The organism is Brevibacillus gelatini (assembly GCF_050920745.1).
In the GTDB taxonomy this organism is placed as follows: domain Bacteria; phylum Bacillota; class Bacilli; order Brevibacillales; family Brevibacillaceae; genus Brevibacillus; species Brevibacillus gelatini.
This window is the reverse complement of sequence record NZ_CP154342.1, coordinates 4,002,501-4,060,171: the sequence shown is the minus strand read 5'-3', so window position 1 is coordinate 4,060,171 and position 57,671 is coordinate 4,002,501. Positions and strand designations below refer to the sequence as shown.

Genomic DNA, 57,671 nt, shown 5'->3' with positions numbered 1-57,671 from the left:
TACGGATATACAGTAGAGGAAGTTATTAAATCAGGATTCAAAAAAATCCATACTTATATGAACCAAATCCATGGAGAGCCCATGGATTTGGTTTTAGCAAATACGATCGGTGGTCTCTCTCGTTATGTACAAGAGGAGCGTCCCGATTTAATTGTAGTTCATGGAGATCGGATAGAGGCGTTAGCAGGGGCAATTGTTGGCTCTTTAAATAATATTTTAGTAGCACATATTGAAGGTGGTGAACGTTCAGGAACAATTGATGAATCAATTCGCCATTCTGTATCTAAACTTGCTCATATACACTTTGTAGCAAATAGCGAAGCTGCGGATAGATTAAGACAACTAGGTGAGGATCCCAATCACATTTTCATCATTGGTTCACCAGATATCGATATCATGTTATCTGAAAATTTACCATCACTCACAGAAGTTCAGCAACGGTATGGAATTCATTTCAGGGAATTTGGTATTGTCTTATACCATCCCGTTACTACTGAAATAGAATATGTGAGAAAACATGCCCATGACTTAGTAACTGCTTTAATCGACAGCGGTCAAAACTATGTTGTCATCTATCCCAATAATGACTTGGGCAGTCATGAGATCCTAGCTGAATATAAGGTGTTAGAGACTAATAATAAATTTAGGGTTTTTCCTTCATTACGATTTGAGTATTTCTTGACTCTTTTAAAGAATGCTTCGTTTATTATCGGAAATTCCAGTACGGGAATCCATGAGGCACCGGTCTACGGCGTGCCAACGATTAACATTGGTACCCGACAGCAAAATAGATTCTTTCATAAATCTATTACTCATATTGCAGATGATTATGACAGTATTCTTAATGCCATCGATTACGTGTCGAAGTCGGCGAAAAGAGAACCGTGCTTTAGCTTTGGCCGTGGAAATAGCACAGCGCTGTTTAAAGAGGTGTTAGAGGGAGGGGCGATATGGGGGACTTCAAGACAAAAACAATTTCAGGACATCATTCTAAAATAGACGACAATTTAGAGATTGTCGCCATCATTCCAGCGCGAGGGGGCTCAAAAGGTGTACCACGAAAAAATATTCGTTTGCTGGCTGGAAACCCATTGATTACTTATACAATAAATGCTGCTTTGAAATCTCCCTTAATTAGCCGTTGTATTGTTAGTACGGAAGACGAAGAAATTAAAAAAGTTAGTTTAGCAGCAGGGGCGGAGGTTATTGACCGTCCATACGAGTTTGCAACGGATTTAGCCTCATCCGAGGATGTTGTCCGGCATGTGCTTGAACAATTAATGATAGAAGGTAATTTGCCCAACTACTTTATGCTTCTTCAACCAACATCACCCATGCGTACTGAAAAGCATGTAACAGAATGTATTAATATGAGCTTAAATAGAAACTCAAGTTGTACAATAAGTGTCACCGAAATGGAACATCACCCTTTTAAATGCTTTTATGCCAAGGAAGGAACCCTTATTCCATTTCTGAACAAAGAATCTCTCAGTAAACCTAGACAGCAATTGGCGAGGATATTACGGCAGAATGGTGCTATGTATTTTTTGGATTGTAACCAGTTTCTCGATAAGAAATCATTCTTTGTCGAACCAGTGCTTCCATACTTTATGGATCAATCAGATAGTATCGATATTGATTCGGAGCAAGATTTTTTATTTTGTGAATTCTTGATGACAAGGTGAATTTTAGGTAATGGCGCGCTTTTACTACATCGGTTCATAACTTGGCACATTGATAGGATAAACGTGCTCTTCAGACTTATTTAGATCAGATTTTTTGCTTCGCTAGACCTTTCTCGAATCAATTACGGCACCTGAAAATCCCCCACTTTCCACAGAAAGTGGGGGATTTTACATAAACAAAGACACGAGACAAAGAGGAATGAGCATCACATAAATTGTTGATTCATCTGGAAGAGAACGTTTGTGACTGGTGGTTGGGATGCATCCCAAAACACCCACTTTTAGAGTGGGTCATCGTAATTAAATTTTCTTTAATACTAAATGATATCTTGAAAAAAAGTCACCTGATAAAATGTTTTCTTTGCGAATTAAATTTGCTTCTACAATTTCAAAGTGATCTCCGATTAACTCAAGTATCTTTTTATAGTTGAAGTATGATTGTACAGTTCCTTTTTCGTGTTGGGTCTGGACGATTTCCTCACTCGCATACTCTCGTGAATGTTTTGAATCATCACCGGAAATAAGGTCGCAGTAAAACAAAGCGCCCTTTTGCAATACCCGAGCTGTTTCTGCTATAGCTGTTTTGGCAATTTCAAAATGCATGCTATCAAAAACCCCGTGGCTTATCGCATAATGAAAGTTTTCTGTATCCCAAGGCAAAGCACGTATATCACCTTGGATGATTCGTTGATCTGCGTTAGGAAAGTCAAGATTCGCAGCCCATTCATGGGCAGTTGAAATCGCAACTGTCGATAGATCTATTCCATAAGCATCAAGTTCCATTTGATGACAGAAAAATATATGTCTTCCGATCCCACAACCAACATCAAGAATTTTTGGTTTTGTGCTGTGGCCATGGACAGGAGTAAACGAATTCAACCCTATACGCTTAGTAATATATTTGGATACAAACCGAATTACTTCCTCGTGTGGGTGAAAAACAAAGTTGTCCCGATTAATATATGATTGGTTCCATTCGATTAGCCTATTGCTCATGATAGTCCTCCTGATTAAGAAAATTCTACATAACCTTGTTTTTCAGTACAGAACGCTTTATTTAATTCTTTTATTAAACGATTCAGGTCAGTCTCACTGACGCCATGACTTTTAGCGCCCATAAGTATAGAATCAAAGGTAGAATGTTGACAGCCTAAGCAATACAAACCGTATCTCCGAAGAATTTGATCCGCCTCAGTACCAAATTGTTCAAGTAAATCAGCTATAATAGTATCTTTGTTAATATTGATACCTGCATTTTTGTTAGGAAGTTCAATTGCTTTACGGAAATAAGGGGCTTGAAGAAGACGCCAAAAACCAGCATGATACACATCTGGATAACGACTAAATTTGCACCAATAACCAATATGAGCTTCATCCCAGGATAAATTGTTACGAATAATGCTTTGTAAGATTATACCGGGGATCTCAATCAATAAGTTATGAGAATTATTTTCTCCTTCCAATATATGCAGCTTCCCGTTTGTAATTTCAAAGTTAACTTCAAATAATAGTTGCTGACCTTCAGTCACTCTGAGTCCTACCTGTACATCCTCACAATAAGAAATTTCGCTTGTAGTATTCAAAAGTAAGAAGTATCTCCTAACTTCATCTTCAGTAAGCGAAGTTAAAGGTATATGCTCTTTACTCCCATAATGCTCGTCATATCTTTTTTTTAGGTATTGTGAAATTATTTGAGGGTCATATAATTCTGACTGATTATAGTTCGAGCGGTCGATGGTGTTGTTTCTGACATTCCACCTTTCACCAGGAAGTATATCAATTACGCTTATTTCTTTCTTATCAAAAAAACTAACAACATCGGCGAGTGTATTCTTCTTTAATTGCTCAACATATTCTTGGTGCGAGGGCTGCCACAAATGAAAGTGAGAAGCAAATGGGATCAGGTACTTCCCACCGTACAGCGACAAAGCCTCCTGCAACATTTTTAATGCTCCCAATTTGGCATTTTCTAAAATATCTGCCTTTTGCGCTTTACTTATATGGGTCCAAGTCAGTGGATAGCCGGAAGCACCAGGAGAAAAGCTAGAGGCGATTGCATCAACTGGGCCAATATAAGTTGCTAGACGTGGATTCAGACCAGCATCATTAATGTTAAGGATTCGAAAATCATCAATTTCTATTAAAACTATGGCATCATTCCATAAGCTTGCAGTTTCAAAGCAGGTGATCTTCATTCTATTCGAAATTTGAATAGTTTCTCCAAAGCGCATTGCGAAAAGCTTTGAAAAACCGAGCTCTTTTAATTGGGTGGTGATACGCTTATTCGGAAAATCAGGATAATAGATTGGGGTTCTTCTATCAAAACATTGTAATGTAGGTTCATGTAAATGATCAGAGTGCTCATGTGAAATAAAAATGGCTGATGGAGAAAGGGCACGTGCACTAACAACAGGAGCAGGATATTGAATCCAAGCACCTAAAAATGCAGGGCCTTCCAACCATGGATCTGTAAGAAGCGAGAAATTGTCATGAGCAATCTCAAGGCAAGCATGGGAGTGCAAGGCAACTGTAAGATCCCTTGCTGGCAAAGCCTTATGTTTTGCATGCTCAATTTCTTTGTTTACTGGAATAACTGAATAAAGTATGTCGTCTTCAATTGTAACCGGGAAGGAAGTCAATTGTTGGTTCGATACGTTTATTGACTCTCCAGTTGTTTTTGAGAATCTCCATCGGTGAATCGGGCACTCCAGACAGTTCTCACGTATGTTGACTTTCCCGCCAGCATGAGGACAAGTAGAAGATAAAAGGTAGTACTTATCACCAGTACGAGTTAAAAAAAATGAGCGATTTTCAATTGAGATTTCTGTTGGGAAAAATTCAAAACTGTTTCTTGGGCCAATTTTCACCCGCTTAAAATGCATTTACTTCTCTTCCTTTCCTGTACCTAATACAACTATCGGATAAAATTATGGTACAGTAAATAGACAAACTTAAAAAGTAAATCATTTCTATATAATTGACAATGTTACTAGCGTTACATTACTGTAATCAAAAAAATAAAAGTAGCTGGAGCATTTGTAAAAAATCCTGTTACGCGACTCTTATTGCTGTTAGCCTTTGGCTTCATTTGGAATTTATATACAGTTCAGCCGAGCGCTACACGGCAGTTTCTTTACCGTTTATGTATCAGGCTTTCTTCGTTTCGACGTTAATAGCTCCCACCAAATTTGGCTATCCTCCCAGAGCAGCACACGTAACCACCGATAGATTTGAAACAAGCTCTCTTGGTAAGCGGAGAAGATTTTTGCCAACAGAAGTAAGCAAAAGGCAATCAGGGCAATGAAAACTTGGTTCAAAGCCGCTTCTTGGCTTTTCCCGTAAAAGGAAGTGATTTTCACGTGCTGCTTCAACCATTTATAGAAGATTTCAATGGTCCAGCGACTCCGATCCATCTTGCTGATCTCTTGTGCAGATAACTCCAATCGATTCGTAATCAGCAGGAGAGAGTTTCCCTGTGAATCGGTTGTCTCAATGAGGCGGAGGACATGTTTCATTCGATTTTGCTGTGTCCCCATTTGTACATAACAATCTCTTTTGCGTTCGCAGAACGCGTCAAACTTGGCGTAGTCCACAAATCCCCGATCGAACACATACGTCGTACCAGGTTTGTCTACGAGCGTATCAAGTTGAGTCCGGTCATGAGCACGTGCTGGAGTCAGCTGTACGGTTTCCGGATAGACGTCTTCCGAAGAAGCAAATGCTAACCGAAAGTGAAGTTTTACCCCGGCCTTTGTCTCACGAAAGGTCGCCCATTTATAAGTATTTAGGCACAAAGGGATCGTGGTCGCATTACGATGCGAAAATCACGTTTCATAGCTGGGGGAAGGGAGCATAGTCGAATCCGTTGAACTAAGTCCATAAAAACACGCTGCAACCATTCGGAATGGGGCCTGTTGATGCTTGCGTGAAAGTTGAGAAGGACTGATCGAATAAAAACCGAGCTCTCGTTGAAATTTTCCTCCTAACGCGTCATCTGCAATCGCCCGTAATCCTTCTCGCTGCTGAAGTTGGGCATGCAGAAACAACAGGGGATAGGTGGAAGTCGTCAGCTTTTGGACATACTTGTCGTGGTACTGGAGGCCAGATCTTCCAAAAAACTTTTCGAAAAAATGGGGGAAACCCATTTACCAAATGACGAAAGTAAGGTATTTTTGTCCATGTTGGGATCCTTTCAGTGGATTTGGACAAAAACTACCTGGCCATTCCATTGTAAAGGATTTTTTGTGCCCTAATATATAAATGCCCAAAATTTTGCTTATTTTGATAACATTAATACAACACTAGTAATGTATTTTATTACGCATGTTAGCAGTAATCGAAGCGAATTTTCTTACGATGGAACTATGTCTATCTTATGATGCGGTAAATACGATGTGAATTGAACAGTACCTATGAGTAGAAAGTATTAAAGAGAAGGTAAAGCTTTGGCGTGAAAAAACCGATAACTACAATAAGAAATGATTCTTGAGGAGGATCGAGAATGGATGTCGGTTCAATTCACAACTATGGCAAAGTAAAACCGTACACTGAGCTAAACCAAAGTCAAAACCGACCAGTGGTCAATCAAGCACCAGTTCAAACACAAGTAGAATCGAAGCGAGAAATCGAACAAGAGTTGGCGGGTATTAACCAATGGCTGAAAACTACCAGTTCACATGTGAAATTCACACTCCACGAAGAGATGAACGAGTATTATGTACAAATTATTAACGATCAGACGAATGAAGTTATTCGGGAAATACCCTCAAAGAAAATGATGGACATTGCTGCCAAAATGCACGAAATGATCGGCCTGCTTGTTGACGAGAAAAGATAGGGAGGGAAATTATGGGTATCCGTATTAGTGGTATGGCATCTGGACTGGACACTGAGAAAATTATTAAAGATTTAATGAAAACACATCGCGAGCCAGTCAATCGATTGCAGCGAAGTAAATATTCTATTGAATGGAAACGCGACGCTTATCGTGAAATGAACTCGCTTTTGGCTGACTTGCAAAACACATTGAAGACTCTTAGGATGTCAAGTACTTTTAGCAAGAAAACAGCTACATCCGATAATGACAGTGTAGCTTCTGCAAAAATAGTGGGGAATCCTTCCTTGTCTTCTTATACTGTTGAAGTAGAGCAACTTGCGAAACCAAGCGTACCAGCGAGAGCTGAATTTTTGACAAATGTTACGGATTCCAAGGCAGCGATTGGTGGATCAGATTTTACCATGACCATCAAGAAGGATACAAATGGAGACGGGACTTTGGAAGAGGTGGCCCTAAACTTCGCAAGTACCGATTCTATCGATAGTATTGTAAGCAAAATCAACAGCTCCAAATCAGGAGTAAAAGCGAGCTTTTTTGATGGCAAGCTGGTTTTGACATCCGAAGACGGCAAAGATTTTGACGTAGCCAGCACGGCTAACAGCTTGAATTTGGATGCGAACATGACTTACTCGTCACAAACGCCAGGTATTCCTGCAAAATTCAAGATTAACGGCGTAGAATATACTTCTGCAACCAATACATTTAAATATGACGGAATTGATTTTACGCTGAAACAGATAAATACGGGCTCTCCGATTACAGTTAGTACAAAAGTCGATGAAGATGCAATTTTTAATACAGTAAAAGATTTTGTAGACAAGTATAATGCTATTATTGAGACAATCAATAAGAAAATATCGGAGCCTAAATATAAAGGCTACCAGCCGTTACTGGACGATGAAAAAGAAGCGCTGCCGGAAAAAACCGCAGAAAAATTGGAAAATATGGCAAAAAGCGGCATTCTTTTGCGGGATCCAATTTTGACAAATGGTTTGTATGATCTTAGAGCCGCTTTAAGTGCATCGGTAAAAGTAGCTGCAGATCAAACATTGTCTCTTTCTCAAATAGGGATTACGGGTCCTCCAAACGGTAAAGCTGCTTATCAGGAGAATGGTAAGCTTTATATTGACGAGACAAAACTGCGTGACGCCATTCGAAATAATGGGGAAGACGTCCTGAAACTGTTCACAAACTATAGCAGTGCAAGTAACGCTTCGGATAAATACAAAGAAAGCGGTGTAGCTGAACGGCTGTATAACGAGCTAAAAACGGTTATGGACAAAGTAACCAAAGAGGCGGGATCAGTTAGCAACGGTTATGATGACAGCAGCTTAGGGAAAAAACTTAAACAAACATCTGACGAGATAGACCGTTGGGAAGACCGTCTGAAAGTAATAGAAAACCGCTACTGGAAGCAATTCACTGCCATGGAACAAGCAATGTCCAAAGCTCAGTCCCAAGGCTCATGGTTTGCTCAAATGTTAGGGCAATAATGATTAGGAAGTGATGCAGATGTTACAAAATGCTGCTCAGACATACCAATCTAATCAGGTAACGACAGCTACTCCTGCAGAATTAACCCTGATGCTTTACAATGGTGCACTTAAATTCATTAAACAAGTTAAGATAGCGCTAGAAGAGAAAGACATCATAAAAGCAAACGAAGGCTCATTGAAAATACAGGACATCCTATATGAGCTCATGTCTACCTTAAACAGCGACTATGAAATATCTAAGGAATTTGCTAGGCTTTACGAGTATATGCTTCAGCGTACAATTGAAGCAAATATACGCAAAGATGTAGAGATACTTCTTGAAGTCGAAGATCTCTTTATTCAATTCCGGGATACTTGGAAAGAGGCCATGCTGCTGGCTAAAAGACAAGGTTAAGGAGCTCAAAATGGAAAAGACGGTAGAAGGTCTTTTAGATGGTCTGTTAAAGGTAACACAACGTTTGGAAGAAGTAGTGAGTGTGAAGGGATCGGAACCAGAAGAGTGGTTATCTTTGTTGGATGAGCGAGAAAATCTGATTTTACAAATACAAAAACACGAGTTGGCAAGCGAATCCCTATCGTTTTCGCAAAAGCAACAATTAGAGCAAGTATACGAAATCAACCAGCGCCTTATCCCGAAGATGGATGTCCGAAAACAAGCCGTACAAAAACAGCTAAACAACCTCCAGCGCACAAAACTCGCTATGAATTCTTACAATGAAGCAGGTCCGAACGGTTACGGGGCTTTTTTCGATCGAAAAAAATAAAAAAACGGCCGGAGAACCGGCCGTTTTCTTTTCCAAATTTTACACGCGAACATCGATGGCTTTCCCCAAGATTGGATGACTTGCCTGAGCCACTTGCATTTTTTTCTGGGTTTCAGCAAAGCCCTCCAGCAGCATAGAAGCTTGGGCTTGCACAGTCTCTTGCACTTGCTTGGTTAAACTGATGCTAACTGCTTGCTGCAGTTGGATAGCATTCACAGTTGGTCACCTCTTTTCGAAAATTTCCTTACGTTTTGATTATCGACATTTTTAATCATTGCTTTCAGATTGATCGTTTGTCTGTCTATTTGACCATTCTCCATCTGCTATAATTGAAAAACAACTGTTTGTAAGCTAGGAAGGTGACACCATTGTCCACAAAACGCCGCTCACTCGCCTTGATCGGAGCCGTCCTGCTCATTTTCATACACGCGGTTTACCTGAATGGAAACCTCGCCGACCTCTTGAACGTGACCGCCATCGAGCTAGTCGCGCTTGCTGTAGTGGTTTCCTACGCGATCAAGCGCAAGCACCTCGACCTGAAAAAAATCATCCGTCTGCTGATTCACGGGCGGGAAAGCAACGTCGAGGAGACGATCAAGCGCTTCTACTACTACGCGCTCGTCCAGAAAGAACAGGGATATATCGCACTTGAGCGCGAGCTGCAGCAGGAGCGCGACTCGTTCGTGCAGCGCGGCAGCTTGCTGGCGATCGAGGGTGTGCCTGAGGAAGAACTGCGAATGATCCTGGAGAACGAGCTGAAAGGCGAGCAGTATCGTTACCAGCAGGCAGCAGGCTTCTTTCGGCTCATCAGCTTGCTGGCGCCGGGGATGGGGCTGGTCGGGACGCTGCTCGGGATGACAGGGGTGCTCAAATCGCTGGAAGACATGGCACTCACAGGGCATAGCCTGAGTGCAGCCGTTGTCGCCACGCTCTACGGTGCGCTCCTTGCCAACTTGTTCGCGCTGCCGTGCTACTACCGGATGATGGATTTGTACGACCGGGAAATGTTTGAAAAACGGCTGTACATCGAGGGCTGTGTCGGTTTGCAGCGGATGGAGACGCCGCGTTTGTTGTTTGAAAAGCTCAACTCGTTTTTGCCGGGCGATCAGAAGCTGGTGCTCATCAAAGAGCCTGGCAGCATGAAGGGCAAGATTGAAAGGCAGGATCGCTATGCTTGACGATCGGTTGTACGATGAGAAAGAGCTCGAGAAAAGCTGGCTAATCAGCTACAGCGACTTGATTACGCTGCTGTTCGTCATCGTGATTATTATCGCGGCGACGCAAATGACGAAGATTCAGACCCAGCGCGAAGCGGCCAAAAAGGAGCAGGCCGAGCAGCAAGCCAACCTGAAGCAGGTGCATGAGAGCCTCGATCTGCTGAATCTGCAAAAGCTGGAGCTGGAGCGCGAGATTCACCAGTTGGAGGGGCAAAAAAAGCTGCTCGCAGGCGAAGGGGAAAAGAACGGCGCAGAGGAGCAGGAGCAAGCGGGTTTGCCGAAACCGCCTGTCGGCATGCCGGACACAGGCGAGCGCGACATGGAGACGTTGCACACCCAGCTCTCGTCTGCTTTGGCCGAGCTGAACCTGGACTACGAGGAGACCGAAGAAGGCTTGCGCATCCGGCTTCCGGAGAAAATCTTGTTCGCCAGTGGCTCTGCTGATTTAGAGGAGCAGGGGAAAGAGGTTGTAGGCACAGTAGCACGTGTCTTGCAGCGCTACGCGTACAAAGTGAGGATTGAGGGCTACACAGACGACGTGCCGATCTCACATAGCCCATACAAGTCCAACTGGGAGCTGTCCTCTGCCCGCGCTATTGCGGTGATGCGGGAAATGGTTGATGCATATTCTTTGCCGGCTTCCCGTTTTACCGTGGCAGGATGGGGAGAATACAGGCCACTCGTGGACAATTCGAACGAGGAGAACCGGGCGCGCAACCGTCGGGTAGAAGTTATTATTTTGGCGGAAAAAGAATAATTCATATTTTTCTGATAAACAGGCAGGATTTTTATATGCAGGATAGAAGTATATCCGGTATATACGAATCCTGCCTTTTTGCTGCTAGTTCCAGTTCTACGTCAAAGCTCATCTCCGTAACCATAGTACAAGAGCCGCAGAACGCGCAGGAAAAAAGTTATACCCAGCTTGTGCACAAAATCATGTGAATATTGTGGATAACTTTGTGGAGAACGCAATAAACACGTGATTTCCATGTGGACAGTGCTGGGGAAAAGTAAAGCATACAGAGAGAAAACAAGGGGGATTTTTAATGCGTATCGGGAAAAAGTGGTTCAAATCTCTAGTGCTGGTCGTAGGCGTGGGGCTTCTGGTCTCGGCCTGTGGATCGGGTGGCCAGCAAAGCTCGGGAACTGGCGCGAGCGGCTCAGGCTCCAGCTCCGGCGCGGATGAAAAAGTGTACGTAGTGGGAACAGATGCAGCGTATCCGCCGTTCCAAATGCTGGAGGCGGACAAAATCAGCGGCCATGACATTGATGTGATGAATGCAATCGCAGAAGCGGGCGGATTCAAGATCGAGTGGAAAAACACAGGCTGGGACCCGCTGTTTGACGGGCTGGACAAAGGTACAGTGGACATCGGGATTTCGTCGATCACGATCACGGACAAGCGGAAGGAAAAATACGACTTCTCGGAACCGTACTTTGAAGCCAATCAGCTCATTCTCGTAGCAGAAGACTCTCCAGTGACCAAGCTGGCCGATCTGAAAGGCATGAAGATCGGGGTACAGGCGGCAACCACAGGGGAAGAAGTGGTGAAAAAGGCGTTTGGCGACACGTATCAAGGCTTGATGGGCTATGACGACATGCCTTCGTCCGTGGACGATTTCTTCAACGGCCGTGTCGATGCTGTTGTTGGCGATAATGGCGTACTGCAATATTACGTGAAAAAAATCAAGGACAAGAAGTTCAAGCTGATTAAAGACGACTCGTTTGAAAAAGAATACTACGGCATCATGGTGAAAAAAGGCAACACAGACGCGTTGAACAAAGTCAACGAAGGCCTGAAGAAAATCAAGGAAAACGGCAAGCTCCAGGAAATTTACAACCAGTACTTTGGCACCAACTAGTCAATAGCCGGGTGCGTCGCGGGACGTACCCGGTGTTTATGACTCCAGTGCTGACATACAGGAAGGGAGGACTCGCCATTGGACTGGAGCGTCATCTATGAATATCGCGAGCTGTTTATCCGAGGCATTATCAATACCATTCTACTGACGGCGGTTGCTACCGTTTGCGGAACGTTTTTGGGACTGTTTATCAGTTTGGGAAAAATGTCGTCGAACCGTTTTTGGCGGTGGATATGCTCGATTTATGTAGAACTTTTTCGCGGGACACCGATGCTGGTGCAAATTTTGCTGATCCACTTCGCCGTCATTCCGTCCATCTGGGGACTGCTTTACCCTGGAGAGAGCAGTCCGGAAGCGATCTACTCCGGATTTGTGGCGCTGTCGCTTAACGCAGCTGCCTACATCGCCGAAATTTTCCGCGCAGGGATTCAATCGATCGATCCAGGTCAGATGGAAGCGGCACGCTCACTCGGGATGACGAAGGGGATGGCGATGCGGCTCATTATTTTGCCGCAGGCGTTTACCCGGATGTTGCCTGCCATCGGGAACGAATTTATTGCCCTTTTGAAAGATTCCTCCCTTTGCGCTGTCATTGCGACACCAGAGTTGAACTACGCCGCCATGAACGTGGCGAAGAGTACGTTTGAACGCTATCCGCCGTATATGACCGAGGCGGCCGTGTACCTGGTGCTCACGTTGTTCCTGTCACGGGTAGTTGTAAGAGGATTGGAGAAAAAATATTCAACAAGATAGAAGAATGCGGCTCCTGATTTTGGAGAGACTAGAAGTGTACACACAGGATTTTTATCCAAATTTTTACAACAGAAAGGGTTGTGCTGTTTCATGCAAGGCAAAGTAAAATGGTTTAATGCAGAAAAAGGTTTTGGCTTTATCGAGCGTGAAGATGGAGATGACGTATTCGTTCACTTTTCCGCGATCCAATCGGATGGTTTTCGGACATTGGAAGAAGGACAAGCTGTAGAGTTTGATATTGTGGAAGGCGACCGCGGCCCACAAGCAGCCAATGTCGTCAAACTGTAAATCATAACGATGACAGCAAATCCCCCTGGCCAGATCGGGCGCAGGGGGATTTTTACGTCTAGCTAATCATTCTGGTGATGGTAAGTGTGCGGTGCTCGCGCAAATCCAGAAATTCATCTCCTCGGCGAACGAGTGGACGCATCGGTTCATCGGTATGAACCATGATGATCTCGACATGGTCTCCGTTGCTGAGCAACGCCTGCGAACCGACGTAAAGCAAAATAATGTACTGGATAAAACGCGAGACGACCAAAGGGTTCAATTTACCTTGGCATGCGAGCTCCCACAATACATTGGCAGCGTGAAAAGGCGAAGTGCCGCGACGATAGACGCGGTCTGTACAAACGGCGTCGAATACGTCAGCTACGCTGATGATCTGGCACTCCAGAGGAATGTCTTCCTTTTGGCAGCCATGAGGATAGCCGCTGCCATCCAGGCGCTCGTGATGCATAAGGGCGCACCTGGCGATCCACTCGTCAGCGTCCTCCATCGACAGGATCAGCTCGTAGCCGTAGCTCGTGTGGCGTTTCATGATTTCGTACTCTTCATCGCTCAAACGTGAGGGTTTGGACAAAATCTCGTCGGGGATCATGATCTTCCCCACATCATGCAAGAGGCCGGCTTGTCCCAAGCGATAGATTTCGTCCGGGGGTCGTCCGACAATTTTACCGATCAGGGCTGCTACGATTCCGACATTGAGAGAATGGCGGTAGGTGTAATTTTCCGAGCCTTCCTTGATGTAGAGGAACCGGAGAAAGCCCACTCGCTGGAGCACTTGGTCCAGCAGAGGATAAAAGGTGCTGTAAAACTGATGCAAGGGAGGAACAGAACCTGTAGCGATCTGTTTGAAAAGGTGCTCGGTTTGTTTGACAGCTGCAATGTACTCGCGGGCTGCTTCTGCCTCGTTCCAATGCAGAATGGGCAGAGGCGGCCTAAGAGCTTCCGGCGCAGAAGTGACGTGCACAGCTTGAACCTGATGTGCCTCCAAAAGACGAATGTCACTCGGATGAAGAACTGCCCCTGCGGGCAATAGAAGCAGGCCGTACTCATTGTAGACATCTTTCGCGAGCGTAGTGCCAATAATGGAATGAGAAGGTTTCACCTCTGCCATGAGGATTCCTCCAGTGCGATGACGACCTTGATATAGGATTGAGTGACTACCATCATTATTATAGCATAGGGAAACTAGCGAGTATTGGTAAAATTCTGTCGCTTTTTGCCGGATTGTAATAAATTTACGAAGATTTTTTTAAGCCTGGAGCAGGATTATTTACAGAGGTGCCGAATACCTATATATAGACGGAAGGAGGTTGGAACCATGAAATTTCATATTCGTGGAGAAAACATTCAAGTCACCGAAGCATTAAAAGAGTATGTGGAAAAGAAAGTCGGCCGTCTCGAAAAATACTTCGATACTACGTCCGCAGATGTACAAGTTACCATGCATGTACGTCGCGGTGAAGGCACAATCGAGGTAACAATCCCACTTGGCGGGGTGATTATCCGGGCAGAAGAAACGCAAGAGGACATGTATGCCGCTATTGATCTGGTGGCAGAAAAGCTGGACCGTCAAGTTCGGAAGCATAGAACGAAATTGATGCGTAAGCTGCGAGTTGATTCCGCTGCAAAAGTCGGACAGCGCGACAGTCAACAAGTAGCTGTGATGATACATGATGTCGATGATGAAGATGTTGACATCGATATTGTCAGAACGAAGCGTTTTGACTTGAAACCGATGGATGCGCAGGAAGCGGTCATGCAGATGGATATGCTGGGACACAACTTCTTCGTTTTCCAAAACAGCGACACCAACGATGTCAGCGTGGTCTACCGCCGCAATGACGGACGTTATGGTTTGATTGAACCAAAATAACGAAACTTTACAATTCTTCACTCGTATAAGACTAGGGAGTTGCTTTTGGCAACTCCCTTTACTTGTGTATGTCAGCCTCTATTTGTTAAAATAGCTTTTTAGAAAGTATTATTTTCGTAGAATCGGCATCTTTTTTTCTGGCGCGCCAGGTGGTGCGATATTTTTTGTTTGGAAGCATATGGAAGGGGTGTCCTCATGTTAGGACTCGTTAAAAAGATATTTGGCGACAGCAATGAACGTGAAGTAAAAAAAATGTTCAAGCGCGTGGAAGCGATCAATGCGCTTGAACCAAGCATATCCCAGTTTTCCGACGAGCAGCTGCGGGAGAAAACTGCAGAGTTTAAGGCTCGTCTGGCGCAAGGCGAATCGCTGGACAAAATCCTGAACGAAGCGTTTGCTGTTGTGCGCGAGGCGTCGAAGCGTGTTTTGGGCATGCGCCACTTCGATGTTCAGCTCATTGGTGGTATGGTGCTGCAGGAAGGCCGCATTGCCGAAATGAAAACCGGTGAGGGGAAAACCTTGGTGGCTACCTTGGCGACCTACCTCAATGCCCTGCTTGGCAAAGGCGTTCACGTCGTAACGGTCAACGAATACCTGGCAGAGCGCGACTCGCAGATCATGGGGCAGTTGTACAACTTCCTTGGTCTGACAGTTGGTCTGAACAAAAACGGACTGAGCCCGGAAGAAAAGCGGGCCGCCTATGCCTGTGACATTACCTATGGTACAAACAACGAGTTCGGCTTTGACTATTTGCGCGACAACATGGTTCTCTACAAGGAACAGATGGTGCAGCGTCCGCTCTTTTTCGCCATCATTGACGAGGTGGACAGCATCCTGATCGACGAGGCGCGGACACCGCTCATTATTTCCGGATCGGCAAACAAGTCGACAGAGCTGTACTACATCTGCTCGCACTTTGTGAAGCGGCTGGAGCCGGAAAAAGACTTCACGATTGATGAAAAGCTGAAGATCGTCAATCTGACAGACGAAGGTGTGAGCAAGGTCGAGAAAGCCTTTAACATCGACAACCTGTACGACACGGCACACATCACCCTGAACCACCACATTACAGCGGCGCTGAAAGCCCAGGTGCTGTTCAAGCGTGACGTGGACTACGTGGTGCAGGATGGCGAGGTTGTCATCGTCGACGAGTTCACGGGCCGTCTGATGGTGGGACGCCGCTACAGCGACGGCTTGCACCAGGCGATTGAGGCCAAGGAAGGTCTGCGTGTACAAAGCGAGAGCATGACGCTCGCTACCATCACCCTGCAAAACTACTTCCGTATGTACGAAAAGCTTGCCGGTATGACCGGTACGGCGAAAACAGAGGAAGAAGAGTTCAAAAAGATTTACGGTCTCGATGTTGTTGTCATTCCGACGAACAAGCCGGTGATCCGTCAGGACATGCCGGATCTCGTTTTCAAAACCGAAGCGGCCAAGTATCGCGCGGTTGTGAACGACATCGTCGAACGTCATAAAAAAGGCCAGCCGATTCTCGTCGGTACGATCTCCATTGAAAACTCGGAGCGTCTGTCGCAGATGCTGAAGCAAAAAGGCGTTCCCCATAACGTATTGAATGCGAAGCATCACGCGCGGGAGGCAGAAATCGTCGCACGTGCAGGTCAGTACGGTGCGGTGACAATCGCAACGAACATGGCCGGTCGCGGTACGGACATCCAGTTGGGTGAAGGCGTGGCCGAATTGGGCGGTCTGCACATCATCGGTACCGAGCGTCACGAGAGCCGCCGGATCGACAACCAGCTGCGCGGTCGTGCCGGGCGTCAAGGGGACCCTGGTTCCTCGCAGTTCTTCCTGTCGATGCAGGATGAGTTGATGCGCCGCTTCGGGGCAGACAATATCATGAATATGATGGACCGCCTGGGCATGGAAGAAGACATGCCGATCGAGAGCCGTCTGGTTACGCGCGCGGTAGAATCTGCGCAAAAACGCGTCGAAGGCTCCAACTTCGATGCACGGAAAGGCGTACTCCAGTACGACGACGTGATGAACCAGCAGCGCCTCGTCGTCTACAAGCAGCGCAAGGAAATTCTGGAGCAGGAAAATCTCAGCGAAGTTGCGCTCAACATGATTTTCAGCGTACTGGAGCGTGCGGTCGAGCAGCATTGTCCAAAAGAAGAGGTACCGGAGGATTGGGATCTGCAAGCATTGGCCGATGCGGCGAACAACGGCTTCTTGCACGATGAAACCATTACCGTCTCCATGCTGAAAGGCAAGGAAGCGGAAGAAATCGTCGAGCTTTTGAAAGACGAAGTAGTCAAACAGTACAAGGAGCGGGAAGCGCAAATCGGCGAGATGATGCGCGAGTTCGAAAAAGTGGTCATTCTGCGCGCTGTCGACAGCAAATGGATGGATCACATCGACGCGATGGAGCAACTGCGCCAAGGGATTCACCTGCGTGCCTACGCGCAAAACGATCCGCTGCGTGAGTACCAGTTCGAAGGCTACGAGATGTATCAAGCTATGCTGGCTTCCGTACAGGAAGAAGTGGCCATGTACATCATGAAGGCCGAAGTGAGCCAAAACCTGGAGCGTCAGGATGTTATCCGTGGCCAGGGCATCGACCCGAATCAGCTGCAAACATCAGGTCCGTCCGATCGCCCAACCCCTGAGACGTCTGGCGATGCAGATCCGAAAAACCGCGCACAGCGCCGTGCCCAGGAGCAGGAGCGCCGTCGCCAAAACAAAAAGCAGTAAAGGCTTGCGCCTGACCATAGCAATAGCAAACAGAGCATTCCTCTTCACAGCGGCCAGTTCGCTTTCGGGAGGGATGCTTTTTCTTTTCCAATCGACAGGAGACGCTCTCTGTGCAGCGCAGTTGCGCCGTTTGTGTAGACTGGTAAAACCCGCCCAAGAGATTTTCTTACTGTTTCCTGATGCCTAGACAGTATTCGTCCCGATCTGTTCTTCCGTGTTTGTTATGATCGGTCTATTTGTCTAACACTGGTAAAAGTCATCGAACGATTCAGGTGGAAATGTTCGGAAAAATCCATAGAATCATAGGTACAACACTTTTTACCAAATACACGGGGACGGGGGAATGGCAATGAAAGCGACAGTCAACGTGATGGGCATACAAACCAAAAATGTGATGGAAAGAATCGGGAATACACTGAAAGCTGTGCTGAAAGTGGCAGCGGAGCATAAAAAAGTAAAATGGATCGTCAAAGGGGAACGAGGGGAGCAGCCAAAAGTATTTACGGCTGAAGATCCTGTTTTCTATGAAGAACGGCTGAAAACCGAGATACCGGAGCCGAACTGGACGCCAGGCGTACTGATCTCGCCAAAAGGCATGCTCGATCAGCCAGAGCAAAGTCGGGCGGCAGTAGCGTATGGAGGACGCAAGAAAGCGCGCAGGCAGCAAAACATCTGCAAAAAAGCGTCGCGGATTCGCCCATCGCATCTGTCTGTGGTGGTTGCGGCACCGCAGCCGGAATGCAAACAACCGCACGAAACCCGCGGCTTGCGCTCCTCGCCATCACCGCCAATGGCTACCTAGCAGGGCAGATGGCAGACAAGCGGCGATTCACGCTTTTTACGCACGGCAGGTTGGCAGGTTTGCGGATCTGGCGAATTACGTTACAATAAACGTAGCTTACGTAAAGAGAAGGTGACTCGCAAAAATGGCATTGATTGATATTGCGGACATCAAACAAGAGATGTCCAGTATGGCTAAACGTTTAGCGGATATCAGGGGGTCTCTTTGACCTCCCTGCAAAACAGGAGCGGATCGGCGAACTGGAAGAGCGCATGCTGGCTCCAGACTTCTGGGATGACAACGAAGCTGCGCAAAAGACAATCAGCGAGCTGAACGCCATCAAAAGCCTCGTCGAAACGATGGGCAAGCTGGACTCCCAATACGAAGACCTCCAGGTGATGCTGGAGCTGGTCATCGAAGAAGGCGACGCGTCGCTCATTCAGGACCTGTACGACAGCACCCAGGAGCTGAGAAAGTCGTTTGAACGCTTTGAGCTGGAACTGCTGCTGAGCGATCAGTACGACAAAAACAATGCGATTCTGGAACTGCATCCGGGAGCGGGCGGAACTGAATCGCAGGACTGGGCTTCCATGCTGTTGCGCATGTACACACGCTGGGCAGATGCCAAAGGCTTTAAAGTCGAAACCTTGGACTATTTGCCTGGGGATGAGGCAGGCGTGAAAAGCGTGACGCTCCTGATAAAAGGGTACAACGCCTACGGCTATCTCAAGTCGGAAAAAGGTGTGCACCGCCTCGTGCGCATTTCTCCATTCGACGCTTCCGGTCGCCGTCATACATCGTTTGTATCCTGCAACGTTCTCCCGGAAATCGAGGACGACAATGCCGTGGACATCCGCACGGAAGACCTCAAGATCGATACCTACCGTTCCAGCGGTGCGGGTGGTCAGCATATCAACACGACCGACTCCGCTGTCCGGATTACCCACTTGCCGACAGGCATTGTGGTGACATGCCAAACCGAGCGCTCGCAAATCAAAAACCGGGAGCGGGCCATGAAAATGCTGACGGCTCGGCTGTTCGAGAAAAAGCGGGAAGAACAGGAAAAAACATTGGCTGCCATCCAGGGCGAACAGAAGGATATCGCCTGGGGAAGCCAGATTCGTTCCTACGTTTTCCATCCGTACAGTCTGGTGAAGGATCACCGGACCAACATGGAGGTAGGAAACGTTCAGGCCGTGATGGACGGCGAAATCGACGCTTTTATCGACGCCTACCTGCGCGCGCAGATCAAGCGCTAGAACTGTATATACAGCCGCTCTTTGCTGCAAGGCTTATGCTTTTGGCAGCGTTCTGAGCGAAAAATCCCACCTGACGGCATGGCTTCCATGCCGTCTTTTGGTGATGCCTGATTGAATACTCCACACCGAAAGTGCGCTTTAAAGTAGCTGCCGGAAACGCTGTTGCGATGCCCCGATTGGCAAATATGTTATACTGCAATCAAATACGCAAAATAAAGGAGAGGGCTCATCCATGTTGTATGTCGCTTTGTTGCCGATTGTCGATCAGGAATTGAATGCGAAAATCAGACCGGCTCATTTGGCGTATATCAATGATTTGTACAAGCAGGGGAAAGTGGTGATGGCTGGTCCATTCACAGACAAGCAGGGAGGCATGGTCATCTACAAGGCCGAGTCTCTGGAGGAAGCACGCAAGCTGGCAGAAGGCGATCCGGTTATTGTAGAAGGCGCGCGGACACTGGAACTGCGGGAATGGAATCCGCTCGAACTGCCCTTGTCCTGAAATTTGTAGCGTGACAGGAATGAAGAGCGCGTTGTGGAGGTATACTGAGCGAAGAATTCCTATAAAAAGGAGGGAACAGCCTTGAAACGCATCCCATTGATTACGGTTGCGGCTGTACTTTCATTCTCGCTTGCTGCCTGTGGCGGTAATCAGCAGGCACAGCCCCCTGCTGAAACCCCTGCTGCGGAAACGCCTTCGACGACAGCTCCATCTGGCAGCTACGATGCGGCGACGGCAGAAGCGTTGTTTAAAAACAACTGTGCAGGCTGCCATGGACAATCGCTGGAAGGTGCTGTCGGGCCGAATTTGCAAAAAATTGGCAGTCAGCTAAGCAAGGAGCAGATTCTGGAAGTGCTGAATAACGGAAAAGGCTCGATGCCGCCTGGTCTGGTAAAAGGGACAGACGCGGAAAACATCGCTGCCTGGCTTGCAGACAAAAAATAATGTGAGTTGGACAAAGGACGCTCGGGTACAGTACCTGGGCGTTTTTTGCATAATACTGCCCTGCATGCGTCAGATTTGCCAGTTGTATTTCGTGTGAATTTTTATTATTATTCATGTATAAAAATACAAGTCGGTGATAGGAAGAAGGAGAGAGGTGCATGATTCGGGTCGGAATCGTTGGGGCAACCGGTTACGGCGGTGCGGAGTTGATCCGTCTGCTGGCTGGTCATCCCCATGTTGAAATAGCGAATGTTTATTCAAGCTCCGCAGAGGGAGAAGGGCTGGAGAAAACTTTTCCTCACGTAGCGGGATTGGGACTGCCAAAGCTTTTGCCGATTGACGCGGAAAGCATGAGCGCCGCAAACGATCTTATTTTTCTCGCGACACCTGCGGGCGTGAGTGCCGGATTGTCTCCACAGCTGGTAGAAAACGGCGTGAAGGTGATTGATCTGTCCGGTGATTTTCGCCTGGAAAAAGGCGAGGTGTACAAGGCGTGGTACAAAAAGGAGCCAGCACCCGCAAGCTATGTAGAACAAGCCGTATACGGCCTGACGGAATGGAATCGGGAGCAGGTAGCGGGGGCCAGTCTCATTGCCAATCCGGGCTGCTATCCGACAGCGACCCTGCTCGCCTTGATTCCTTTGATGAAAAGCGGCTGGGTGCAGTCAAACAGTTGGATCGTTGACGCCAAGTCAGGTGTGTCCGGCGCTGGCCGCGGCGTATCGCTTGGCGTGCATTACAGCGAAATCAATGAGAGCATTCATGCATACAAGGTAGGCAGCCATCAGCATACACCAGAGATTGAGCAGGAACTGCAAAAGCAGAGCGGCGTGGAGACAGTCATCCAGTTTACCCCGCATCTGGTGCCGATGACGCGCGGCATTTTGGTCACTGCTTACGGACATCTGACTGCAGATGTGACCCAGGCGCAAATTCAGGAGCTGTATGAAGCGACTTATGCCGACAAGCCGTTTGTCCGTGTGCGCCCGGCCGGAAGCCATCCGCGTACGAAAGAGGTTTACGGTTCGAATTACTGCGATATTGCGATTCATGTGGACCAGCGCACAGGGCGCGTCGTTTTGCTGTCGGTGATCGACAACATGATGAAGGGCGCGGCAGGCCAAGCCGTGCAAAACATGAACGTCATGTTCGGACTGCCGGAGAAAACGGGACTGCCGCTTGTTCCGGTGTATCCGTAGAGGGGGAGAAACAATGCAGGGAATCATCGTCATCAAATGCGGCGGAAGCACCATGGATCAGTTGCCTGATTCTTTTTTTCAGGCAATCGCCAGGCTGCAGCAGGAAGGCAGGCAGATCGTCATCGTACACGGAGGCGGGCCGGCGATTAACAACATGCTGGACCGCGTTCAGATCGTTCCCCAGTTTGTCGACGGGCTGCGTGTGACTTGTGAGGATACGCTGCGCGTCGTGGAAATGGTTTTGTGCGGGAGCATCAACAAGGTGCTGGTGAGACGGTTGACGCAGGCAGGTGCCAAGGCGTGGGGCGTGAGCGGAATTGACGGTCAGACGCTCATTGCGCAAAAAACGGCAAAGCCGCTTGGCTGGGTAGGAGAAATTACGAAAGTCGATACGACGATACCGCAGGCGATTCTGGCGCAAGGCTACGTGCCGGTGATTGCGCCGCTGTCCGTCAGTGAGGATGGAGCGGATACGTACAACATCAACGCCGATGTAGCCGCAGGAGCGATTGCAGCGGCACTCGCGGCGGAAAAGCTCATTATGGTAACAGACGTTCCGGGCATTCTGCGTCCGCAAGCAGACGGCACCAAGGCAGTCGTAGCGCAGACGAGCGCAGCGGAGATTCAGGACATGATTCAGTCCGGGATCATTAGCGGCGGAATGATCCCGAAGGTTCAGGCAGCACTGGATGCGCTCGGCGAGGGAGTCGACCAGGTGGTGATTTGCCGGGGGACGGCGGAAGATCTTCTTGGCGTATGTGCGGGGGAAGCAGTCGGAACCACAGTCAGAATGAACGTGAATCACGCAAATTAGGGAGGGAATGAACATGAGTACAGTGACAGCGCCTGTGCATGTGATGAATAACTATGCGAGATGGCCGATCAGTCTGGTCAAAGGCCAGGGAAATCAGGTGTGGGACGACCAGGGGAATCAATATCTCGATTTTACTTCGGGGATTGCGGTGACGTCTTTGGGGCATGTCCCGCCAAAAGTGACAGCCAAGCTGCACGAACAGCTCGATACGCTGTGGCACTGCTCCAACCTGGTGCACATTCCGCAGCAGGAGATTTTGGCAGAAAAGCTGAGCCGTCTGTCCGGGCTGGATCAGGCGTTCTTTTGCAACAGCGGGGCGGAAGCCAACGAAGGGCTGATTAAGCTGGCCCGCCGCTACGCGCAAAAGGTGAAGGGTGAGAATCGCTTCGAAGTCATTACGTTCGAGCAGTCTTTTCACGGGCGGACGCTGGCGACATTGACGGCGACCGGGCAGGAAAAGGTCAAGGACGGCTTTGCGCCGCTGCCGCCGGGCTTTGTCACCGTACCGTACAACGATCTTGCGGCGGTCAAGTCAGCGATCACGGACAAGACGTGCGCGATCATGCTGGAGCTGGTTCAGGGCGAGGGCGGCGTGCATCCGGCAGAAGAAGCGTGGGTCAAAGCGCTGCGCGACTTGTGCGACGAGCACGGCTTGCTGCTTTTGGTGGACGAAATTCAGACAGGAATTGGCCGCACCGGAACATGGTTCGCTTTTCAGCAATACGGGGTGAAGCCGGACGCAATCTCGCTGGCAAAAGGATTGGGCAGCGGGTTCCCGATTGGCGCTGTAGTCGCCACGAAGGAAGTGGCAGCAGCCTTTTCGCCAGGGTCGCACGGAACGACGTTTGGCGGCAATCCGTTGGCGGCGACGGCGGGAATCGCTACCTTGGCGACCATGGAAGAGGAGCAAATTTTGCAGAAGGTAGCCCATATTCACGATGTGCTGATGCAGGAGCTGGAAAAGCTGCATGCCGAACATCCCGACAAGGTCGTCGCAGTTCGGGGCAAAGGCTTGCTTCTCGGCGTGGAGCTTGCGATTCCGGCAGGGGACGTGGTTGCTTATGCACGCAGCAAAGGCGTGATTTTGCTGACAGCCGGTCCGCAAGTAGTCCGTCTGCTGCCTTCCTTCATCACGACTGACGAAGAGGTAAAGCAGGCAATAGCAGCGCTCGGCGAGGCGTTGTCCCAAGCCTGACCGCGCATATGGCCTGATTTTCCAAAATGCAACGAGTCCGCAAAGTCAAAAAACTCGTTGCATTTTTATAATGCTGAATGTATATTAATACAAAGAGTTGCATAAAGTTTCGGTATGAACGACATGAACGTGAATGAGTTATACACCTAAACAGATGCGCCAAAAGGCGTTGGCTCTTGCCTATTGGAGAGGAGTGGCTTCATCAATGAGTAGAGATAATCAATCGCTGGGAACGGGATACCTCACGCTGGAGAGCGGAGAAGTATTTGCGGGCCAGCTTTACGGAGCGCCGATTGACGGCTTCGGCGAAGTGGTTTTTCATACCGGAATGACTGGCTATCAGGAAGTCATGACAGACCCTTCCTTTGCAGGCCAGATCGTGACTTTTACGTATCCGCTGATCGGCAACTACGGCATTAACGAAAGCGACTACGAAGCGGCCAAGCCGGCCCTGACGGGGATGATCGTCAGTGAGCTGTGCACCGAGCCGAGTCACTACCAATCGACGAAAACATTGGCCCAGGCGGCAGAAGAATTCGGCTTCCCGATTTTGGCCGGGATCGATACCCGAACCATTACGAAGCGCGTCCGGCAAAACGGTCCGGTCTTCGGGGTCATTTCCGATCAACCGATGCAAGCGGAGGAGGTTGCGTCCCTGCGCTACAAGCATGCGAAAAAATCGCTGGTAGCCAATGTATCCACCCAGCAAATCGAACGTTACCCAGGAACCGGAGAGCATGTCGTGCTGATCGATCTCGGGATGAAAAAATCGATCCTCGATTCGCTTCTGGAGCTGGGCTGCCGTGTGACGGTTGTACCGTTCGACACTTCTTTTGCGCAAATCAACGCGCTCGCGCCGGACGGCCTGCTGTTTTCCAACGGCCCTGGCGACCCGGAGCACCTGCTGGCGTATTGCAGCGAATGGCGAAAAGCGGTTGAGCAGTACCCGACATTGGGCATCTGTCTCGGGCACCAGGTGCTGGCGCTGATGTACGGCGGCAAAACCGAGAAGCTGGCGTACGGTCATCGCGGCAGCAATCATCCGGTGAAAGACCTGGTGACAGGCAAGGTGTACATGACCTCGCAAAACCACGGGTACGTCGTCAAGGAGGAATCTTTGGACAAACGCCAGCTCACCGTATCTTACCGCAATGTAAACGATGGCTCTGTCGAAGGGCTGCGCCATGTGAGCCTGCCCGTTTTCAGCGTGCAGTACCACCCGGAGGCGCACCCAGGACCGAGCGATACGTCCCATATATTCCACCAATTCTTGCAATCGATGCGTGTAGTAGGAGCGAAGAGATATGCCTAAATTGCCACACATTCATAAAGTTCTGGTCATCGGCTCCGGCCCGATCGTCATCGGCCAGGCAGCAGAGTTTGACTACGCCGGCGCGCAAGCCTGCCTTTCGCTGAAGGAAGCGGGCGTGCAGGTTGTCCTCGTGAACAACAACCCGGCGACGATCATGACCGATGAGCAGGTCGCAGACAAAGTTTACCTGGAGCCGCTCACGGTCGAAGCGGTGACAGCGATTATCGCCAAAGAGCGTCCCGACGGACTTTTGCCTACACTGGGCGGGCAGACGGGACTGAATCTTGCTGTTGCGCTGGCAGAGGCAGGCGTGCTGGAAGCGTACAACGTCCAACTGCTGGGCACGCCACTTGCCGCCATTCAAAACGGGGAAGACCGCGAGCTGTTCAAGCAGTTGATGCAGCAAATCGGCGAGCCTATTCCTGAGAGCGATACCGTGGAATCTGTCGAGGCGGCTATCGAGTTCGCCAACAAGATCGGCTATCCCGTCATCGTCCGTCCTGCTTACACGCTGGGCGGTGCAGGCGGCGGTATCGCGGAAGACGAGGCAGCCTTGCGCAAGGTCGCCGCGGGCGGAATCGCTGCCAGCCCCATCGGGCAAGTCCTGATCGAACGCAGTGTAAAAGGCTGGAAAGAGATCGAATACGAAGTCATGCGGGATGCAAACGACACCTGCATCATCGTCTGCAATATGGAAAACTTCGACCCCGTGGGCATTCACACGGGAGACAGTATCGTCGTCGCGCCGTCGCAGACGCTGACAGACCGTCAGTATCAGATGCTGCGCAGCGCCTCGACAAAAGTGATTCGCTCGCTCGGTGTCGTCGGCGGCTGCAACATTCAGTTTGCGCTCGATCCGCACTCAGACCGCTATGTGCTGATCGAAGTCAATCCGCGGGTGAGCCGCTCAAGTGCGCTCGCTTCCAAGGCGACGGGCTATCCGATTGCGCGAATCGCGGCCAAGCTGGCATTGGGCTACGGGCTGGACGAAGTCATCAACCCGATTACCGGCTACACCTACGCCAGCTTTGAACCGGCACTGGACTACGTTGTGGTAAAAATTCCACGCTTCCCGTTTGACAAGTTCCCGCATGCGGATCGCAAGCTGGGGACACAAATGAAGGCGACAGGCGAAGTCATGTCGATTGCCCGCAATCTGGAAGCGGGACTGTTGAAAGCCGTTCGTTCGCTGGAGCAGGGCTGCACGCACCTGTCCCGTCCGGAGCTTGCCACCTGGACGCGCGAGCAGCTTGCACAGGCGTTGCAGGACGCGACCGACATCCGCCTGTTCGTTTTTGCCGAAGCGATCCGCAAAGGCTTCACAGAAGCAGAACTGCACAGCCTAACAGGCGTCGATCCGTTTTTCCTGCGTAGCTTGCGCAAAATCGTCGATCTGGAGGCAGAGCTGTCCGCACACGACAGCAGTACGCTTTCGCCAGAGCTGTTGCTTGCGGCAAAGCGCAGCGGCTTCGCGGATGAAACGATTGCTTCGCTGGTAGGAGCAACGCCGCAGCAAATCAAACAACAGCGCGAGCAAGCAGGCATCACGCCAACCTACAAAATTGTCGATACGTGCGCAGCCGAATTTGATGCGCAGACTCCATACTACTACTCGGATTGGCAAGGTGTAGACGAAGCAGAAACGCTGACCGGGCGAAAAGTGCTCGTGCTCGGCTCCGGGCCAATCCGCATCGGGCAAGGCATCGAGTTTGACTACTGCTCCGTGCATGCCGCCAAAGCGCTGCAAGCAAGCGGAATCGCAGCCATCGTGGTGAACAACAACCCGGAAACGGTGAGTACGGACTACGAAACAGCCGACCACCTTTATTTTGAACCGTTGCATGTAGAAGACGTGCTGCATGTCGCCGAGCGCGAACAGGTAGAGGGCGTCATGGTTCAGTTCGGCGGACAGACAGCAATCAATCTGGCGGCAAAGCTGGAGCAAGCAGGGCTGAAGGTCATGGGCACAGCGCTGACCGCTATTGAGCGCGCAGAGGACCGCGAGCTGTTTTACGCGATGCTGCGCAAGCTGAACATCCCGCATATCCCGGGCAAAGGCGTTTCGTCCCTGGAAGATGCAACAGCGATTGCGGAGGAAATCGGCTTCCCGGTTCTGATGCGGCCTTCCTACGTCATCGGCGGGCAAGGCATGGTGGTCGTGAACAATCTCGAAGAGCTGACAGCGACGATTAACGAATGGCTCCATCATCCGCAAAGCGAAGCATTTTTCCCGCTCCTGGTAGACAAATACGTCCCAGGCCGGGAAGCAGAGGTCGATGCGGTCTGCGATGGGCAGTCCGTCATTATCCCGGGCATCTTCCAGCACGTGGAAAAAGCCGGTATTCACTCCGGCGACAGCGTGGCGCTGTTCCCGGCTCCGGCACTGTCGGATGAGATCAAGCACAAAATTGCCAGCTACACAGAGGCAATCGCACGGGAAATGGAAGCGGTCGGCCTCATCAACATCCAGTTCGTCATCGACAACGATACCGTTTATGTGCTGGAGGTTAACCCGCGCGCATCCCGGACGGTGCCGATCACGAGCAAAGTGACGGGCATCCCGATGGTCCAGTTGGCTGTGCGCGCCCAGTTGGGAGAAAAGCTGGCGGACATGGGCTACGGAACCGGGCTGTTGCCGGAGATTCCTTTTGCCGTCGTCAAAGCTCCTGTGTTCTCGACGATCAAGCTGAACGGCGTGGACCCGGTACTCGGACCGGAAATGAAATCGACCGGGGAAGTGCTCGGACTCGGACGGACGTTTGAGGAAGCGGCTGGAAAAGCATTTGCCTTCAAAGACAACCTGTACGGCGACTGGAAAAACGGTCAGCTCGTCATGATCTCCCTGGCGGATGCAGACAAGAAGGAAGAGATCGGCCAACTGATCGGACAGCTTCAGGCAGATGGTGCCACGCTCGCAGCGACGGCAGGCACGGCCAACTGGCTGACAGCATCCGGCGTATCGGTCAAGCATGTCGTAGAAGATGAGGCAGCCTGGAACCAACTGCTGCAAAAAGAACAGGCAGCCTTTGCGCTAGTCACCGCTACAAAAGGAAATCAACAGGGCAGAAGAGGGTTTGCCTTGCGCAGCCGGATGGTGCAGCAAGGAGTTCCGCTGTTCTGTGCAACAGATACATTCTCGTTATATGTGAAGTCCATTATGATGAAAAGAGGTGGCTCTCATGCAGCCAGTGAAGATATTGGAACACTTTCAAAACTTGCCCCTGCAAAAGCATAAAGGAAAAGATTTCCTGCGTGTCGATGAATTTAACGGCGACGAACTGATGGAGCTTCTCCATCTCGCGGCGCACATCAAGCAGCTGCAAAAGCTGGGACAACCGTTCCAGCCTTTGCAGGGCAAGACGCTGGGAATGATTTTTGACAAGGCGTCGACGCGCACGCGCGTTTCCTTTGAAGTAGGGATGCACCAGCTCGGCGGGCTTGGCATGTTCATGAGCGGAAAAGAACTGCAACTGGGCCGCGGAGAGCCGATCAGCGACACGGCAAAGGTGCTGTCCCGCTACGTGGACGCGATCATGATACGCACGTTCTCCCACTCCTATGTGGAAGAGCTTGCCGAGCACGCCTCGATCCCGATCATCAACGGCTTGACCGACCTGTACCATCCATGCCAGGCTCTGGCCGACATGCTGACCATCTGGGAGCACAAAGGCAAGCTCAAAGGCGTCAAGCTCGCCTATGTGGGCGACGGGAACAACGTAGCCAACTCGCTCGTTCTCGCAGCCGCTTTGCTCGGCCTGGAAGTGCGTGTGGCGACACCTGCCGGCTATGAGATGGATGCGGCTATCGTGGCAAAGGCTGCCGAGTACGCGAAACAGAGCGGCGGAAAAATGATGGTGACGCACGATCCGAAAGAAGCAGTCGCAGGGGCAGACGCTGTATACACAGATGTCTGGACCAGCATGGGCTTCGAGGCGGAAAATGAAGTGCGGATGAAGGCGTTTGCCGGATACCAGGTGAATGAAGATCTGGTGGCAGAAGCAGACCGCGACTACCTTTTCCTGCACTGCTTGCCAGCCCATCGCGGCGAGGAAGTGACCGCAGGCGTCATCGACGGATCGCGCTCCGTCATCTTCGATCAGGCGGAAAATCGCCTGCATGCGCAAAAGGCAATTTTGGCAGCGCTGGTGTGAACATAGTGCCAGTCGGATAGAACTAATCGGAATTAAATCCAATAGACTACGAATCTATCATTGCCGAATTTTGACACTTATGTGTAAAATATAGTCAGGAAAGTTGCGAGGAAATACAGACTGTATCTGGTCGCTTGGTCTGTATGGAGCCAGTAGCGAATCCGCCCTTCTCGCAACCAGTGCGAAAGGAAAGACGGTGCAGAGGCTGTACCTGGTCGCTTGGCCTCTGATTGAAAACCAGTAGCGAAGCCAGCTTTCTCCACTATGCACGTAAGGAGGGGAAATCGAGATGAAAAAATGGTTCGCAGCGATCTTGATGGTGGTAGCGATTGTTGCTGCTACTTCTGCAAACTTCCATGTCGGATAATAAATTTTTCGAGGAAACACCGCTTGCTTGAGTGGTGTTTTTTCTTAAATCTTTGGAGGCAAGCGGCATGCTTTTGGATGTAATTTGTTTATCTTTTATTGTTGCTTTAATACGAGGGGGGAGAATAAAGGAATTTCCCAAGTTTAAAAAAGTTGTGTTGCTCGTCATTACGATTGTTCTCCAAGTTTGCGCTGCATTTTTTCCTACAGTGGGAGGCATTTTCATTTCGATCGCGTATGTATTTATATTAGCGTTCCTGATATGTAACAGAGAGTTCGAAGACATGCGCATATTTTTGATCGGATGGTTTCTAAATGCAATTGCTATTTGGACAAACAATGGAAAAATGCCTATAGATTTGGAGCAAGCAAAAAAGTTACCATATGATTTAGAGCCTGTTATCAACGGAACGAATTTTAAGCACAGTGTATTGACGGAAAGTTCGAATTTGCCATTTTTAACCGATGTAATTTACATGCCTTTGATTATTCCAAGGGTAATCAGTATTGGGGATATCTTTATTATGTTAGGAGCCTTTTTGCTAGTTCAGCGTTTGATGAATAAACCGATCTCGCTATTACAGCTTCATGAAGGTAAAAGATATGCGACAAAAAATTAATCTCTCAAATCTGATAAAGGGCATTGTAGTGCAGTTTGGCTTTGGTATAGCTGCAATCTGTATTTCTTACAGCTCAATATCGGAATGGGAGCCCAGAGAACATTGGGGAGTATTGTTTACCTATACTCTCCTCACTATCTTTTCCTGTTTTTCGCCTGTGCGAATTTCCAACACTATTTTGACAGTAAATAATGCTGTCATTTTTTCGGGGATCTTGTTATACGGTGTTTGGGTAGGGGTATGGACTGCGTTAATTGAATCGATTATCATTGCTTTTCTGGGAAGGATTCATCCTTTAAAAGCAGCTTTTAACATTGGGCAGCTACTAATGACGATTTGGGTAGTAGCTACTTTGAATGAGTGGATTAACAGTTTCGGTACAATCTCTCCCATCATATCGGATATATTTTTAGCAGTAGTTTACTGGTTTGTAAACCTTATGTTATGTGGATTAGGGATATCTTACTTCTATCAAAACAGTTGGGTTCAAACAGTCAAGGCGATGGCCAAGGGGTTCACCTCTACTTATTTGTTGCTTATGATTTTAGCAGGCGTAGGTGCCAGGCTAGTAGAGACTTACGGACCACTGACATTGATTCCGATGATGATTGCATTTTATACAATTAGCCATGTCTTTCATCATTACTACGAGAATCTTCAAAGGCTTCAACAAAAGGTTGAAGAGGTCAAATCTTTTAACCACAATTTTTTGACAGCCATGGCAGCCTCCATTGACGCCCGCGATCACTATACCAGCGGACATTCTCAACGGGTTGCTCACTGGGGAAAGGAAATTGCCATAGAAATTGGATTGCCTGCGGATAAAGTGGAGGAAGTGTATGTTGGGGGTATCCTGCACGATATAGGCAAGATTGGCATCGCAGATGAGATTCTCAATAAAAAAGGAAAATTAACACCTGAGGAATACGATAAGATTAAACAGCATACGGTGATTGGATATGAAATTATTTTGCAGGCGGGCATGTTTCATGAGCTTTTGCCTGCGATACGATCACACCATGAGCGAATGGACGGCAGAGGATACCCTGATGGTTTGAAGGGGGATGAGATCCCGCTCATTGCGAGAATTTTGGCCATATCCGATTCGTTCGATGCGATGGTGGCAGATCGGCCTTATCGAAAAGGATTGCCGGTCGAGGAAGCCCTTCAGGAAATACGCAGAGGAGCAGGAACGCAGTTCGATCCAGAACTGGCCAGCCATTTTGTCGCGATAGTGGAAAGACTTCCGCGAGAGGAACTGCAGCGTATTATTGGGCAAGAATCGAATCCGAAAAAACAGTTACAGGAGGCAAACAGCTAGCTGCCTCTTGTAACTGTTTTTTGTTTGGGCGCTTCCGAAGTTACGGTCAGATTCGGGAGAGCTAGCAGCATCGTGCATAAATCTCCCCTTTTTTGCATAAAAACGTTTCTATGCGTGGGACAAGGTATTGGACTGCACATTCATTCAATGAAGAAAGAACACAGATCCACAATAAACAGAATATTCATACACAAAAACCTAAACCGAGGTCTGCGCTTACGCACCCGCATTCCTTGCTACAAAGCCACAACAAGCCCCCTCGAAACCAGGAGGACAAGCCGGAAAAGCAAAAGCGCCAGACAGGATACCGCCTTTTCACCGAGAAAGCGCTTCCTGATTTTGTCTGCGAAAATATCACGAATAAACAAGAAAAGTGGTTGTATTTTTATTAACTCATTTGTATAATTACTCACATGAGTGATACTTCGAAACGGGGAGAGAGAATAATGGCAAAAGATAAAATTGTGTTGGCCTATTCTGGCGGTTTAGATACATCAGTAGCGATCAAATGGCTGCAAGACACTTACAATTTCGACGTAATCGCGGTTGCGCTGGATGTAGGCGAAGGAAAAGACCTGGATTTCGTCCAGAAAAAAGCGCTGCAAGTAGGCGCGCTCAAATCGATCGTCGTCGATGCGAAGGAAGCTTTTGCAGAAGAATTCGTTCTGCCGGCCCTGAAAGCAAACGCGATGTACGAAGGCAAGTACCCGCTCGTATCCGCTTTGTCGCGTTACCTGATTTCCCGCGTGCTGGTTGAGATCGCGGAAAAAGAAGGCGCGGTTGCGGTAGCGCACGGCTGCACGGGCAAAGGAAACGACCAGGTGCGCTTCGACGTATCCTTCACAGCGCTCAATCCGAACCTGAAAATCGTGGCGCCCGTTCGCGAATGGGGCTGGACTCGCGACGAAGAGATCGAATACGCGAAAAAGAACAATATTCCGATCCCGATCAACCTGGACAATCCATACAGCATTGACCAAAACCTGTGGGGCAGAAGCTGCGAGTGCGGCGTTCTGGAAGATCCGTGGGCAGCGCCGCCAGAAGGCGCGTACGATCTGACGAAGTCGATTGCAGATGCTCCAGATGAAGCAGAGGAAATCGAAATCACGTTTGTCCAAGGCAAGCCGACTGCGCTGAACGGCGAAGAGCTGCCATTGTCCGAGCTGATTCTGAAGCTGAACAAAATCGCTGGAAACCACGGCGTTGGCCGCATCGACCATGTGGAAAACCGCCTGGTGGGAATCAAATCCCGTGAAGTGTATGAAACACCTGCTGCCACTACACTGATCCTGGCACATCGCGAGCTGGAATTTTTGACGCAGCCTCGTGAAGTAGCGCAGTTCAAACCGATTATCGAGCAAAAAATGGCGCAAGTTATCTACGAAGGTCTGTGGTACTCGCCAATTCGCAACGCGATTCAGGCGTTCATCGAAGAGACGCAAAAACACGTAACGGGCGTCGTGCGCGTGAAGCTGCACAAAGGCCATGCCATCGTCGTAGGCCGCAAGTCTGCTTCTTCGCTCTACAGCCATGAGCTGGCAACCTACAACGCTGGCGACCAGTTCGACCATAAAGCGGCGCTCGGCTTCATCAAGCTGTGGGGCTTGCCAACCAAAGTGTACGCAGAAGTAAACGAAGGCGTACTGCATGAAAACAAAAACACTGCAATCAAGATTTTGGATGAAAAGGATGCGATCACGCAATGAAACTGTGGGGAGGACGCTTCACGAAGCCGACGAATCAGCTCGTAGAAGAATATACAGCTTCTATCTCTTTTGACCAGAAGATGTGGCGGCAGGACATCGTCGGCAGCCTGGCTCATGTTGCCATGCTGGGCAAGTGCGGCATCCTGCCGATGGAGGAAGTACGTCAGATTATCGCCGGCTTGAAAAAAGTCAAAGACAAAATCGAGCGCGGGCAAGCGGAATTTTTGGTTGCGCACGAAGATGTCCATATGAATATCGAAAAAATGCTGATTGAGGAAATCGGTCCGGTGGGGGGCAAGCTTCACACTGGACGGAGCCGCAACGACCAGGTCGCACTCGATATGCACCTGTACCTGAGAGAAAAGCTGATGGAGATCATCCAGCTGGCCATGTATTTGCAGGAAGCATTGCTGGAGCAGGCCGGACAGCATCTCGATACGGTCATGCCAGGCTATACGCATCTTCAGCGTGCGCAGCCGGTTTTGTTCGGCTACCACCTGATGGCGTATGTCTCCATGCTGCAGCGCGATATTGAACGGATGACGGAAACATGGAAACGGGTGAATGTGCTGCCGCTTGGCGCTGGCGCTCTGGCAGGCACGACCTTCCCGATTGACCGGACGTTTGTCGCGGACATGCTGCAGTTCGACGGCATTTACCAAAACAGCATGGACGCGGTGAGCGATCGCGATTTCATCGTGGAGTTTTTGGCGGATGCTTCCTTGCTGATGACCCATCTGTCCCGTCTGTGTGAGGAACTGGTTATCTGGAGCAGCCAGGAGTTTTCTTTCGTGGAGCTGGACGATGCGTTCTGCACAGGCTCCAGCATCATGCCGCAAAAGAAAAATCCGGACGTAGCCGAGCTGGTACGCGGAAAAACAGGACGTGTCTACGGCAACCTGTTTGGTCTGTTGACTGTGCTCAAAGGCTTGCCGCTCGCCTACAATAAGGACATGCAGGAAGACAAGGAAGGCATGTTCGATACGGTGGCGACCATCCACGGCGCTCTCGCTTTGCTGACGCCGATGATTAAGACGATGCAGGTGCGGACAGAGCGCATGCGTCAGGCTGTCACCAACGACTTTTCCAACGCGACCGATCTGGCGGATTACCTGGTACGCAAAAACATGCCGTTTCGCCAGGCTCACGAGGTCGTGGGCAGAACAGTTCTGTACTGCATTGAACAGCAAAAATATTTGCTGGATTTGACGCTGGAAGAGTTCCAGAGCTTTTCGGGCGTCATCGGGGCAGATGTGTACGACGCGCTGGCGGTCGAAACCGTCGTGAACGCCCGCAACGTGCTGGGCGGAACCGCGCGCAATCAGGTAGAAGCGCAGATTGCCTGGTATCAGGAAAAATGGAAAGAGACACATGCCTGGGTCGATAAAAACAGTCAAAAAGTGATGATTGAATCGCTGATTGACGTAGGATCACCAGCGTAACGAGTAAACGAAACAACGCCGCATCTCTCGTGTGAAGAGTGCGGCGTTGTTTTCCTTTTTACAATGACATGCGCAAAATTTCGCGGACGTCTTGACTGGTCAAGGATTTGAACTGGCCAATCGGACCAAACGGCGTCGCTTTTTCCGCCATTTCTTCCAAATGCTCGTCCGTAATTTGGTAGTCTGCCAAACGAGTCGGTGCACCGATGCGGGCGAAGAACGCTTCTGTTGCGGCAATGCCTTCCAGCGCCACTTCCTCGTCTGTTTTGCCAGCGGGATCGACATTCCACACCTCCACGGCGAAGCGGACGAAGCGAGCTACGTTTTCGCGATAGACATAGCGCATCCATTTCGGGAAGATGATCGCCAGACCGCCGCCGTGCGGAATGTCGTAAATGGCGCTTACGGCGTGCTCGATGGAGTGGGTAGCCCAGTCGGTTGTCACGCCGACAGGCAGTGTGCCGTTGAGTGCCATCGTTCCGCAGTACAGGATGTTGGCGCGGGCATCGTAGTCGTGCGGATTTTCCAGGACGCGTTCAGCGTTTTCAATGACGGTCTTCATGATCGACTCGGCGAAGCGCGTCTGGAGCGGAATCTCGGTCGTATGTGTGAAATACTGTTCAAATACGTGCGACAAAATATCGCTGATGCCATAGATGGTCTGATCGCGCGGCACAGTGAACGTATTCTCCGGATCGAGGATGGAAAAGGTCGGGAAGGTCGTGCCAGCCCCGTGCTTTTCTTTTGTTTCCCAGTTGGTAATAACGCTGCCTCTGTTCATTTCTGAGCCGGTTGCGGCAAGCGTCAGGACGGTGCCAAGCGGCAAGGCTTTTTCGGCTGTTGCCTTGCGCGAGTAAAAATCCCACACATCGCCTTCGTAGGGGACGCCGACCGCGATTGCCTTGGCCGCGTCAATCACGCTACCGCCGCCCACGGCGAGAATCCAGTCGACCCCTTCTGTCCGGCACAGGTCAATTCCTTTTTTCACTGTGCTGAGCCGAGGGTTAGGCTCGACGCCAGGCAGTTCCACTACGCGGCAGGCGGCAGCTTGCAGATGCGCGATGACTTTGTCGTAAAGACCGGAGCGCTTGATGCTGCCGCCGCCATATACGAGCAAAACCTTGCTGCCGAGTTGCTTGGCTTTTTCCTCCAGCTGGACCAACTGTCCGCGGCCAAAAATGAGTTGTGTCGGGTTATAGTAAACGAAATTTTCCATATTGCCAGTTCCTCCCATCAATCTTGCATACATTTATTGTAACTGACTGCTCTGGCCTGTACCAGCAAGCGATGTGCTGCCGCGACTTTTTGCACATTTCATGTCGGATGGCAGGGAAACGAGGCGGTTTCGACAAGAAATGAGAGATTTAGTGGATACCATCCGCGAAACAGGGTGGTATAATAAGTAAGATGGGTAACTCGGCCGTTTTTCAACAAGGTATGGCAACGGTTGCCCGAGGGAAAGAGGGGTTTTGTCGATTTTGCCTGAAAAAGCAGCATTTTCGGCGGAAAAACAAAAAATCAGGATCAAGAGAATAGAGAAGGATCTGACTATGTAGGATGTGATTTGCTTGATCGAGATGTTTGATGTTTGGAAAACGTACCCGAATGGCACGAATGCATTGAAGGGTATCAATATTCGGATTGAAAAAGGCGAATTCGTGTATGTGGTGGGACCGAGCGGAGCGGGAAAATCGACGTTCATCAAGCTGATGTACCGCGAAGAGAAGCCGACCAAGGGCCAGATTTTTCTCGGCGGCTTCAATGTCAGCCGGATCAAGGAGCGGCAAATTCCGCTCGTTCGCCGCAGTATCGGGGTTGTCTTCCAGGATTTCAAACTGTTGCCGACACTTACGGTATTCGAAAATGTCGCATTTGCGATGGAAGTGATTGAGAGCAGTCCAAAGCAGATCAAACCGCGTGTCATGGACATGCTCGGATTGGTCAAATTGAAGCACAAGGCGAAAATGCTGCCAAGCGAGCTGTCTGGCGGCGAGCAGCAACGGGTGGCTCTCGCGCGGGCTTTGGTGAACAACCCAGGCATCATTATCGCCGACGAGCCGACGGGAAACCTCGATCCGGAGACGTCGTGGGAGATTATGAAGCTGTTTGAGGAAATCAACCAGCGCGGAACGACGGTCGTCATGGCGACGCACAACAGGGAGATTGTCAACACGATGAGAAAGCGGGTCATTGCCATTGAGGCAGGACAGATCGCCCGTGATGAGCAGAGAGGGGATTACGGTTATGAAGATTAGAACGCTGGGACGCCATGTCCGTGAAGGGGTCAAAAACCTCGGCCGGAACGGCTGGATGTCGTTCGCGTCAATCAGTGCCGTTACGATCACCCTTCTCATTTTGGGTGTTTTCCTTATTTTAGCAATGAATGTCAACTACTTTGCAAAATCGGTCGAAAAACAAGTGGAAATTCGCGTCTTCATGGCCGATCTTACCCCCAAGGAAGACCTGGACAAATTTGAACAAAGCGTGCGCAGCATGCCGGCTGTGGAGTCCGTCGAGTTCATCTCCAAGGACGAAGGCTTGAAGCGGTTCAAGGAGAGTATGGGCGACAAGGCATACCTGTTTGATGGCCTGGAAAACGGAAATCCGCTCCCGGATTCGTTTGTGGTCAAGACGAAGCAGCCGCAGGATACGCCGGTTGTCGCCAGTCAAATCAAGCAGATGAAATCGGTCAGAAGCTTGAATTACGGCGAGGGGACGGTTGAAAAGCTGTTCGCTGCCACTGACACCTTGAGAAACGTCGGAATTGCCTTCATCATCGGTCTGGGCTTTACCGCCATGTTCTTGATTGCCAACACAATCAAACTGACGATTGTTGCGAGACGCCGAGAGATCGAGATCATGAAGCTGGTTGGCGCCACCAACTGGTTTATCCGCTGGCCTTTTTTTGTGGAAGGACTGCTGATGGGAGTGTGCGGGGCATTGATCCCGATTATCATGCTGACAATCGGCTATTACTACTTGCTGGACGCGATCAATGCCAGCTTCGAAGCCTCCCAACTGTTCAAACTGTTGCCACTGTTCCCATTGGTGTATCAGGTAGCCCTCGCTTTGCTGGCGATTGGCGCGTTTATCGGAATCTGGGGAAGCTTGGTGTCCGTGCGCCGCTTCTTGCGAATTTAACATTGGAAAACGTGGGAGGAGTATCATGAGAAAGAGAATCCTATACACACTCTTAATCACCGGCCTTTTGGCTGGTTCTGCGATCCCGACTAACGTGAGCTGGGCAGCCAGCAAGGCATCTTTGGACAAGATCAACCGCGAGTTGAAGGAAATCCAGCAAAAGAAAAAACAACAGCAGCAGCAAATGAAGCAGACCGAACAGCAAATCAGTCTCGTGCAAAAGGAGCAGCAGGACTTGCAGACACAGCTGATGACGATCGACCTGCGCCGCAACGAGACGCAAAACAAGCTGGACAAGCTCGAAAAGCAAATGAATGAAACAAAGGAAAAAGCTGCCGAGGCCCAAGATCAGCTGGACGAGGCGAAGGAACGGGTAGCGAAGCGGGAAACGCTCTTGAAAACCCGGGTAAAATCCATGTATGAACGCGGAAATGTCTCGTACCTGGACGTGCTGCTCGGGTCAACCGACTTTGGCGATTTTCTGACCCGCATGGAAGGGTTGCAGTTGATTCTTGAGCAGGATACGCGTATCCTAGAAGACAATATTCGCGACAAAGAAACGATTGAGACGAAGAAAAAAGAAATCGAGCATCAACTGACCGTGTACGCGGGAATGCTCGACGAGGCGGAAGCGCTCAAGGCTGAGCTGGACAAGCAGTACAAGCAAAGTCTTGTGGTCAAGGCCGAGCTGAAAAAGAAAGAGGCTGCGCTGGAAGAAGACCTGGAGCAGTACGGACAGCAACTGATTGAGCTTACACGCCAGGAATCCGCGAAGTATGCGGAGCGTGTGCGGGCGATGAGCGCGTCCAGTACAGGGTACAAGGGCGGCAAGCTCGGTTTGCCGATTGCAGATGGACTATTTCGCTTCAGTTCAGGCTTCGGGATGCGGAAAGACCCGTTTACAGGCCGTTCAGCTGGGCATAATGGTGTAGATATGGCAGCATCAAAAGGAACGCCGATTTTGGCTGCGGCTGACGGGGTCGTCATTTTTGCAGGGTATTCCAATGGCTTCGGGAATACGGTAATGATTAAACACAGTGCGGAGATCACCACGCTTTACGGACACATTCGCGAGGGTGGCATCAAGGTTTCTGTGGGACAATCCGTATCGAGAGGCCAAAAAATCGCCGAAGTAGGCTCTACTGGCCGCTCTACCGGAAACCACCTTCACTTTACCGTCTACAAAAACGACGTTGCCGTCAATCCTATGCCGTACCTGAAATAGTCCAGCAGCGGGCAGCCAGACAAATATTGCTAACGGCAGATGCATACACTAGCAGCATATCTTTTTGCCGGGAGCACAAAGGATGGTGACGTGAGTAGTGAGATGGAAAGGACGTACCGTATTGGCGCTTGTGCTCATCTCGATGGTGGCCAGCAGCTTTTTGACCATCGCGTTGATGAAGACATCAGCCAGCGCGAACACAACCCAGACTGGGGCATTGACTGCTTCCACTCGTGCGATGTTTTCGGGAGGCTCGGAATATCCCCAGGAGTTCAAAAAGCTGTATGAAGCTTTTACGGCGATCAAAAAAGACTACATTCAAACAGTTACCAATGAACAGCTGGTAGAAGGCGCAATCAGCGGCATGGTCGGCGCTTTGGAAGATCCGTACAGCGATTACATGGACCCGAAATCAGCCGAAGAATTTACTTCGACGCTGCATTCTACTTTCCAGGGGATCGGCACAGAAGTCACCATGCAAAACGGACGGGTCACAGTCGTTTCGCCATTCAAAGGCTCTCCTGCCGAGCGTGCGGGCCTCAGACCGAACGACCAGATTTTGAGCGTCAACGGAGAGTCGCTGGAGGGTCTGGACTTGCACGAGGCCGTGACCAAAATTCGCGGCCCCAAAGGAACGAAAGCCGTTCTGAAGGTCGTGCGTGCAGGCGTGGCAGAACCGCTCACCATCGTGTGCATTCGTGACGATATTCCAATCGAAACGGTTAACAGCCAAATTATCGAGAAAAACGGCGTAAAGGTCGGGGTGATCGGCATTACCCAGTTCTCGACCGAAACAGCCAAGCACTTCAAGGAGCAGCTTGCTGCCCTGGAGAAAAAGGGGATCGGTGGGCTCGTCATCGACGTGCGTGGCAACCCGGGCGGCTATTTGCTCGCCGTCAAGGAAATCGGCGAGGTGCTCGTGCCGAAAAAAGGCGTCATCGTTGCCATTGAGTACGGTGCGGGCGGGCAGCAAAAAGAAGAGTACCGCTCGACAGCGGATGCTGCCAAACCGTATCCGATCTCTGTCCTGATTAACGGCGGCAGTGCCAGCGCCTCGGAAATTTTGGCGGGGGCATTGCGCGACAGCGGCAACTACAAGCTGGTCGGTGAAAAGAGCTTCGGCAAAGGCACTGTCCAAAGCACGATGGAAATGACGGACAAGAGCCAATTGAAGCTGACGATTGCCAAATGGCTTACGCCGAGCGGCGAATGGATTCACCAAAAAGGAATCGAGCCGGACTTCAAGGTGGCGCAGCCTGATTATTTCAATGCCACACAGTTGCCAGCCGACAAGGAGCTGGCCCGTGACATGGCAGGCGCTGATGTGAAGAATCTGCAACTGATCCTGACCGGACTGAAATTGTCTCCAGGCCGCGATGACGGCTACTTTGACGAAAAGACCGAACAGGCGGTCAAGCAGTTCCAGACGGCGAAAAAGCTGCCTGTCACCGGAAAAGTGGACGCGGCGACACGCAGTCAGCTCGAAGAAAGCCTGCGCGAGACCATGCGCAAGCCGGAGAATGACCTGCAATTGCAGAAGGCTCTGGATGTCGTGACTGGCAAACAGGGAAAATAATCAAGGATTAGGAAGCAGGGAATTCCCTCTATTCCGTAGAAATCATAACCACGGCAAATCACATGTCGTGGTTTTCTTTTTTTCATTTGAGGTGAGGCAATTGGCGATTCAGGCAGATATGCTTTCTATTGCATATGGCTTTGCCGCATTTTTTCTCAATCCCGTTTTTTACCTTTTTCTCGGGTTCATTTACTTGCACTATCGCAGACAAATGAAGCTGGAAAGACAGCTATTTGCCGCCCGCATGCAGTCTCCGCTCCTGTCGACATTCCGGGCAGTAGGAATGGGCGTAACAGGAGGTTTGTGCATCTCGCTTCTCGCTGCGGGACTGGGAGTTGTCGTGCAGGCACAAGATTTATGGATATTATGGGCATTGGCTCTTCTTTTGGCGCTGATTCGCTTGCGTTTTCTTTGCTTTGCCTATGCGGCAGGTCTTTTATCCATTTTGCACGCGATTGCTCAAGCATTCCCAGGGGTGCGGGACGTTTCGGTACTCGGCAGCGTGTGGGAAATGCTGCTGCAGGCGAAGCCGATCCCGCTACTTGCTCTGGTGGCGATCATGCATCTGATCGAAGCGATGCTCGTCTGCTGGAACGGGGGCAAGGACGCATCTCCGCTGTTTGTCGAAGGACAACGCGGGCGGATTGTCGGAGCGTACCTGCTGCATTCGTTTTGGCTGACTCCGCTTGCCTTGTTCGTCCAGGTGGAGCCGGGGACAATTAGTGGTGCCCTTTATCCGGGCTGGCCGTTTTTTTCGGGCGAGCTGGCTTCCTACGGACTGATGCTGTTGCCAACCGTTACGGGTTTTTCGGATATGACCCAGACGATGACCCCGATGAAAAAGGCCAGACAAATTTCCAAAAATCTCACCTGGTACGCAGTCGGGCTATTGGCGTTATGCGCCCTGTCCGTCTTGTTTGCGCCGCTTGTTTTGCTCGCCGCCCTGTTTGCGTTGTTCGGGCACGAAGCGTTGTTTTTCTGGAGCCAGTGGAAAGAAAGGCAGCGTTCTCCTTATTTCATCCAGTCTTCTCGCGGCGTCAAGGTCATGGGGGTCATCCCGGGTACGCGGGCTGAAGAGATCGGGATTACGACAGGAGAAATCATCGTGAAGGTAAACGGCATTCCGGTGCGGGACAAGGAAGAGCTGTATCCGGCGTTGCAGGCGAATCCGGCTTTTTGCAAGATGGAAGTTCTCACCCGCGAAGGCGAGCTGAAGTTTGTGCAGTGTGCTGTCTACGCGGGGAACCACCATCAGCTGGGGATCATCGTGGTGCCGGATGCAACGACGCGCGTATTTGTCGATTTGAAACGATCCAGTGTCGTCGAGCTTATCAAGCAGAAGCTGGAAAAACTGAATGTAGGCGCGTGATGGCCAGAGGGGAGAAGGTATGCGACAGTCAAACCCGTTCGCACTGTTTTTGCGGGGGTGAGGCGAAGGTTGACACGACGGTGTATGTCGATGCGCTCACGGGGCAAACCATCATAAAAGAATAAGGCCGGGCAAAAGAAGAAGCCGCACGCTCCTGATGGGGAGCAAGTGCGGCTTTTGCATATGTGGCAGACTAGGCGCTCGCTTCAAATCCGGTGATTTGCTGCAGCGCAATTTTTTTGTCATCGGTCAAGACGAACTCTACGACTCCGTTTTTCACGCTGACAGCTTTAATGATGCCGTTCAGACTGTTGTCCGTGGTCGAGCCGTCCGGATTGGTTTGCTTTTCGGTATATGTGATGCTGTAGCCGATCATTTGCGCGTACTGCAGCGAGTTGCTCATGGTGTTGCTGTCCGGCTTGACGCTCATGCCCACGACCTGATCGAGCTTGACGGTCGTGCCGTTATCCAAAGTAAACTGCGTCGTACCGTCTTTCATGGTGAAGCCAGTGATGACTGCATTCGCGATTTCGTCTACTTTTTCAATGTCGTCAGTAGTCGCCGGGTTGCCGTCCTTGTCTACTTCCTTGGTCGTTTTGTACGAGATTTCCTTGCCAATCATGTTCATGAACTTCACGCTGCTATCGAGCGCATTTCCTGTCATGCCCTGAGACTCCAGACCTTTGATGTCCGCCAGTGGAATCGGAGTAGGCTCTCCGGCGATGCGGAAGTAAATCTTGCCGCTGTCCATGTAAACGGCTTCGAGTACGCCTTCTTTCGTCTCTGTTTCGGTTTCACCTGTCATCTCGTCTTTGGTTGTCAGGTAGTAGGTTGCGGTGCGGCCGATCAGCGACTCATACTTTTCCAGCGTCAGCATGCTGTTGTTGGATTGCTCCATCAGCGTCGCCATTTTGGTGATCTTTTCCACCATTGTCATCATGCTCGTTTGCTGGATGAACTGGGAGTTGTCCATCGGGGACATCGGGTCTTGATGCTTCAACTGCTCCAGCAAAAGCTTCATGAAGGCGTTGTTGTCAAGCTCTGTAGTAAACTCCTTTTTGCCTTTATAGCTCATGTGTGGCTGAATATACGGGTTATTTTTAACGGTAGTTCCGATATCTGACATGTCGATCCTCCCTGAAGGTGGCGAGTCTAACCGTACGTGCTTGTACACTACTACTTATTATCGGTATAATGTGTCGAAGGATGAAGACAAACATTTGTTCGAATTTCGGCTTATCATCGCCCGAATTGTGTTATAATGGAAATAGAAACAGTTATGCAACGAGGAGATGAGCGAGGGAATGGACCGTTTTGAATTGGTTTCGGAGTATCAACCGTCCGGTGACCAGCCGACCGCGATCGCCGAACTGGTGGCAGGAATCCGGGCAGGCAAGCGGCACCAAACGTTGCTCGGGGCTACTGGTACGGGAAAAACCTATACGGCTGCCCAGGTGATCGCCCAGGTGAACAAGCCGACACTGGTGATGGCGCACAACAAGACACTGGCTGCCCAGCTATGCGCAGAGTTCAAGGAGTTTTTCCCGAATAACGCGGTGGAATACTTCGTCAGCTATTACGACTACTATCAGCCGGAAGCGTACATTCCCCAATCGGATACGTTTATTGAAAAAGACTCCAGCATCAACGACGAGATCGACAAGCTGCGCCACTCGGCGACCAGTGCCTTGTTTGAGCGGCGCGACGTCATTATTGTGGCATCGGTATCGTGCATCTACGGTTTGGGTTCGCCGGAGGAGTACAAGGAGCTGCTGCTGTCGCTGCGTGTCGGCATGGAAAAAAGCCGGGACGAGGTATTGCATCGGCTGGTCGACATCCAGTACACGCGCAACGACATCAACTTCACGCGGGGGACCTTCCGGGTGCGCGGAGACGTCCTGGAGATTTTTCCGGCGTCAGAGAGCGAGCAGGCGATTCGCGTGGAGTTTTTCGGAGACGAAATTGAGCGGATCACCGCCATTGATGTGCTGACCGGAGAGATTTTGGGCCAGCGCGAGCACGTAGCCATTTTCCCGGCGTCCCACTATGTTACCCGCGACGAAAAAATGAAGCTGGCTGTCCAAAGCATCGAAGCAGAGCTGGAAGAGCGGCTGGCAGAGCTGCGCGCGGCCGGAAAGCTGCTGGAAGCGCAGCGGCTGGAGCAGCGGACGCGCTATGACATCGAGATGATGCTGGAGATGGGCTTCTGCTCCGGGATTGAAAACTACTCGCGCCACCTGACCGGACTTCCGGCGGGACACGCGCCGTACACGCTGCTTGATTACTTTCCGGACGACTACCTGCTTCTGATTGACGAGTCGCACATGACTTTGCCGCAGGTGCGGGGGATGTACAACGGCGACCAGGCGCGCAAGAACGTGTTGGTCGAGCATGGGTTCCGCCTGCCGTCCGCGAAGGATAACCGACCGCTGCGCTTCGACGAGTTTGAGCAAAAAGTCAACCAGGCGATCTACATCTCGGCAACGCCCGGTCCGTATGAACTGGAGCACTGCCCGGTGCTGGTGCAGCAGGTCATTCGCCCGACAGGACTGGTTGACCCGACGATTTCGGTGCGCCCGATCAAAGGGCAAATCGACGATCTGATCGGGGAAATCCAGGCTACGATTGCCAAAAACGAGCGCGTCCTCGTCACGACACTGACGAAAAAAATGGCGGAGGACCTGACGGACTACCTGAAGGAGATCGGGATCAAGGTCCGCTATTTGCACTCTGACATCAAGACGATCGAGCGGATGCAGATTTTGCGATCCTTGCGGTTAGGTGAATTTGACGTGCTGATCGGGATCAACCTGCTGCGGGAAGGTTTGGACTTGCCCGAGGTTTCCCTTGTCGCGATTTTGGACGCCGACAAGGAAGGTTTCCTGCGCAACGAGCGCTCCCTGATCCAGACGATCGGGCGGGCAGCCCGGAACGCAGAGGGGCGCGTGATTATGTACGCGGACAAGATGACGGACTCGATGAACGCGGCCATTCGCGAGACGGAGCGTCGCCGTGCCATCCAGATTGCCTACAACGAGAAGCACGGCATCACTCCGCAGACGGTGAAAAAAGCTGTGCGCGAAGTGATCGAGGCGACAAAGGTGGCAGAGGAAAAAGCGGACTATTTGCCACACGCCGATTTCAAGAAGATGCCGAAGAAGGAACGACTGGCTGTCATCGAACGCATGGAAGAAGAAATGAAGGAAGCGGCGCGCAACCTCATGTTCGAGCGAGCGGCCGAGCTGCGTGATTTGATTCTGGAGCTGAAGGCGGAACTCTAAGGAGAGGTATTTTCATGCCATTGGAACATATTGTCGTCAAGGGCGCGCGTGCCCACAATCTGAAAAACATTGATGTAGTGATCCCGCGGGACAAATTCGTCGTGTTGACGGGTTTGTCCGGCTCGGGAAAATCTTCCCTTGCTTTTGACACGATTTACGCAGAGGGACAACGGCGTTACGTGGAGTCGCTCTCTGCCTATGCCCGCCAGTTTCTCGGGCAGATGGACAAGCCGGATGTGGATTCGATTGAAGGGCTTTCCCCCGCTATTTCCATCGACCAGAAAACGACGAGCCGCAATCCGCGCTCCACTGTCGGTACAGTGACGGAAATCTACGACTATATGCGTCTTTTGTATGCGCGTGTGGGCAGAGCGATCTGTCCCAATCACGGCATCGAGATTCAATCCCAGACGATTGAGCAAATGGTCGATCGCCTGATGGAGTACCCGGAGCGCACGAGAATGCAAATCCTCGCGCCAATGGTACAGGGACGCAAGGGCGAGCACGTCAAACTGCTGGAGGACATTCGCAAGCAGGGCTTCGTGCGCGTACGTGTGAACGGAGAAATTACCGATTTGTCCGAGGACATCAAGCTGGAAAAAAACAAAAAGCACAACATCGAAGTCGTGGTGGACCGCGTTGTCGTGAAGCCGGATGTGCAGTCGCGTCTTGCGGACTCTTTGGAGACGGCGTTGCGGCTTGCGGACGGCAAGGTGATTGTCGACGTGCTGGAGCAGGAGGAGCTGTTGTTCAGCGAGAAGCACGCCTGCCCGGTTTGCGGATTTTCCATCGGCGAGCTGGAGCCGCGGATTTTCTCTTTCAACAGTCCGTTTGGCGCGTGCTCGGAGTGTGACGGTTTGGGCGTAAAGCTGGAGGTAGACCCGGACATGGTCGTTCCGGATGCGACCAAGACGTTGCAAGACGGCGCGATTAGCGCCTGGGAGCCAAAGTCGTCGACCTACTATCAGCAGCTGCTGGAATCGGCTTGCCGCCATTTTCATATTCGCATGGACATCCCGTTTGAGGAGTTGTCCCCTGAGCAGGTACACATTTTGATGTACGGCAGCGAAGGGGAGAAGATCAAGTTCCGCTATGAAAACGAGTTCGGGCAAGTGCGGGAAGCGGTTGTACCGTTTGAAGGCGTCATTCCCAACCTGCAGCGTCGCCATCTGGAAACCAGTTCGGACTATATCCGCGAGCAAATCGAAGGCTTCATGAGCCAGAAACCTTGCCACGTCTGCAAAGGACATCGTTTGCGCCAGGAGAGTCTGGCCGTAAAGGTCGGAGGGCGCAGCATTTCCGAACTGACGGAACTGTCGATTCTCGATGCACACCAGTTCATTGATGGACTGGAGTTGACCGAACGGGAAGCGAAAATTGCCAACCTGATCGTGAAGGAAATCAAGGCACGACTCAACTTTTTGATCGACGTCGGACTGGATTACCTGACACTGAGCCGGGCCGCAGGTACACTTTCCGGGGGAGAGGCGCAGCGGATACGGCTGGCTACCCAGATCGGCTCCAGCCTGATGGGGGTCCTGTACATCCTCGATGAGCCGAGCATCGGGCTGCACCAGCGGGATAACGCCCGCCTGATTAAAACCCTGGAGCATATGACCAGGCTGGGGAACACCCTGATCGTGGTCGAGCATGACGAAGATACGATGTTGGCTTGTGACTACATTATCGACATCGGTCCCGGCGCGGGTATTCACGGCGGTCAGGTAGTGGCTGCGGGCACGCCGGAAGAAGTGATGAAGGATGAAAATTCGCTCACAGGTGCCTATCTCAGCGGGCGCAAATTCATTCCGGTTCCGTTGGAGCGCAGAAAGCCTACCGACAAGTGGATAAAGATTGAGGGTGCGAAGGAAAACAACCTGAAAAATGTCACGGCGAAAATTCCGTTAGGATTGTTCGTCGCGGTGACAGGCGTATCGGGTTCCGGGAAAAGTACGCTCATCAACGAAATTTTGCAAAAAGCCCTGTCGCGCGACCTGAACGGCGCCAAAGTAAAGCCGGGCGAACACCGCCGCATCGTGGGGCTGGAGCACCTGGACAAAGTGATTGACATCGACCAGTCTCCCATTGGCCGCACGCCGCGCTCCAATCCGGCGACGTATACAGGCGTCTTTGACGACATTCGCGATCTGTTTGCCTCGACGAACGAAGCGAAGGTGCGCGGCTACAAAAAAGGCCGTTTCAGCTTCAACGTCAAGGGCGGCCGCTGCGAGGCGTGCAGCGGTGATGGAATTATCAAGATCGAGATGCACTTTTTGCCGGACGTATACGTGCCTTGCGAGGTGTGCCACGGCAAGCGCTACAACCGCGAGACGCTCGATGTAAAATACAAGGGCAAGAGCATCGCGGACGTGCTGGAAATGACGATTGAGGATGCAGTGGAGTTTTTCCGCAATCTGCCGAAGATCGAGCGCAAGCTGCAAACGATTGTGGACGTCGGCCTTGGCTACATGAAGCTGGGGCAGCCGGCAACGACACTCTCCGGCGGGGAAGCGCAGCGCGTCAAGCTGGCCTCCGAGCTGTATCGTCGCAGCACAGGCCGCACGCTGTACATTCTGGACGAGCCGACTACAGGCTTGCATACCGATGATATTGACCGTCTGTTGAAAGTGTTGCAGCGCTTGGTGGAAAATGGCGACACTGTCCTTGTGATCGAGCACAACCTGGATGTCATCAAAACAGTGGATTACATCGTGGATCTGGGACCGGAAGGCGGTACGCGCGGCGGGCAGATTGTCGGAACAGGTACGCCGGAAGAAGTGGCGCAATTGGAAGGCTCGTACACAGGAACTTACCTGAAGCCGATTTTGGAACGGGATAAAGCGAGAACCATTGCCAAGCTGGAGCAGCTGGTATCGAAGTAAGCAAGGATAGCCTCCCTGGGTAGGTCAGGGGGGCGTCTTTTTCTGTCCAAAAAACGTAGCAAGAGACGGGGGAGAAGAAATGGATTACGCGGCAAAAGCGATTGCGGCCCTGCCAGCCGATCTGGTGGAGGAAGCGAGAAAATGCTTTGACGGTCAGGACCCGGCACACGACTGGCAGCATAACTTGCGTGTGCTGGCCATGTGCGAACGGATCGGCGAAGAGGAAGGGGCGGACATGCTGGTGTTGCGCCTGGCTGCCTTGCTGCACGATGTCGGGAGAGCGGAGGAGCGTCGTACCGGTGAGTGTCACGCTGAGATCAGCGCAAGAGTGGCCGAAAAATGGCTACGCGAGCGGGGGCACGGAGAGAATGTGATCGCGCGAGTGCAGTCAGCGATTCTTGCCCATCGCTTTCGCAAGGAGCGCCCGCCTGTAAGCTTGGAAGAACAAATTTTGTTCGATGCGGATAAGCTCGATTCGATTGGCGCTATTGGAGTTGCCCGAGTTTTTGCTTATACTGGGGTTATTGGAGGTCCTATCCAATCCGACGACCCACAGCAGCATACCCCGGCAAAGGAATACGCCTGGAAGCTCACGCGCATCAAGGACAGGCTGTTCACCAAAACGGCCCGGGAGATTGCCCAGGAGCGGCACGCGTTCATGGCCCGCTTTTTTGAACAGTGGGAGTTGGAAGTGAAAGGGCTCCAGTAGACGCTGGGGACACTGGCGGAAGGAGGAATGGGAATGATCCGCTGGATAATCAAAATGCTCCTGAACGGAGCCGCCCTGCTTTTGATTAGCAAATGGTTTGCGTCCATTTACGTTGCAAATTTTACCGTTGCTTTGTGGGCCATTCTGATTTTGGGTGTCGTGAACACATTGATTCGCCCGGTGCTGATGTTTTTTACTTTTCCACTGACGATCTTGACGATGGGGCTTTTCTGGTTTGTCATCAACGCTGTGACATTTGCCCTGACAGCTTATTTCATTGACGGATTCGAAGTGGGACCGTGGCCGGACAATATCGGCATCGTCATCGTGGCAGCCGCGCTTATGAGTCTTTTTGGCTGGTTGATTGAGATGGTTGTCGGTATGAAAAAAGAGAGAAGGTAGAAAGCAAAAAAACCCGCGGACTCGTTGGAAGAGTTCGCGGGGTTGTTATTGTGATGGGGTTATGGTTGTTTATTTGTCTTAACATCTTCTCGCATATGAGGTGGAATTGGTTCGTATAAAAATCCACCTTTCATAACACCTGCGACGCTCAGGACTGACAAAGCACCAAAGAAACTGCAAACAGAGGAAAGCACTTTCTTCATGAGTATCATCCTTTCGAAAATGTTTTTTCTAAGAAAGATACAAAGCGAAACGAAACAGGCATGAGAAGAAGAGACTGATAAGTAATTGCTAGTGTATAAGTCATAGACAACTTATAGGAATATCTTACCAAAAAGAGTGAGAGAATGCAACCAACAACTATCAGTAGAATAGCAATTGTTCGATGCTTTTTCCGGATATTTGGGTTGTCTGGCATGTATGTATGTTTAGCTGGAGCATAAGCATAATTGATGAACGTTCCTACCCCTGCAACGAGAAGTATGAGGATCGACATGATGCCAACAGAAGCCAGGGAAACATACTTGATAATAGCGCCGCCAATCAGTAAGAGTAGGAGTGTCGCAACTAGACAGGACCATGGGTTTTTAAAATGCACGCCGCCTGTGAAAAAACGGAGTAGAAAAAAGAAGCAAAGGAGAGGCAAGACTTCTCCTAGTAAGTTGAATATCGCAGAAAAGAGTACGATAACGAAAAGATTGATGACATTGAGCAAAAAGATTTCAATTCCATGCGCCAATTGTCCCACGGTGTACGGTGAACCTTCTGTCTTAATCGCATGGGCAATTTTTCCAGACAATTTTTCTGTCCAGGTCATTTGGTTGCCCCCTTGCTAGCGATTTGCAAAAGAAATGCGAAAACTGGTGATACCGTCAGTGGATTTGACTTGAATGTTACCGTTGTAGCGTTCCGCCACGTTTTTGACGATGGCTAGTCCAAGCCCGCCTTCTCCTTTCTTCTTTGTGGTATAGCCCATATGAAAGATTTCCTGCAGTTGACATTCCGGGATTGTCGGACCGCTATTTTCGATATACAGGAAGTGTTCATCTTCGGTCTGTCCCCATTCCAGACGTATGTAACGGTTTTCCTCCAGTTCGTAGGAGGTTGCGCGTATGGCGTTATCCAGCAAATTACCCAGGATTTTGATTAAATCGTATGTTTTGTAGTGGGAGAACTGGCTGATCTCCTTGATTTCCATCGTAAGCGAGATCCGTTCAGCCAGACAAACTACCATTTTTGATTGCAGTAAGGAAGCGATAGCCGGGTTTTTGATACGCTCCAATACTTGTGAGCTGGAGTCAGCTGATCTTTCAATCAGTACCGTTTCCTTTAATAATTGCTCTACGTATTCTTTGGCATGACTATGTAATTCTTTTTTCAAAAATCCATTGATAGCCGTGTAATGGTTCAAAGAATCGTGTTTGATTGAACGAACAGCAGTAAAGAGGTCCTGAATGCTGTTCATATAAGGGGTACCGGTCTCTTCTTCCACACGGTTGATCGTCAGATTGAGGTAAATCCGGAACAAGATCACGATTGCAATAAACAAAGCCAGGATGGCCAACTGGAAATACAGTTGGAATTGCGGAGTATACAAGGCGAATATGGATGTATTGTTTCCCCGCAGAAAGAATGAAGTATTCATGAATAAAATAAGAAAAAATTCAATGCTGCCTAATAGTATCAGCAGGAATAAATAACGATTTAAGCGGTTGTGCTGAAATAGCTGATGAATGTCGAATTTGGTTTTTCGCAATACGATCGCGATGGTTAGAAATACCCCTATATATAGTAAACGGGCAAGTGTTGCCAGCATTGTAGTAGACAAGATTTCTTCCAGGAATAACTGTTGACTGTTAAAAATAGCGAGAATAATGGATTCGTTAAGAATCATGACGCCGAGAGCGACTGTTCCCATAAAGACCGATTTTAATAGATTGAATCGGTAAATAAGGAGCAAGAGCACAGTTGTACATAAAAACATCAACAGCACTTTCGGTTGATAAAGCACTTCCAACAATGTAAGCAGCTCGCCTGTCAGTGCAAATAGCAAGCTAAACAGAATGGCTTGTTTCTTCTTTTCGAACACCGATATATTGAACAAAGCCAAACTAATCGTCAGTAGCAAGAAGGCTTCGGGTAGGTCTACGAGTAAGAAGCGAAGTATAAAGTCCAAGGTGTTGCCTCCTCTTTTTTTCCGACATTCGGAGTAAAACAGTCTATATTTGCACTTTACCTCAGATTTTGCCTAATACCAACCTCATTTTCTATCTTAAGAAATAACGTGAAAAATGTAAATGATACGACAATTCGCGAGATTAGACAAGTTCCGTGACGAGAGGCAAAGGTTGTCGGGGGCTTGACGGTTTCGATACAATAGAGGCACATAACCGGGGACGGATCATCCCAGATAAAGGGGGAAGCTTTCATGCGCAAGACAAAGGTGAGCCACCTTGCGGAACATTTCAATATGACAGTTTTGAGTGGGGAAGAGGGGCTGGGGCGCGAAATTACCGTAACGGATTTGAGTCGTCCGGGCTTGCAGCTGGCAGGCTACTACTCCTACTACGCGGAGGAACGGATTCAGCTGTTCGGCTTGACGGAGATCAACTTTTTCCAGACATTGAGCCGGGAGGAACGACTGGAGCGCATGAACTTTTTGATGCAGGGGAGGACTCCCTGCTTTTGTGTAACGCGCAACCAGCCTGTCCCGGAGGAGATGATCGAAGCCTCCAACACCTGGGGAGTGCCTGTGCTGCATTCGCCTTTGGCGACGACGACCCTGGTGGGCAAAATGACCAACTTCCTGGAAAACCGTCTGGCGCCTACCACCACCATTCATGGCGTGCTGACCGACATATACGGGGTCGGCGTCCTGATTATGGGATCGAGCGGAATCGGGAAAAGCGAAGCGGCTTTGGAACTGGTCAAACGCGGCCATCGGCTGGTGGCGGATGATGCAGTCGAAATTCGCCAGACGCAGGCCGGGCAGCTAAGCGGCAGCGCACCCGAGCTGATTCAGCATTTGCTGGAGATTCGCGGCGTGGGAATCATCAATGTGATGACCATGTTCGGGGCAGGGGCTGTCCGCAACGTGAAAAATATTGAGATGGTCGTGCAACTGGAGCTGTGGGAACCGCACAAAATGTACGAGCGCCTTGGACTGGACGAAGAGACGTTGAAAATCATGGATACGGACATTCCGATCATTACCGTACCTGTGCGGCCTGGGCGAAATCTGGCTGTCATCATTGAAGTGGCAGCGATGAACTTCCGCTTGAAGCGGATGGGCTACAATGCAGCGATGCACTTCTCGCGCAAGCAGTCGAACGCCATTCTGGAAGATGCCGATTCAGACTTTTAGGACGGAGAGTGGCGCATGAGGAAGACTACACGTTATCCGGTCCAGGGGCCAAACCCGCTTTGGCAAATGTACCGCACAGTAAGCTTTTGGAAAGTCGTGAAAAACTTCGTCGTCATCCAGCTTGCCCGTTACACGCCTTTTCCGTCATGGAAAAACTGGATGTACCGCACCTTTTTGCGGATGGAGGTCGGGCAGGAAACGGCAGTGGCGCTAATGGTCATGATGGACACGATGTTTCCGGAGTTGATAAAAATCGGCAAAAACAGTGTCATTGGCTACAATACGACCATTCTCGCCCACGAGTATCTCGTCGAGGAATACCGGCTGGGAGAAGTGCGCATTGGCGACAGGGTGCTGATTGGGGCCAACTCGACGATTTTGCCGGGAGTGACGATTGGGGACGGGGCGATTGTGGCTGCGGGAACGGTGGTCCACAAGGACGTGGCGCCCGGGTCTTTTGTCGGCGGCAACCCGATGCGCGTGATTCGGGCTGGAGAGTCTGAAGAAAAATAGCCTTGCGTATCGCCTGGCAGGGAAAGAACATGGGCATGGAGAAAAGGAGTCCGTTTTGGCGGGCTCCTTTTTCAATCGCTTCCGCTTCCAGAGCGGGACTTTTGGTGGAAGGCGGTGTACAGGAATATATTCAAGAATCTTCCGACTATTCTTATCTCCGTTGACCGCGGGCTGTCTTCGTGTTAATCTTCAACATAACACTTTAGTTTGCTACCATATTAGCAGAGTAAAGCGAACTAGAACGATGGAGGGAATGACGATGGCGAAGCCGTTGGGATTTGAAAAACCGCTGGGGATGCGGGACATATTACCAGAATCACTGGCGAAGCAACGGCATTTGGAGTGGGCGCTGCGGCATTGTATCGAACGGTGGGGATACGAGGAAATTTCCACGCCGTCGCTGGAGTATTACGATACGGTGGGAATGGCGAGTGCAACGCTGACAGACCGAATGTTTCGCCTGTTGGATAAACAGGGGCATACGGTTGTCCTGCGGCCGGACATGACGACCCCAATCGCTCGCGTTGTTTCTTCTCTATATAAAGATGTGCCGCTGCCGATCCGCCTGTTTTATCAGGCCAACGTGTTTCGCGCCCAGGAGAAGGAAGCGGGCCGGAACGCGGAGTTTTTCCAGACGGGGATCGAACTGATTGGCGATGGCTCTGTGGATGCCGATGCGGAAGCGATCGCGCTCGCTGTTTTTTGTTTGCGGGCGGCCGGTGTGGAGACGTTTCGGATTGCGATCGGGCACGTCGATTTTGTCGACGGACTGCTGGAGGACGTGATCGCCGAAGAGGAGGTTCGCCAGCAATTTCGCCAGTATTTGCACGAGCGTGATTTTGTCGGCTTCCGCCAATTGCTGGAGACGGTTGCGATTGACTCCGAGGGGAAAAAACGGCTGGACGCCCTGCTTCGCTTGCGCGGCGGAAAAAGCAAAATCGCCGAGGCGCGGGAGCTTGCGGGTGACGGAAAAGCAGGGCAGGCGGTTGAGACGATTGCTTCCTTGTGGGAAGCGCTGGAAGCATACGGAGTTACCGAGGATTTGCTGTTGGATTTCAATCTGATTATCAATCTGAACTACTATACAGGCGTTGTTTTCGAAGGCTACGCCGCCGATCTCGGCTCTCCGTTGCTGGGCGGCGGTCGTTACGATCAGCTTTTGGCCCAGTTTGGGCGCTCTGCACCTGCCACCGGATTTGCGATCAAAATGGATCGGCTGCTGACAGTCACGCCGACGCTGCGAGACCAAGAGCCAAAACGCATTTTGCTGCTTTATACAGAGGCTCGGCGGTCGGAAGCATTGGCAAAGGCGCAGCAGTTGCGGGCGGACTCCCAGGTGGTCGTGACCCGGCTCGTAGCGGGCAAAGCGGAGATCATGTCAGAGAGCGGGCAAGGCTATAGCAAGGTGATCTGCATGACGGAACAGGAGGAGTAGGAGATGGCGTTTTTCGCAAATGAGCAAAAGCTGACGATTGCCATGCCCAAAGGGCGAATTTTTGAAGAGGCTGTGCACTTTTTGCAGCAGGCGGGTTTGGAGGTAACGGCTGAACTGCAGGACTCGCGCAAGCTGGTCATTCCCGTGGAAAATGCCAGGCTCGAATTTATTTTGGCAAAGCCTACCGATGTCCCGACTTATGTGGAATACGGAGTGGCGGACGTAGGTGTGGTCGGCAAGGACGTTTTGCTCGAAGAAGAACGGGATGTCTACGAGCTTTTGGACCTGCAGATCGGCTACTGCCGGATGATGGTTGCCGGACTGCCTGACTGGAAACCGACAGAAGCGCTGAGAGTGGCGACCAAATATCCGAAGATCGCTTCCCGCTATTTTCGCGAGCAGGGGCAGCAGGTGGAGGTTATCAAGCTGAACGGCTCGGTGGAGCTGGCGCCGATGATCGGGCTTGCGGACCGGATTGTCGATATTGTCTCTACCGGCCGGACCCTAAAAGAAAATGGCCTGGTCGAGCTGGAGCATATTTGCGAGATTACGACGCGGCTGATTGCCAACCGTGCCAGCTACCGGATGAAGAGCGAAGCGGTCGATGAAATCGCCGGAAAGTTTTTGGAGGTTATTCCGGGCAAAAAATAGAGAACAGGAGGGGAGAGGCATCATGCAGATTATGGAAGCGAGTCAGTTTGACGGAAAGCGGTCGGTGGAGTCGGGAACGAGAGAGCAGCAGGAAGCCGTCAGGGCTATTCTCGCCGATGTTCGAAAGCGAAAGGACGAAGCTTTGCGGGAGTATACAGAGAGGTTTGACCGGGTGCGGCTGGAGACGTTTCGGGTGAGCGAAACGGAGTTTGCCGAAGCGAATGAGCAAGTCTCCCCGCAGGTGAAAGCGGCTTTGCAGGAGGCCGCGGACAACATCCGCGATTACCACAGCCGCCAAGTGCGCCAGTCGTGGTTTGTCACAAAAGAGAGCGGCACGATGCTGGGGCAGTTGATCCGCCCTTTGCAGCGTGCAGGACTGTATGTACCGGGGGGCACCGCCGCCTATCCGTCCAGTGTCCTGATGAATGCGATCCCGGCCAAAATTGCAGGCGTTCCCGAGGTGGTCATTACTACCCCGCCGGGAGCGGACGGCAAGGTCAATCCGGCGATTCTCGTAGCGGCGCAGATTGCGGGGGTGACGGAGGTTTACAAAGTGGGCGGAGCGCAGGCGATCGCGGCACTCACCTATGGCACGGAGCAAATCAAGGCGGTGGACAAGATCGTCGGGCCGGGCAATATTTTTGTCGCATTGGCAAAGCGCGAGGTGTTCGGGCTGGTCAGCATTGACATGGTAGCAGGGCCAAGCGAAATTGCCGTGCTTGCTGATGATACCGCCAATGCGCGTTATGTCGCTGCCGATTTGCTGTCGCAGGCGGAGCATGATCCGATGTCGGCTGCGATTTTGGTCACGCCTTCGCGGAAGCTGGCCGAGCAGGTGGCGCTGGAGGTAGAGCGGCAGCTTGCCGAACTGCCGCGCCAGTCGATTGCGGCAGCGGCGATTCGCGATTACGGAGCCATTTTGCTTGTAGAAGACCTGGACGAAGGGTTCGCCGTCATCAACCGGATCGCTCCCGAGCATTTGGAGATCATGATTGCAGAGCCGTTTTCGCAGTTGGGCAAAGTACAAAACGCCGGGGCAATTTTTCTCGGGCCGTACAGCTCGGAGCCTGTCGGAGATTATTTTGCCGGAACCAACCATGTAATTCCGACGAACGGCACGGCGCGTTTTTCCTCGCCGCTGTCGGTGGATGATTTTATCAAAAAGTCCAGTGTCGTCTCTTACAGCAAGAGCGACCTCATGAAAAACGGGCCAAAAATCGTGACCCTGGCCGAACAGGAAGGACTGGCCGGGCATGGACGCGCCATAACCGAGAGACTGCGCGACTTTGATCGCGAAGAGCAGGAGTGACCAGTGATGAGTGAGCGTACAATTCGCACAGCAGCTATTGAGCGCAATACAAATGAGACGCAAATCGCCCTTTCCTTTGGGATAGATGGAACAGGCGAAAGCAGGCAGGATTCGGGTGTGCCTTTTCTGGACCACATGCTGGACCTGTTCACCCGGCACGGACATTTCGACCTGACGGTAAAAGCAAAAGGAGACATCGAAATCGACTACCACCACACGGTAGAGGACATCGGCATCTGTCTCGGACATTGCATCCGTGAGGCATTGGGTGACAAAAAAGGGATCAAGCGCTACGGAAACGCCTTTGTTCCGATGGATGACGCACTGGCGCAGGTTGTGATCGACATCAGCAACCGGCCGCATTTGGAGTATCGGGCAGCTTATCCGACAAACATGGTCGGCCAATTTCCGACGGAGCTTGTGCATGAATTTTTGTGGAAGCTGGCACTCGAAGCGCGGATCAACCTCCATGTGATCTTGCACTACGGCCACAATACGCATCACATGATCGAGGCTATTTTCAAGGCGCTGGGCCGCGCTCTGGACGAAGCGACGACGATCGATCCGCGTGTAAAAGGGGTCCCGTCTACCAAAGGGGTTTTGTAGAATGATCGGCATCATTGATTACGGCATGGGCAATTTGTACAGCTTGAGCAAGGCTTTGGAGCGGCTCGGATATTCGTATGAGTTCGTCTCGGCGCCTGAGCGGCTGCAGGAGTACAGCGGGCTGATTTTGCCGGGGGTAGGCGCTTTTGGCGACGCGATTGCAAACATCAGGAAGCTGGGGCTGGATCGGGCGATTGACGCATACGTCGCTTCCGAACGGCCGATCCTGGGCATCTGCCTGGGGATGCAGCTTTTGTTTGACAAAAGCGAGGAGAACGGCGAAAACACCGGACTCGGCCTGATTCACGGTGAGGCAGTGCGTTTTCGCGGCGATTACAAAGTCCCGCACATGGGCTGGAACCAGTTGCGTCTAAAGCAGGAGCATCCGCTTCTGGAGGGCGTGCGTGAAGGCGAGTACGTTTATTTTGTTCACTCGTACCATGTGCTGTGCGAACTGGACGTGCTCTTGGCAACGAGCGACTATCATCAGGAGGTCACGGCGATTGTCGGGCGCGGCCAGGTGTACGGGATGCAATTCCATCCGGAAAAGAGCGGAGAGACGGGGATGCGGCTGCTGCGCAATTTTGCCGTTCAATGCGAGGG

53 protein-coding genes (2 of these 53 cut by a window edge) are annotated in these 57,671 nt (G+C 50.7%); 43 read left to right on the top strand and 10 right to left on the bottom strand.

Annotated elements, in window-relative coordinates:
• On the top strand, positions 1 to 999 hold the 3' portion of the coding sequence (neuC, locus tag AAFJ72_RS19590) for a UDP-N-acetylglucosamine 2-epimerase (RefSeq protein ID WP_432775380.1). Its footprint begins 135 nt before the window's first position; only the last 999 of its 1,134 coding nucleotides appear in the window; the start codon falls outside the window, past its left edge; its stop codon occupies positions 997 to 999.
• A complete protein-coding gene (locus AAFJ72_RS19585) occupies positions 951 to 1,685 on the top strand; it encodes a cytidylyltransferase domain-containing protein (RefSeq protein ID WP_432775379.1) in 735 nt (244 codons plus the stop codon). Before neuC ends, AAFJ72_RS19585 begins: the two co-directional genes overlap by 49 nt.
• A gap of 300 nt (positions 1,686 to 1,985) precedes the next feature.
• Here the strand turns inward: AAFJ72_RS19585 and AAFJ72_RS19580 are convergent, their stop codons facing one another.
• The 3 genes from AAFJ72_RS19580 to AAFJ72_RS19570 form a co-directional block, all read right to left on the bottom strand.
• On the bottom strand, positions 1,986 to 2,681 hold the full coding sequence (locus tag AAFJ72_RS19580) for a class I SAM-dependent methyltransferase (RefSeq protein WP_432775378.1): 696 nt from the start codon (positions 2,679 to 2,681) through the stop codon (positions 1,986 to 1,988).
• Between the two features lie 14 nt (positions 2,682 to 2,695).
• Complete coding sequence (locus AAFJ72_RS19575) at positions 2,696 to 4,567, bottom strand: Rieske 2Fe-2S domain-containing protein (protein ID WP_432775377.1); 1,872 nt, start codon at positions 4,565 to 4,567, stop codon at positions 2,696 to 2,698.
• A gap of 258 nt (positions 4,568 to 4,825) precedes the next feature.
• The gene (locus tag AAFJ72_RS19570) at positions 4,826 to 5,479 is read right to left on the bottom strand and encodes a transposase (RefSeq protein WP_432775375.1); all 654 of its coding nucleotides are present in this window, start codon (positions 5,477 to 5,479) and stop codon (positions 4,826 to 4,828) included.
• 707 nt (positions 5,480 to 6,186) lie between these two features.
• Here AAFJ72_RS19570 and flaG point away from each other — a divergent pair.
• From flaG to AAFJ72_RS19550, 4 genes are read left to right on the top strand one after another with little or no spacing between them, the layout of a single operon-like run.
• Positions 6,187 to 6,522, top strand: a complete 336-nt coding sequence (flaG, locus tag AAFJ72_RS19565; protein ID WP_432775374.1) for a flagellar protein FlaG — start codon at positions 6,187 to 6,189, stop codon at positions 6,520 to 6,522.
• 11 nt (positions 6,523 to 6,533) lie between these two features.
• A complete protein-coding gene (gene fliD, locus AAFJ72_RS19560; RefSeq protein WP_432775372.1) occupies positions 6,534 to 8,015 on the top strand; it encodes a flagellar filament capping protein FliD in 1,482 nt (493 codons plus the stop codon).
• A gap of 19 nt (positions 8,016 to 8,034) precedes the next feature.
• Entirely contained in the window at positions 8,035 to 8,412 is a 378-nt protein-coding gene (gene fliS / locus AAFJ72_RS19555) for a flagellar export chaperone FliS (protein WP_432775370.1), read from the top strand.
• A 10-nt stretch (positions 8,413 to 8,422) separates the two neighbouring features.
• Positions 8,423 to 8,782 carry a flagellar protein FliT gene (locus AAFJ72_RS19550; protein WP_432775368.1) on the top strand — a complete coding sequence of 120 codons (360 nt, stop codon included), beginning with the start codon at positions 8,423 to 8,425 and terminating at the stop codon, positions 8,780 to 8,782.
• A gap of 39 nt (positions 8,783 to 8,821) precedes the next feature.
• Here the strand turns inward: AAFJ72_RS19550 and AAFJ72_RS19545 are convergent, their stop codons facing one another.
• Positions 8,822 to 8,998, bottom strand: coding sequence for a putative motility protein (locus tag AAFJ72_RS19545; RefSeq protein ID WP_432775367.1), 177 nt, complete (start codon positions 8,996 to 8,998; stop codon positions 8,822 to 8,824).
• Between the two features lie 152 nt (positions 8,999 to 9,150).
• On the opposite strand from AAFJ72_RS19545, the gene AAFJ72_RS19540 reads away from it, so the two are divergent.
• The 5 genes from AAFJ72_RS19540 (at position 9,151) to AAFJ72_RS19520 (ending at position 12,905) form a co-directional block, all read left to right on the top strand.
• Positions 9,151 to 9,960, top strand: coding sequence for a motility protein A (locus AAFJ72_RS19540; RefSeq protein WP_122906211.1), 810 nt, complete (start codon positions 9,151 to 9,153; stop codon positions 9,958 to 9,960).
• Positions 9,953 to 10,756, top strand: coding sequence for an OmpA family protein (locus tag AAFJ72_RS19535; protein ID WP_432775365.1), 804 nt, complete (start codon positions 9,953 to 9,955; stop codon positions 10,754 to 10,756). Before AAFJ72_RS19540 ends, AAFJ72_RS19535 begins: the two co-directional genes overlap by 8 nt.
• 292 nt (positions 10,757 to 11,048) lie before the next feature.
• Positions 11,049 to 11,864 (top strand): basic amino acid ABC transporter substrate-binding protein, encoded by an 816-nt coding sequence (locus tag AAFJ72_RS19530; protein ID WP_432775364.1) that lies wholly within the window; start codon positions 11,049 to 11,051, stop codon positions 11,862 to 11,864.
• 78 nt (positions 11,865 to 11,942) lie between these two features.
• Positions 11,943 to 12,617 carry an amino acid ABC transporter permease gene (locus AAFJ72_RS19525; protein WP_122906208.1) on the top strand — a complete coding sequence of 225 codons (675 nt, stop codon included), beginning with the start codon at positions 11,943 to 11,945 and terminating at the stop codon, positions 12,615 to 12,617.
• 90 nt (positions 12,618 to 12,707) lie between these two features.
• Complete coding sequence (locus tag AAFJ72_RS19520) at positions 12,708 to 12,905, top strand: cold shock domain-containing protein (RefSeq protein ID WP_122906207.1); 198 nt, start codon at positions 12,708 to 12,710, stop codon at positions 12,903 to 12,905.
• A 58-nt stretch (positions 12,906 to 12,963) separates the two neighbouring features.
• On the opposite strand, the gene AAFJ72_RS19515 is transcribed toward AAFJ72_RS19520, so the two are convergent.
• Positions 12,964 to 14,016, bottom strand: a complete 1,053-nt coding sequence (locus AAFJ72_RS19515) for an HD-GYP domain-containing protein (protein WP_432775362.1) — start codon at positions 14,014 to 14,016, stop codon at positions 12,964 to 12,966.
• A 207-nt stretch (positions 14,017 to 14,223) separates the two neighbouring features.
• Between AAFJ72_RS19515 and hpf the strand changes: the two genes are divergently transcribed.
• The 16 genes from hpf to argH all read left to right on the top strand — a co-directional run bounded on the left by hpf (position 14,224) and on the right by argH (position 34,605).
• Positions 14,224 to 14,778, top strand: coding sequence for a ribosome hibernation-promoting factor, HPF/YfiA family (gene hpf / locus AAFJ72_RS19510; protein WP_122906205.1), 555 nt, complete (start codon positions 14,224 to 14,226; stop codon positions 14,776 to 14,778).
• A 195-nt stretch (positions 14,779 to 14,973) separates the two neighbouring features.
• Positions 14,974 to 17,493 carry a preprotein translocase subunit SecA gene (secA, locus tag AAFJ72_RS19505; RefSeq protein ID WP_432775361.1) on the top strand — a complete coding sequence of 840 codons (2,520 nt, stop codon included), beginning with the start codon at positions 14,974 to 14,976 and terminating at the stop codon, positions 17,491 to 17,493.
• Between the two features lie 343 nt (positions 17,494 to 17,836).
• The gene (locus AAFJ72_RS19500; RefSeq protein ID WP_432775360.1) at positions 17,837 to 18,295 is read left to right on the top strand and encodes a hypothetical protein; all 459 of its coding nucleotides are present in this window, start codon (positions 17,837 to 17,839) and stop codon (positions 18,293 to 18,295) included.
• A gap of 124 nt (positions 18,296 to 18,419) precedes the next feature.
• A protein-coding gene (gene prfB, locus AAFJ72_RS19495) for a peptide chain release factor 2 (protein ID WP_432775359.1) occupies positions 18,420 to 19,533 on the top strand; the annotation gives its coding sequence in 2 pieces (ribosomal slippage) (positions 18,420 to 18,500 and positions 18,502 to 19,533; 1,113 coding nt in all).
• A 232-nt stretch (positions 19,534 to 19,765) separates the two neighbouring features.
• Positions 19,766 to 20,035: a YciI family protein gene (locus AAFJ72_RS19490; RefSeq protein ID WP_122906201.1), complete on the top strand. Its 270-nt coding sequence runs from the start codon at positions 19,766 to 19,768 to the stop codon at positions 20,033 to 20,035.
• Positions 20,036 to 20,116: 81 nt separating this feature from the next.
• Positions 20,117 to 20,479, top strand: coding sequence for a cytochrome c551 (gene cccB, locus AAFJ72_RS19485; RefSeq protein ID WP_122906200.1), 363 nt, complete (start codon positions 20,117 to 20,119; stop codon positions 20,477 to 20,479).
• 158 nt (positions 20,480 to 20,637) lie between these two features.
• Complete coding sequence (gene argC, locus AAFJ72_RS19480; protein ID WP_432775357.1) at positions 20,638 to 21,678, top strand: N-acetyl-gamma-glutamyl-phosphate reductase; 1,041 nt, start codon at positions 20,638 to 20,640, stop codon at positions 21,676 to 21,678.
• 13 nt (positions 21,679 to 21,691) lie between these two features.
• Positions 21,692 to 22,492, top strand: a complete 801-nt coding sequence (gene argB / locus AAFJ72_RS19475; protein WP_432775356.1) for an acetylglutamate kinase — start codon at positions 21,692 to 21,694, stop codon at positions 22,490 to 22,492.
• Between the two features lie 13 nt (positions 22,493 to 22,505).
• Positions 22,506 to 23,687 (top strand): aspartate aminotransferase family protein, encoded by a 1,182-nt coding sequence (locus tag AAFJ72_RS19470; protein ID WP_432775355.1) that lies wholly within the window; start codon positions 22,506 to 22,508, stop codon positions 23,685 to 23,687.
• Positions 23,688 to 23,892: 205 nt separating this feature from the next.
• Entirely contained in the window at positions 23,893 to 24,999 is a 1,107-nt protein-coding gene (locus AAFJ72_RS19465) for a carbamoyl phosphate synthase small subunit (RefSeq protein ID WP_432775353.1), read from the top strand.
• A complete protein-coding gene (gene carB / locus AAFJ72_RS19460; protein ID WP_432775352.1) occupies positions 24,992 to 28,234 on the top strand; it encodes a carbamoyl-phosphate synthase (glutamine-hydrolyzing) large subunit in 3,243 nt (1,080 codons plus the stop codon). The genes AAFJ72_RS19465 and carB overlap by 8 nt, the downstream gene beginning before the upstream one ends.
• Positions 28,179 to 29,150, top strand: coding sequence for an ornithine carbamoyltransferase (gene argF / locus AAFJ72_RS19455; protein ID WP_432775351.1), 972 nt, complete (start codon positions 28,179 to 28,181; stop codon positions 29,148 to 29,150). The genes carB and argF overlap by 56 nt, the downstream gene beginning before the upstream one ends.
• A gap of 434 nt (positions 29,151 to 29,584) precedes the next feature.
• On the top strand, positions 29,585 to 30,136 hold the full coding sequence (locus AAFJ72_RS19450) for a DUF5317 domain-containing protein (RefSeq protein WP_122906193.1): 552 nt from the start codon (positions 29,585 to 29,587) through the stop codon (positions 30,134 to 30,136).
• The gene (locus AAFJ72_RS19445) at positions 30,120 to 31,457 is read left to right on the top strand and encodes an HD-GYP domain-containing protein (protein WP_432775349.1); all 1,338 of its coding nucleotides are present in this window, start codon (positions 30,120 to 30,122) and stop codon (positions 31,455 to 31,457) included. Before AAFJ72_RS19450 ends, AAFJ72_RS19445 begins: the two co-directional genes overlap by 17 nt.
• Positions 31,458 to 31,903: 446 nt before the next feature.
• Entirely contained in the window at positions 31,904 to 33,163 is a 1,260-nt protein-coding gene (locus AAFJ72_RS19440) for an argininosuccinate synthase (protein WP_432775347.1), read from the top strand.
• Entirely contained in the window at positions 33,160 to 34,605 is a 1,446-nt protein-coding gene (gene argH / locus AAFJ72_RS19435; RefSeq protein WP_432775346.1) for an argininosuccinate lyase, read from the top strand. Before AAFJ72_RS19440 ends, argH begins: the two co-directional genes overlap by 4 nt.
• Positions 34,606 to 34,663: 58 nt before the next feature.
• On the opposite strand, the gene AAFJ72_RS19430 is transcribed toward argH, so the two are convergent.
• Positions 34,664 to 35,821, bottom strand: a complete 1,158-nt coding sequence (locus AAFJ72_RS19430; protein ID WP_432775345.1) for an iron-containing alcohol dehydrogenase — start codon at positions 35,819 to 35,821, stop codon at positions 34,664 to 34,666.
• Positions 35,822 to 36,173: 352 nt separating this feature from the next.
• Between AAFJ72_RS19430 and ftsE the strand changes: the two genes are divergently transcribed.
• The 5 genes from ftsE (at position 36,174) to AAFJ72_RS19405 (ending at position 41,916) form a co-directional block, all read left to right on the top strand.
• Entirely contained in the window at positions 36,174 to 36,860 is a 687-nt protein-coding gene (ftsE, locus tag AAFJ72_RS19425) for a cell division ATP-binding protein FtsE (protein ID WP_122906188.1), read from the top strand.
• Positions 36,850 to 37,746 carry a permease-like cell division protein FtsX gene (ftsX, locus tag AAFJ72_RS19420; RefSeq protein ID WP_122906187.1) on the top strand — a complete coding sequence of 299 codons (897 nt, stop codon included), beginning with the start codon at positions 36,850 to 36,852 and terminating at the stop codon, positions 37,744 to 37,746. The genes ftsE and ftsX overlap by 11 nt, the downstream gene beginning before the upstream one ends.
• Before the next feature lie 25 nt (positions 37,747 to 37,771).
• Positions 37,772 to 38,971, top strand: a complete 1,200-nt coding sequence (locus tag AAFJ72_RS19415; RefSeq protein WP_122906186.1) for a murein hydrolase activator EnvC family protein — start codon at positions 37,772 to 37,774, stop codon at positions 38,969 to 38,971.
• Between the two features lie 97 nt (positions 38,972 to 39,068).
• Complete coding sequence (locus AAFJ72_RS19410) at positions 39,069 to 40,547, top strand: S41 family peptidase (protein WP_432775343.1); 1,479 nt, start codon at positions 39,069 to 39,071, stop codon at positions 40,545 to 40,547.
• A gap of 100 nt (positions 40,548 to 40,647) precedes the next feature.
• Positions 40,648 to 41,916, top strand: a complete 1,269-nt coding sequence (locus tag AAFJ72_RS19405) for a PDZ domain-containing protein (RefSeq protein WP_432775341.1) — start codon at positions 40,648 to 40,650, stop codon at positions 41,914 to 41,916.
• Between the two features lie 193 nt (positions 41,917 to 42,109).
• Here AAFJ72_RS19405 and AAFJ72_RS19400 read toward each other — a convergent pair whose 3' ends face one another.
• Positions 42,110 to 43,042: a flagellar hook assembly protein FlgD gene (locus AAFJ72_RS19400; RefSeq protein ID WP_432775339.1), complete on the bottom strand. Its 933-nt coding sequence runs from the start codon at positions 43,040 to 43,042 to the stop codon at positions 42,110 to 42,112.
• 178 nt (positions 43,043 to 43,220) lie between these two features.
• Here AAFJ72_RS19400 and uvrB point away from each other — a divergent pair, with 178 nt between their 5' ends.
• The 4 genes from uvrB to AAFJ72_RS19380 all read left to right on the top strand — a co-directional run bounded on the left by uvrB (position 43,221) and on the right by AAFJ72_RS19380 (position 49,190).
• On the top strand, positions 43,221 to 45,197 hold the full coding sequence (gene uvrB, locus AAFJ72_RS19395; RefSeq protein WP_432775337.1) for an excinuclease ABC subunit UvrB: 1,977 nt from the start codon (positions 43,221 to 43,223) through the stop codon (positions 45,195 to 45,197).
• 14 nt (positions 45,198 to 45,211) lie between these two features.
• Complete coding sequence (uvrA, locus tag AAFJ72_RS19390) at positions 45,212 to 48,079, top strand: excinuclease ABC subunit UvrA (RefSeq protein ID WP_432775336.1); 2,868 nt, start codon at positions 45,212 to 45,214, stop codon at positions 48,077 to 48,079.
• A gap of 79 nt (positions 48,080 to 48,158) precedes the next feature.
• Positions 48,159 to 48,788, top strand: coding sequence for an HD domain-containing protein (locus AAFJ72_RS19385; protein ID WP_122906180.1), 630 nt, complete (start codon positions 48,159 to 48,161; stop codon positions 48,786 to 48,788).
• Between the two features lie 33 nt (positions 48,789 to 48,821).
• The gene (locus AAFJ72_RS19380) at positions 48,822 to 49,190 is read left to right on the top strand and encodes a phage holin family protein (protein ID WP_122906179.1); all 369 of its coding nucleotides are present in this window, start codon (positions 48,822 to 48,824) and stop codon (positions 49,188 to 49,190) included.
• A gap of 59 nt (positions 49,191 to 49,249) precedes the next feature.
• On the opposite strand, the gene AAFJ72_RS19375 is transcribed toward AAFJ72_RS19380, so the two are convergent.
• From AAFJ72_RS19375 to AAFJ72_RS19365, 3 genes are read right to left on the bottom strand one after another with little or no spacing between them, the layout of a single operon-like run.
• The gene (locus AAFJ72_RS19375) at positions 49,250 to 49,393 is read right to left on the bottom strand and encodes a hypothetical protein (protein ID WP_170163474.1); all 144 of its coding nucleotides are present in this window, start codon (positions 49,391 to 49,393) and stop codon (positions 49,250 to 49,252) included.
• Positions 49,394 to 49,398: 5 nt separating this feature from the next.
• The gene (locus AAFJ72_RS19370) at positions 49,399 to 50,007 is read right to left on the bottom strand and encodes an accessory gene regulator ArgB-like protein (protein ID WP_122906178.1); all 609 of its coding nucleotides are present in this window, start codon (positions 50,005 to 50,007) and stop codon (positions 49,399 to 49,401) included.
• Positions 50,008 to 50,022: 15 nt separating this feature from the next.
• The gene (locus AAFJ72_RS19365; protein WP_122906177.1) at positions 50,023 to 51,366 is read right to left on the bottom strand and encodes a sensor histidine kinase; all 1,344 of its coding nucleotides are present in this window, start codon (positions 51,364 to 51,366) and stop codon (positions 50,023 to 50,025) included.
• 252 nt (positions 51,367 to 51,618) lie between these two features.
• On the opposite strand from AAFJ72_RS19365, the gene hprK reads away from it, so the two are divergent.
• The 7 genes from hprK to hisH form a co-directional block, all read left to right on the top strand.
• Positions 51,619 to 52,554, top strand: a complete 936-nt coding sequence (hprK, locus tag AAFJ72_RS19360) for an HPr(Ser) kinase/phosphatase (RefSeq protein ID WP_432775334.1) — start codon at positions 51,619 to 51,621, stop codon at positions 52,552 to 52,554.
• Positions 52,555 to 52,569: 15 nt separating this feature from the next.
• The gene (locus AAFJ72_RS19355) at positions 52,570 to 53,067 is read left to right on the top strand and encodes an acyltransferase (protein WP_432775332.1); all 498 of its coding nucleotides are present in this window, start codon (positions 52,570 to 52,572) and stop codon (positions 53,065 to 53,067) included.
• 259 nt (positions 53,068 to 53,326) lie between these two features.
• The gene (locus AAFJ72_RS19350) at positions 53,327 to 54,502 is read left to right on the top strand and encodes an ATP phosphoribosyltransferase regulatory subunit (protein ID WP_432775330.1); all 1,176 of its coding nucleotides are present in this window, start codon (positions 53,327 to 53,329) and stop codon (positions 54,500 to 54,502) included.
• Between the two features lie 3 nt (positions 54,503 to 54,505).
• Entirely contained in the window at positions 54,506 to 55,153 is a 648-nt protein-coding gene (gene hisG / locus AAFJ72_RS19345) for an ATP phosphoribosyltransferase (RefSeq protein WP_122906173.1), read from the top strand.
• Positions 55,154 to 55,175: 22 nt separating this feature from the next.
• On the top strand, positions 55,176 to 56,462 hold the full coding sequence (gene hisD / locus AAFJ72_RS19340) for a histidinol dehydrogenase (RefSeq protein WP_432775329.1): 1,287 nt from the start codon (positions 55,176 to 55,178) through the stop codon (positions 56,460 to 56,462).
• A gap of 6 nt (positions 56,463 to 56,468) precedes the next feature.
• Complete coding sequence (gene hisB, locus AAFJ72_RS19335; RefSeq protein WP_432775327.1) at positions 56,469 to 57,068, top strand: imidazoleglycerol-phosphate dehydratase HisB; 600 nt, start codon at positions 56,469 to 56,471, stop codon at positions 57,066 to 57,068.
• Position 57,069: 1 nt separating this feature from the next.
• Positions 57,070 to 57,671, top strand: the 5' portion of a protein-coding gene (gene hisH, locus AAFJ72_RS19330; RefSeq protein ID WP_432775326.1) for an imidazole glycerol phosphate synthase subunit HisH. Its footprint extends 13 nt past the window's final position; only the first 602 of its 615 coding nucleotides appear in the window; it begins with the start codon at positions 57,070 to 57,072; the stop codon falls past the right edge of the window.

Excerpts from the sequence above, each read along its gene's own strand:
- fliS (WP_432775370.1), top strand. The coding sequence starts at position 8,035 with ATGTTACAAAATGCTGCTCAGACATACCAATCTAATCAGGTAACGACA.
- AAFJ72_RS19450 (WP_122906193.1), top strand. The coding sequence starts at position 29,585 with ATGCTTTTGGATGTAATTTGTTTATCTTTTATTGTTGCTTTAATACGA.
- AAFJ72_RS19580 (WP_432775378.1), bottom strand. The coding sequence starts at position 2,681 with ATGAGCAATAGGCTAATCGAATGGAACCAATCATATATTAATCGGGAC.
- hisG (WP_122906173.1), top strand. The coding sequence starts at position 54,506 with ATGGCGTTTTTCGCAAATGAGCAAAAGCTGACGATTGCCATGCCCAAA.
- flaG (WP_432775374.1), top strand. The coding sequence starts at position 6,187 with ATGGATGTCGGTTCAATTCACAACTATGGCAAAGTAAAACCGTACACT.
- AAFJ72_RS19350 (WP_432775330.1), top strand. The coding sequence starts at position 53,327 with ATGGCGAAGCCGTTGGGATTTGAAAAACCGCTGGGGATGCGGGACATA.
- AAFJ72_RS19585 (WP_432775379.1), top strand. The coding sequence starts at position 951 with ATGGGGGACTTCAAGACAAAAACAATTTCAGGACATCATTCTAAAATA.
- AAFJ72_RS19385 (WP_122906180.1), top strand. The coding sequence starts at position 48,159 with ATGGATTACGCGGCAAAAGCGATTGCGGCCCTGCCAGCCGATCTGGTG.
- AAFJ72_RS19520 (WP_122906207.1), top strand. The coding sequence starts at position 12,708 with ATGCAAGGCAAAGTAAAATGGTTTAATGCAGAAAAAGGTTTTGGCTTT.
- AAFJ72_RS19445 (WP_432775349.1), top strand. The coding sequence starts at position 30,120 with ATGCGACAAAAAATTAATCTCTCAAATCTGATAAAGGGCATTGTAGTG.
- argH (WP_432775346.1), top strand. The coding sequence starts at position 33,160 with ATGAAACTGTGGGGAGGACGCTTCACGAAGCCGACGAATCAGCTCGTA.
- AAFJ72_RS19530 (WP_432775364.1), top strand. The coding sequence starts at position 11,049 with ATGCGTATCGGGAAAAAGTGGTTCAAATCTCTAGTGCTGGTCGTAGGC.
- AAFJ72_RS19415 (WP_122906186.1), top strand. The coding sequence starts at position 37,772 with ATGAGAAAGAGAATCCTATACACACTCTTAATCACCGGCCTTTTGGCT.
- argB (WP_432775356.1), top strand. The coding sequence starts at position 21,692 with ATGCAGGGAATCATCGTCATCAAATGCGGCGGAAGCACCATGGATCAG.
- AAFJ72_RS19550 (WP_432775368.1), top strand. The coding sequence starts at position 8,423 with ATGGAAAAGACGGTAGAAGGTCTTTTAGATGGTCTGTTAAAGGTAACA.
- hisB (WP_432775327.1), top strand. The coding sequence starts at position 56,469 with ATGAGTGAGCGTACAATTCGCACAGCAGCTATTGAGCGCAATACAAAT.
- AAFJ72_RS19535 (WP_432775365.1), top strand. The coding sequence starts at position 9,953 with ATGCTTGACGATCGGTTGTACGATGAGAAAGAGCTCGAGAAAAGCTGG.
- AAFJ72_RS19465 (WP_432775353.1), top strand. The coding sequence starts at position 23,893 with ATGAGTAGAGATAATCAATCGCTGGGAACGGGATACCTCACGCTGGAG.
- AAFJ72_RS19500 (WP_432775360.1), top strand. The coding sequence starts at position 17,837 with ATGGCAATGAAAGCGACAGTCAACGTGATGGGCATACAAACCAAAAAT.
- AAFJ72_RS19575 (WP_432775377.1), bottom strand. The coding sequence starts at position 4,567 with ATGCATTTTAAGCGGGTGAAAATTGGCCCAAGAAACAGTTTTGAATTT.
- AAFJ72_RS19430 (WP_432775345.1), bottom strand. The coding sequence starts at position 35,821 with ATGGAAAATTTCGTTTACTATAACCCGACACAACTCATTTTTGGCCGC.
- AAFJ72_RS19375 (WP_170163474.1), bottom strand. The coding sequence starts at position 49,393 with ATGAAGAAAGTGCTTTCCTCTGTTTGCAGTTTCTTTGGTGCTTTGTCA.
- AAFJ72_RS19380 (WP_122906179.1), top strand. The coding sequence starts at position 48,822 with ATGATCCGCTGGATAATCAAAATGCTCCTGAACGGAGCCGCCCTGCTT.
- ftsX (WP_122906187.1), top strand. The coding sequence starts at position 36,850 with ATGAAGATTAGAACGCTGGGACGCCATGTCCGTGAAGGGGTCAAAAAC.
- uvrB (WP_432775337.1), top strand. The coding sequence starts at position 43,221 with ATGGACCGTTTTGAATTGGTTTCGGAGTATCAACCGTCCGGTGACCAG.
- fliD (WP_432775372.1), top strand. The coding sequence starts at position 6,534 with ATGGGTATCCGTATTAGTGGTATGGCATCTGGACTGGACACTGAGAAA.
- hprK (WP_432775334.1), top strand. The coding sequence starts at position 51,619 with ATGCGCAAGACAAAGGTGAGCCACCTTGCGGAACATTTCAATATGACA.
- secA (WP_432775361.1), top strand. The coding sequence starts at position 14,974 with ATGTTAGGACTCGTTAAAAAGATATTTGGCGACAGCAATGAACGTGAA.
- AAFJ72_RS19355 (WP_432775332.1), top strand. The coding sequence starts at position 52,570 with ATGAGGAAGACTACACGTTATCCGGTCCAGGGGCCAAACCCGCTTTGG.
- hpf (WP_122906205.1), top strand. The coding sequence starts at position 14,224 with ATGAAATTTCATATTCGTGGAGAAAACATTCAAGTCACCGAAGCATTA.
- AAFJ72_RS19440 (WP_432775347.1), top strand. The coding sequence starts at position 31,904 with ATGGCAAAAGATAAAATTGTGTTGGCCTATTCTGGCGGTTTAGATACA.
- AAFJ72_RS19490 (WP_122906201.1), top strand. The coding sequence starts at position 19,766 with ATGTTGTATGTCGCTTTGTTGCCGATTGTCGATCAGGAATTGAATGCG.
- AAFJ72_RS19400 (WP_432775339.1), bottom strand. The coding sequence starts at position 43,042 with ATGTCAGATATCGGAACTACCGTTAAAAATAACCCGTATATTCAGCCA.
- argF (WP_432775351.1), top strand. The coding sequence starts at position 28,179 with ATGCAGCCAGTGAAGATATTGGAACACTTTCAAAACTTGCCCCTGCAA.
- AAFJ72_RS19470 (WP_432775355.1), top strand. The coding sequence starts at position 22,506 with ATGAGTACAGTGACAGCGCCTGTGCATGTGATGAATAACTATGCGAGA.
- argC (WP_432775357.1), top strand. The coding sequence starts at position 20,638 with ATGATTCGGGTCGGAATCGTTGGGGCAACCGGTTACGGCGGTGCGGAG.
- AAFJ72_RS19515 (WP_432775362.1), bottom strand. The coding sequence starts at position 14,016 with ATGGCAGAGGTGAAACCTTCTCATTCCATTATTGGCACTACGCTCGCG.
- carB (WP_432775352.1), top strand. The coding sequence starts at position 24,992 with ATGCCTAAATTGCCACACATTCATAAAGTTCTGGTCATCGGCTCCGGC.
- uvrA (WP_432775336.1), top strand. The coding sequence starts at position 45,212 with ATGCCATTGGAACATATTGTCGTCAAGGGCGCGCGTGCCCACAATCTG.
- hisD (WP_432775329.1), top strand. The coding sequence starts at position 55,176 with ATGCAGATTATGGAAGCGAGTCAGTTTGACGGAAAGCGGTCGGTGGAG.
- AAFJ72_RS19370 (WP_122906178.1), bottom strand. The coding sequence starts at position 50,007 with ATGACCTGGACAGAAAAATTGTCTGGAAAAATTGCCCATGCGATTAAG.